General features: G+C 71.7%; 45 protein-coding genes (2 of these 45 only partly in view). 27 read left to right on the plus strand and 18 right to left on the minus strand.

The genetic code is table 11. From position 1 onward, the window contains the following. Positions 1 to 3321 carry the 5' portion of a response regulator gene (locus FHT37_RS03000; protein ID WP_183478754.1) on the minus strand. 405 nt of this gene lie to the left of the window's left edge, so the window shows 3321 of its 3726 coding nt (coding positions 1-3321); its start codon is at positions 3319 to 3321; its stop codon lies beyond the left edge, outside the window. 242 nt (positions 3322 to 3563) lie between these two features. Between FHT37_RS03000 and FHT37_RS03005 the strand changes: the two genes are divergently transcribed. From FHT37_RS03005 to pdeM, 4 genes are all read left to right on the plus strand, one after another. Then, positions 3564 to 4697, plus strand: a complete 1134-nt coding sequence (locus FHT37_RS03005; RefSeq protein ID WP_183478755.1) for a ligase-associated DNA damage response exonuclease — start codon at positions 3564 to 3566, stop codon at positions 4695 to 4697. Further along, a complete protein-coding gene (locus FHT37_RS03010; protein WP_183478757.1) occupies positions 4694 to 6448 on the plus strand; it encodes an ATP-dependent DNA ligase in 1755 nt (584 codons plus the stop codon). Before FHT37_RS03005 ends, FHT37_RS03010 begins: the two co-directional genes overlap by 4 nt. 134 nt (positions 6449 to 6582) lie before the next feature. Next, the gene (locus tag FHT37_RS03015; RefSeq protein ID WP_183481176.1) at positions 6583 to 9255 is read left to right on the plus strand and encodes a ligase-associated DNA damage response DEXH box helicase; all 2673 of its coding nucleotides are present in this window, start codon (positions 6583 to 6585) and stop codon (positions 9253 to 9255) included. After that, complete coding sequence (gene pdeM / locus FHT37_RS03020) at positions 9252 to 9935, plus strand: ligase-associated DNA damage response endonuclease PdeM (RefSeq protein WP_183478760.1); 684 nt, start codon at positions 9252 to 9254, stop codon at positions 9933 to 9935. The genes FHT37_RS03015 and pdeM overlap by 4 nt, the downstream gene beginning before the upstream one ends. A gap of 114 nt (positions 9936 to 10049) precedes the next feature. Here pdeM and FHT37_RS03025 read toward each other — a convergent pair whose 3' ends face one another. Continuing rightward, positions 10050 to 10286, minus strand: a complete 237-nt coding sequence (locus tag FHT37_RS03025) for a hypothetical protein (RefSeq protein WP_091723810.1) — start codon at positions 10284 to 10286, stop codon at positions 10050 to 10052. Between the two features lie 154 nt (positions 10287 to 10440). Between FHT37_RS03025 and FHT37_RS03030 the strand changes: the two genes are divergently transcribed. Continuing rightward, positions 10441 to 12570 carry a hypothetical protein gene (locus FHT37_RS03030; protein WP_255489478.1) on the plus strand — a complete coding sequence of 710 codons (2130 nt, stop codon included), beginning with the start codon at positions 10441 to 10443 and terminating at the stop codon, positions 12568 to 12570. 33 nt (positions 12571 to 12603) lie between these two features. Here FHT37_RS03030 and FHT37_RS03035 read toward each other — a convergent pair whose 3' ends face one another. The 6 genes from FHT37_RS03035 to FHT37_RS03060 form a co-directional block, all read right to left on the minus strand. After that, positions 12604 to 13152 carry an MgtC/SapB family protein gene (locus FHT37_RS03035; protein WP_183478763.1) on the minus strand — a complete coding sequence of 183 codons (549 nt, stop codon included), beginning with the start codon at positions 13150 to 13152 and terminating at the stop codon, positions 12604 to 12606. After that, positions 13149 to 15125, minus strand: coding sequence for an ABC transporter ATP-binding protein/permease (locus tag FHT37_RS03040; protein ID WP_183478765.1), 1977 nt, complete (start codon positions 15123 to 15125; stop codon positions 13149 to 13151). Before FHT37_RS03040 ends, FHT37_RS03035 begins: the two co-directional genes overlap by 4 nt. Before the next feature lie 121 nt (positions 15126 to 15246). After that, entirely contained in the window at positions 15247 to 15789 is a 543-nt protein-coding gene (locus FHT37_RS03045) for a hypothetical protein (protein ID WP_183478767.1), read from the minus strand. Positions 15790 to 16010: 221 nt separating this feature from the next. Then, positions 16011 to 17186 carry an FAD-dependent oxidoreductase gene (locus FHT37_RS03050; RefSeq protein ID WP_183478769.1) on the minus strand — a complete coding sequence of 392 codons (1176 nt, stop codon included), beginning with the start codon at positions 17184 to 17186 and terminating at the stop codon, positions 16011 to 16013. Positions 17187 to 17276: 90 nt separating this feature from the next. Next, on the minus strand, positions 17277 to 18362 hold the full coding sequence (locus tag FHT37_RS03055; RefSeq protein WP_183478772.1) for a serine hydrolase: 1086 nt from the start codon (positions 18360 to 18362) through the stop codon (positions 17277 to 17279). 126 nt (positions 18363 to 18488) lie between these two features. After that, positions 18489 to 20579 carry an ATP-dependent helicase gene (locus FHT37_RS03060; RefSeq protein ID WP_183478774.1) on the minus strand — a complete coding sequence of 697 codons (2091 nt, stop codon included), beginning with the start codon at positions 20577 to 20579 and terminating at the stop codon, positions 18489 to 18491. A 102-nt stretch (positions 20580 to 20681) separates the two neighbouring features. On the opposite strand from FHT37_RS03060, the gene FHT37_RS03065 reads away from it, so the two are divergent. Next, the gene (locus FHT37_RS03065) at positions 20682 to 21626 is read left to right on the plus strand and encodes a hypothetical protein (RefSeq protein ID WP_221210950.1); all 945 of its coding nucleotides are present in this window, start codon (positions 20682 to 20684) and stop codon (positions 21624 to 21626) included. On the opposite strand, the gene FHT37_RS03070 is transcribed toward FHT37_RS03065, so the two are convergent. The 7 genes from FHT37_RS03070 to FHT37_RS03100 all read right to left on the minus strand — a co-directional run bounded on the left by FHT37_RS03070 (position 21541) and on the right by FHT37_RS03100 (position 29639). After that, positions 21541 to 22608, minus strand: coding sequence for an ABC transporter ATP-binding protein (locus tag FHT37_RS03070; protein ID WP_183478776.1), 1068 nt, complete (start codon positions 22606 to 22608; stop codon positions 21541 to 21543). The genes FHT37_RS03065 and FHT37_RS03070 overlap by 86 nt on opposite strands. A 13-nt stretch (positions 22609 to 22621) precedes the next feature. Next, on the minus strand, positions 22622 to 23509 hold the full coding sequence (locus tag FHT37_RS03075) for a carbohydrate ABC transporter permease (protein ID WP_183478778.1): 888 nt from the start codon (positions 23507 to 23509) through the stop codon (positions 22622 to 22624). A 25-nt stretch (positions 23510 to 23534) separates the two neighbouring features. Then, a complete protein-coding gene (locus FHT37_RS03080) occupies positions 23535 to 24413 on the minus strand; it encodes a carbohydrate ABC transporter permease (RefSeq protein ID WP_147242198.1) in 879 nt (292 codons plus the stop codon). Positions 24414 to 24589: 176 nt separating this feature from the next. Next, a complete protein-coding gene (locus tag FHT37_RS03085) occupies positions 24590 to 25843 on the minus strand; it encodes an ABC transporter substrate-binding protein (RefSeq protein WP_091723835.1) in 1254 nt (417 codons plus the stop codon). 96 nt (positions 25844 to 25939) lie between these two features. Beyond that, entirely contained in the window at positions 25940 to 27145 is a 1206-nt protein-coding gene (locus FHT37_RS03090; protein ID WP_091723837.1) for a carbohydrate porin, read from the minus strand. Positions 27146 to 27396: 251 nt separating this feature from the next. After that, positions 27397 to 28896: a sensor histidine kinase gene (locus FHT37_RS03095; RefSeq protein WP_183478780.1), complete on the minus strand. Its 1500-nt coding sequence runs from the start codon at positions 28894 to 28896 to the stop codon at positions 27397 to 27399. 56 nt (positions 28897 to 28952) lie between these two features. Next, a complete protein-coding gene (locus FHT37_RS03100) occupies positions 28953 to 29639 on the minus strand; it encodes a response regulator transcription factor (protein ID WP_091723842.1) in 687 nt (228 codons plus the stop codon). Between the two features lie 167 nt (positions 29640 to 29806). Here FHT37_RS03100 and FHT37_RS03105 point away from each other — a divergent pair, with 167 nt between their 5' ends. From FHT37_RS03105 to FHT37_RS03175, 15 genes are all read left to right on the plus strand, one after another. Beyond that, complete coding sequence (locus tag FHT37_RS03105; protein WP_091723845.1) at positions 29807 to 30025, plus strand: hypothetical protein; 219 nt, start codon at positions 29807 to 29809, stop codon at positions 30023 to 30025. 96 nt (positions 30026 to 30121) lie between these two features. Further along, positions 30122 to 31372 (plus strand): acyl-CoA dehydrogenase family protein, encoded by a 1251-nt coding sequence (locus FHT37_RS03110; protein ID WP_183478782.1) that lies wholly within the window; start codon positions 30122 to 30124, stop codon positions 31370 to 31372. A gap of 11 nt (positions 31373 to 31383) precedes the next feature. Beyond that, complete coding sequence (locus FHT37_RS03115; protein ID WP_255489479.1) at positions 31384 to 32229, plus strand: methionine ABC transporter ATP-binding protein; 846 nt, start codon at positions 31384 to 31386, stop codon at positions 32227 to 32229. After that, positions 32222 to 32896 carry a methionine ABC transporter permease gene (locus FHT37_RS03120; RefSeq protein ID WP_183478786.1) on the plus strand — a complete coding sequence of 225 codons (675 nt, stop codon included), beginning with the start codon at positions 32222 to 32224 and terminating at the stop codon, positions 32894 to 32896. The genes FHT37_RS03115 and FHT37_RS03120 overlap by 8 nt, the downstream gene beginning before the upstream one ends. Before the next feature lie 68 nt (positions 32897 to 32964). Then, positions 32965 to 33774 (plus strand): MetQ/NlpA family ABC transporter substrate-binding protein, encoded by an 810-nt coding sequence (locus FHT37_RS03125; protein WP_183478788.1) that lies wholly within the window; start codon positions 32965 to 32967, stop codon positions 33772 to 33774. Then, positions 33771 to 35324, plus strand: coding sequence for an LLM class flavin-dependent oxidoreductase (locus tag FHT37_RS03130; RefSeq protein ID WP_183478791.1), 1554 nt, complete (start codon positions 33771 to 33773; stop codon positions 35322 to 35324). Before FHT37_RS03125 ends, FHT37_RS03130 begins: the two co-directional genes overlap by 4 nt. Further along, positions 35321 to 36349, plus strand: a complete 1029-nt coding sequence (locus FHT37_RS03135; protein WP_183478793.1) for an aliphatic sulfonate ABC transporter substrate-binding protein — start codon at positions 35321 to 35323, stop codon at positions 36347 to 36349. Before FHT37_RS03130 ends, FHT37_RS03135 begins: the two co-directional genes overlap by 4 nt. A 20-nt stretch (positions 36350 to 36369) precedes the next feature. Further along, complete coding sequence (locus FHT37_RS03140; RefSeq protein WP_183478795.1) at positions 36370 to 37266, plus strand: ABC transporter permease; 897 nt, start codon at positions 36370 to 36372, stop codon at positions 37264 to 37266. Continuing rightward, positions 37263 to 38072 carry an ABC transporter ATP-binding protein gene (locus tag FHT37_RS03145; RefSeq protein WP_183478797.1) on the plus strand — a complete coding sequence of 270 codons (810 nt, stop codon included), beginning with the start codon at positions 37263 to 37265 and terminating at the stop codon, positions 38070 to 38072. Before FHT37_RS03140 ends, FHT37_RS03145 begins: the two co-directional genes overlap by 4 nt. 170 nt (positions 38073 to 38242) lie before the next feature. Continuing rightward, complete coding sequence (gene ssuE, locus FHT37_RS03150; protein WP_183478799.1) at positions 38243 to 38812, plus strand: NADPH-dependent FMN reductase; 570 nt, start codon at positions 38243 to 38245, stop codon at positions 38810 to 38812. A gap of 52 nt (positions 38813 to 38864) precedes the next feature. Continuing rightward, the gene (locus FHT37_RS03155; RefSeq protein ID WP_183478801.1) at positions 38865 to 39857 is read left to right on the plus strand and encodes a sulfonate ABC transporter substrate-binding protein; all 993 of its coding nucleotides are present in this window, start codon (positions 38865 to 38867) and stop codon (positions 39855 to 39857) included. A gap of 26 nt (positions 39858 to 39883) precedes the next feature. Further along, positions 39884 to 41065, plus strand: a complete 1182-nt coding sequence (ssuD, locus tag FHT37_RS03160; protein ID WP_091723873.1) for an FMNH2-dependent alkanesulfonate monooxygenase — start codon at positions 39884 to 39886, stop codon at positions 41063 to 41065. A gap of 1 nt (position 41066) precedes the next feature. Further along, the gene (gene ssuC / locus FHT37_RS03165; protein ID WP_183478803.1) at positions 41067 to 41945 is read left to right on the plus strand and encodes an aliphatic sulfonate ABC transporter permease SsuC; all 879 of its coding nucleotides are present in this window, start codon (positions 41067 to 41069) and stop codon (positions 41943 to 41945) included. Positions 41946 to 41958: 13 nt separating this feature from the next. Further along, the gene (locus FHT37_RS03170; RefSeq protein ID WP_183481178.1) at positions 41959 to 42861 is read left to right on the plus strand and encodes an ATP-binding cassette domain-containing protein; all 903 of its coding nucleotides are present in this window, start codon (positions 41959 to 41961) and stop codon (positions 42859 to 42861) included. Between the two features lie 78 nt (positions 42862 to 42939). Next, positions 42940 to 44271: a DUF4010 domain-containing protein gene (locus FHT37_RS03175; protein ID WP_183478806.1), complete on the plus strand. Its 1332-nt coding sequence runs from the start codon at positions 42940 to 42942 to the stop codon at positions 44269 to 44271. A 13-nt stretch (positions 44272 to 44284) separates the two neighbouring features. Here the strand turns inward: FHT37_RS03175 and FHT37_RS03180 are convergent, their stop codons facing one another. The 3 genes from FHT37_RS03180 to FHT37_RS03190 are packed head-to-tail and all read right to left on the minus strand — an operon-like array spanning position 44285 to position 47366. Then, positions 44285 to 45253: a lysylphosphatidylglycerol synthase domain-containing protein gene (locus FHT37_RS03180; protein ID WP_310739709.1), complete on the minus strand. Its 969-nt coding sequence runs from the start codon at positions 45251 to 45253 to the stop codon at positions 44285 to 44287. Next, positions 45250 to 46632 carry a cardiolipin synthase ClsB gene (gene clsB / locus FHT37_RS03185; RefSeq protein WP_183478810.1) on the minus strand — a complete coding sequence of 461 codons (1383 nt, stop codon included), beginning with the start codon at positions 46630 to 46632 and terminating at the stop codon, positions 45250 to 45252. Before clsB ends, FHT37_RS03180 begins: the two co-directional genes overlap by 4 nt. Continuing rightward, complete coding sequence (locus FHT37_RS03190; protein WP_091723885.1) at positions 46629 to 47366, minus strand: endonuclease/exonuclease/phosphatase family protein; 738 nt, start codon at positions 47364 to 47366, stop codon at positions 46629 to 46631. Before FHT37_RS03190 ends, clsB begins: the two co-directional genes overlap by 4 nt. A 624-nt stretch (positions 47367 to 47990) precedes the next feature. Between FHT37_RS03190 and FHT37_RS03195 the strand changes: the two genes are divergently transcribed. The 6 genes from FHT37_RS03195 to FHT37_RS03220 form a co-directional block, all read left to right on the plus strand. Further along, complete coding sequence (locus tag FHT37_RS03195; RefSeq protein ID WP_183478812.1) at positions 47991 to 49406, plus strand: HD domain-containing phosphohydrolase; 1416 nt, start codon at positions 47991 to 47993, stop codon at positions 49404 to 49406. Continuing rightward, complete coding sequence (locus FHT37_RS03200) at positions 49399 to 49962, plus strand: response regulator (RefSeq protein WP_091723890.1); 564 nt, start codon at positions 49399 to 49401, stop codon at positions 49960 to 49962. The genes FHT37_RS03195 and FHT37_RS03200 overlap by 8 nt, the downstream gene beginning before the upstream one ends. Next, complete coding sequence (locus FHT37_RS03205) at positions 49959 to 52136, plus strand: PAS domain S-box protein (RefSeq protein WP_183478814.1); 2178 nt, start codon at positions 49959 to 49961, stop codon at positions 52134 to 52136. Before FHT37_RS03200 ends, FHT37_RS03205 begins: the two co-directional genes overlap by 4 nt. 107 nt (positions 52137 to 52243) lie before the next feature. Then, positions 52244 to 53356 (plus strand): ABC transporter substrate-binding protein, encoded by a 1113-nt coding sequence (locus tag FHT37_RS03210; RefSeq protein WP_183478816.1) that lies wholly within the window; start codon positions 52244 to 52246, stop codon positions 53354 to 53356. Positions 53357 to 53359: 3 nt separating this feature from the next. Then, positions 53360 to 55657 (plus strand): PAS domain S-box protein, encoded by a 2298-nt coding sequence (locus FHT37_RS03215; RefSeq protein WP_183478818.1) that lies wholly within the window; start codon positions 53360 to 53362, stop codon positions 55655 to 55657. Between the two features lie 124 nt (positions 55658 to 55781). After that, positions 55782 to 57166: the 5' portion of a glycoside hydrolase family 9 protein gene (locus tag FHT37_RS03220; RefSeq protein WP_183478820.1), read on the plus strand. Its footprint extends 787 nt past the window's final position; the window shows 1385 of its 2172 coding nt (coding positions 1-1385); it begins with the start codon at positions 55782 to 55784; its stop codon lies beyond the right edge, outside the window.

The raw sequence follows: 57166 nt of genomic DNA on the forward strand, positions 1-57166 counted from the left end.
GAGCAGCGGGTCGCGTTCGGCCGCAGGCTGGCGCTGCGCGCAGGCCTGCTCGAGCGCGCCGGCCGCCGCCGCCAGCGGTCGCGCGCCCAGCGTGCCAGCGGCGCCGCGCAGGGAGTGCGCCAGTCGCGTCATCGTCGTGTGGTCGCCGGCACTGGCCGCCTCGGCGAAGCGCGCGGCGAAGTCGGTCTGCGAGTCGTGGAAGGTGCGCAGCAGCTTGCGGTAGAGCGTGAGGTGACCGCCGGCGGTCGCCAGTCCGGCCTGCACGTCGAGCCCGGCGATCTGCGGCAGGCCATCGGCTCGCCCGACGACCGTGGTGGCAGCGGCGTTGGGCGAAGCGGCGGTGGCTGCGGCGGAGGTTGAGGCGGTGGACGAGGAGGCCGCGGACGCGGGGGCGGATGGGGCGTCCGCATCGCGGCCCGCCGGGCGATCGTTGCCGCGAGGGTCCCGTGAGCCCTCCGGCGCGGCTTGGCCGCCCTGGCCTTCCTGGTCAGCCCCCAGCGTCTGGCTGAGCGCCCGCCGCGTGTCGATGCGCCGGCCCGCGCCGGAGCGGGTGTCCATCGGCAGGTCCGAGGCCGGCATGGCCGGGCGGACCCAGCGCGCCAGGACCTCGAACAGCAGGTCGACATTGAGCGGCTTGGGGATGTGGTCGTTCATGCCGGCGGCCAGGACCTTCTCGCGGTCGCCGCTCATCGCGTTGGCCGTCATCGCGATGACCGGCAGCGTGCGCCAGCGCGGATCGGCCCGCAGCGCGCGGGTGGCGGCGTAGCCGTCCAGCACCGGCATCTGGCAGTCCATCAGCACGCCGTCGAAGCCGTCGGGCGTCGCGGCCAGCAGGTCCAGCGCGACGCGTCCGTTGGCGGCCAGGGTGACATGCAGCCCCGCGTCCTCGAGCAGCGCGGCCGCGAGTTCCTGGTTGAGCTCGTTGTCCTCGGCCACCAGCACGCGCGCGCCAGCGAGCCGGCGCATCGCCTCGCGGGCGGTGTCGCGGCGGCGCTGCGCCGCGGGCGCGGGCAGGTCGGCATGACCCAGGGCCTCGCCGATCGCACTGAGCATCGACGAGGCGGTGACCGGCTTGGTCAGCAGCACCGGCCGGCGCTGCGTGCCGGCCCCGGCCAGCGCCGCGGTCAGCGAGTCGTCGCGGCCGAAGGAGGTCACCAGCACCACCGCCGGCGGCGCCTGCAGCCGGCCGTCGCCGAGCTGGCGCGTCGCCTCCAGGCCGTCCACCACCGGCATCTGCCAGTCCATCAGCACCAGCGCGAAGGGCTGGCCCTCGGCCTGGGCCTGTTCGGCGTCGCGCACGGCCTCCGCGCCGTCGGCGGCGGTGGTGACATCCAGGCCGAAGCTCGCGCCCAGCGTGGACAGGATCTCGCGCGCGGCGCGGTTGTCGTCGACCACCAGGGTGCGCAGCCGCGCCAGCTCGTGCGCCATCAGCGCGCGCCGCGCCGGCAGGTCCGAGCCTTCGGGCTGGAGTGCGAAGCGCGCGGTGAAGTGGAAGGTCGAACCCTGGCCCGGCGCGGACTCGACCCAGATGCGGCCGCCCATCATCTCGACGAGCTGCTTGCAGATCGCCAGCCCCAGGCCGCTGCCGCCGTAGCGGCGGGTGGTGGAGCTGTCGGCCTGGCTGAAGCTCTGGAACAGCCGCGCCTGCTGCTCGGGCGTCATGCCGATGCCGGTGTCGCGGACGCGGAAGTGCAGCTCGACCTCCGGCGTGGCGAGGGCGTCCAGCGCCGCCGCGTCGCGCGCGCCGAGCGCGACCGACTCGATGCCGACGATGATCTCGCCGCGGTCGGTGAACTTGGCGGCGTTGTTGCCCAGGTTGACCAGCACCTGGCCCAGTCGCAGCGGATCGCCGATCAGCGCGGTCGGCAGGTCCGGCGGCACGTTCAGCAGCAGCTCCAGTCCCTTGTCCTCGACGCGGAAACCGATCAGGTTGACCAGATGGTCCAGCACGTCCTCCATGCGGAAGGGCACGTATTCCAGGCTAAGCTTGCCGGCCTCGATGCGGCTGAAATCCAGGATGTCGTCGATGACGCCCAGCAGGTTCTCGGCGGAGCGGTGCACCTTCTCGATGTAGTTGCGCTGGCGCGCATCCAGCCCGGTCTGCAGCGCCAGGTGGGACATGCCGATGATCGCGTTCATCGGCGTGCGGATCTCGTGGCTCATGTTGGCCAGGAAGTCCGACTTGGCCCGGGTGGCCTCCTCGGCATCCTCCTTGGCCTGGCGCAGCGCGTCCTGGGCGCGTTCGCGGTCCTCCAGCAGGGCCTCGAGCTGGCGGTGGTGCGCCTGCAGCTCGAGGTCCTTGCGGTCGCGCGCCGCGCCGTGGGCCAGGCTGCGCAGCGAGGCCGCCAGCAGCCCGAAGGCCAGCAGCGCCACCAGCGCGGCGATGCCGACCCGCGTGGCGGTCGGCTCCAGCGCGTCCAGGTCGCCCAGCAGCACCAGCCGCCAGGGGCCGGCGGGGTCGTTCCAGGCGACCTCGGCCTGGGCGGTGGCGTGGCGGGCGCCGCCGACCGACACCGTCGGCGCGCGCGGCTCGAAGGGCAGGCTGTGCGCGCGCGCCGGATCCTCGAAGAGCTTGCCGTACTGGCCGCTGGCGGTCAGCGTCTTCGAGCGCTCGGCCGTCGCGGCGCCGTCCAGGCTCATGCGCCATTCCGGCCGGCTGGCGGCGAGCACCACGCCCTGCGGCGAGACCAGCAGCGCGCCGGCGTAGCTGCGGGTGTCGAGGAAGCGGTCGAGCGTGTCGGCGTACTGGCGGGCGGCGATCACGCCGATGATCTCGCCGCTCTGGCCGGGCTGGCGATAGACCGGCGCGGCCAGCCAGAAGGCGCGCTGGCCGGTGGTGATGCTGATGCCGGCGAAGACGTTGGGCTGGCCGCGCATCGCCTGGCGGTAGTACTGGCGGAAGGCCACGTCCAGGCCGATCGGGGACACGCCCTCGTCGTCCCAGGCCGCGATGATGCGGCCGCGCGTGTTGACGACGTAGGCCAGCTGCGCGCCGACGCTGGTGCCGATCACCTCCAGCGTCTCGAAGGCCGGGCGGGTGCGGCGGGCGGCGTCGGTGTCGGTGAGCGCGGCGGCGTTCTTGAGGTCGGGATTGAGCTGGCCGGCCAGCACGACCGCGCCCATGCCCTTGCCGGTCAGGGTCAGGCCCTGCAGGGCGAGCGCCTCGCGCTGGGCGGCATTGGCCAGGGCGTGCCGGAAGTCGTGTTCGAGCGAGCGCCGGTGCGTCTCGCTCGCGGTGATGCCGAGCGCGAGCGCCACGACGGCCGCCAGCAGCCACGCGGTCCGGCGATGTCCCAGCAGCCAGTCGGACACACGACCCATCCCTTTCCCTCCCTGGAAGGCCCGGTCGGAGGCCGCCGGGCCGTGATGGATGAACGCCGGGGCAGTGTAGGGGAGGCGGCGCGGGGCGCAAGCCCTGAACTGGCGCGGGAAGACCGGGCTTTCACCGAGGTGCGGCGCAGGACGCGGCGCCGCGCGCGGATGGCGGGCGGGTGATGGCCGTCGGGCCGGACGCGGGCTCGTCCTACAGCGGCCGGCGCCGGTCCTGGCTAGCATCGGCCGACATGGGCCTGCCATCCAGCATCGAAGCGACCGGCGACGGGTCGGGGCAGGGCGACCTGGTGGTCGCCCGCCCCGAGGGGCTCTACTGCCCGCCCGGCGACTTCTACATCGACCCGTGGCGGCCGGTGGACCGCGCCGTGATCACCCACGGCCACAGCGACCACGCGCGCTGGGGCCATGCCCATTACCTGGCCCACCACGACAGCGCCGCCATCCTGCGGCGCCGGCTCGGCGAGGACATCACCCTGCAGACCCTGGCCTACGGCGAGGCCGTGGTGCACCACGGCGTGCGGCTGTCGCTGCATCCGGCCGGCCATGTGCTGGGCTCGGCGCAGCTGCGGCTGGAACATGGCGGCCGGGTCTGGGTGGCCTCGGGCGACTACAAGCTGGAGGCGGATGGCACCTGCGCGCCGTTCGAGCCGGTGCGCTGCGACACCTTCATCACCGAGTCCACCTTCGGCCTGCCCATCTACCGCTGGCCGTCGCAGGCGGCGCTGTTCGCCGAGATCGACGACTGGTGGCGGCGCAATGCCGCGGCGGGACGCGCGTCGGTGCTCTACGCCTATGCGCTGGGCAAGGCGCAGCGGCTGCTGCATGGCGTGGATGCCTCGATCGGGCCGATCGTCAGCCATGGCGCGGTCGAGCCGCTGAATGCCGTCTACCGCGCCGCCGGCGTGCCCCTGCCGCCGACCTTCCATGCGGCCGACCCGGCGCTCGACAAGGCGGCGCTGTCGCGCGCGCTGGTGATCGCGCCGCCGTCGGCCGCGCGCTCGCCGTGGATGAAACGCTTCGGCGCGGATCCGGCGGACGCCTTCGCCAGCGGCTGGATGCAGCTGCGCGGCACGCGCCGGCGGCGCGGCGTGGACCGCGGCTTCGTGGTCTCGGACCATGCCGACTGGCCGGGCCTGATGGCCGCGATCCGCGGCACCGGCGCCGAGCGCGTCTTCGTCACCCACGGCAGCGTGCCGGTGCTGGTGCGATGGCTCAACGAGCAGGGCCTGCAGGCGCAGGCCTTCGCGACCGAATACGGCCAGGAGGACGATGCCGTCGCCGACACCGCCGACACCGCCGACACCGCCGACACCGCCGACACCGCCGGCACCGCCGAGCCTGCGGAAGGAGCGCCGCCGTCATGAAGGCCTTCGCCGCGCTGTACCGCGAGCTGGATGCCTCGACGTCCAGCCTGGCCAAGCAGGCCGCGCTGCAGGCCTACCTGCGCGAGGCGCCGCCAGCGGATGCGGCCTGGGCGGTGTACTTCCTGGCCGGCGGCAAGCCGCGGCAGCTGGTGCCGACCCGCTTGCTGCGCGAGCAGGCGCGGCTGGCGGCCGGCCTGCCGGAGTGGCTGTTCGACGAGAGCTACGAGGCCGTCGGCGACCTGGCCGAGACGATCGCGCTGCTGCTGCCCGAGCCGACGGACGTGGTCGAGCGCCCGCTGTCCGTCTGGATGACCGAGCATCTGCTGCCGCTGCGCGGCCAGCCGCCCGAGGCGCTCGCGCTGGCGCTGCAGAGCCAGTGGGCCTCGCTGGCGGTCGAGCAGCGCTTCGTCTACTTCAAGCTGATCACCGGCGCCTTCCGCGTCGGCGTGTCGAAGCTGCAGGTGACGCAGGCGCTGGCGGCGGTCGGCGGCGTGGATGCCAAGCTGGTCGCGCAGCGGCTGATGGGCTACACGCATGTCGGCGCGCGGCCGACCGCGGCGGACCATGCCGCGCTGGTCGCGCCGGCGCAGGCCACGGCCGGCGACGGTGGCGCGCGCGGCCTGCAGCCGTATCCCTTCTTCCTCGCGCATCCGCTGGCCCTGCCGGTCGAGCAGTTCGACGCGGCGATCGGGCCGGCCGCGGACTGGCTGGTCGAGTGGAAGTGGGACGGCATCCGCGCGCAGCTGGTGCGGCGCGGCGGCGAGGTCGCGATCTGGTCGCGCGGCGAGGAGCTGGTCACCGAGCGCTTCCCCGAGCTCGCCGCGATGGGCGCGGCGCTGCCGGACGGCCTGGTGCTCGACGGCGAGATCCTCGTCTGGCGCGACGGCCGCGCCATGCCCTTCGCGGAGCTGCAGCGGCGCATCGGCCGCAAGACGCTGGGCGCGAAGCTGCTGCGCGAGCTGCCGGTGGCGCTGTGCGTGTACGACCTGCTCGAGCAGGACGGCCAGGACCTGCGCGATCTGCCGCAGCATGAGCGTCGCGCGCGGCTGGAGCGCCTGGTGGCCGCGCATCCGCTGCCGGGGCTCGAGCTCAGCCCGCTCGTGAGCGGCGCGGACTGGGCGGCGCTGGCGCGCGAGCGCGAGCAGGCGCGGGCGCTGGGCGTCGAAGGGATGATGCTCAAGCGGCGCGACGCGCGCTATGGCGTCGGCCGCACCAAGGACGTCGGCGTCTGGTGGAAGTGGAAGATCGATCCGCTGTCGGTGGATGCGGTGCTGATCTACGCGCAGCGCGGCCATGGCCGGCGCGCGAGCCTCTACACCGACTACACCTTCGCCGTCTGGAACGGCCCGCAGGAGGATCCGGCGCGCCAGCTGGTGCCGTTCGCGAAGGCCTATTCGGGCCTCACCGACGCGGAGATCCAGGCGGTCGACGCGGCGATCCGTCGCACCACGATCGAGAGCTTCGGCCCGGTGCGCAGCGTCACGCCGACGATGGTGTTCGAGCTCGGCTTCGAGGGCATCGCCCGCAGCGGCCGGCACAAGAGCGGCATCGCGGTGCGCTTCCCGCGCATGCTGCGCCGGCGCGAGGACAAGCCGGTCGAGGAGGCGGACACCTTGCAGACGCTGCAGGCGCTGCTGCCCGCCGGCGGCGGCGACGCGGCCATCGTCCGCGCGGCGCCGCGGACGCCGCCGGCAACGGGCGCAGCGCCGGAGCAGGGCTTGCTCGAAGACGCGGACGAGGCCGCACCGTGAGCGCGATGAAAGCAGGCGGCGACGCGGAAGCCGTGAGCAAAACGAAGGCCAGACGGAACGCGAAGGTCGCGAGCGACGTGGAGGCCGTGAGCAACGCGGGTACTGCGAGCGATGCCGGTGTCGTCAGCGAGGGCATGTCGATCGACGCTTGGCTCGCCGAGCAAGGCTGGCGGTCGTTCCCGTTCCAGCGCCAGGTCTGGGACGAGATCGCGCGGGGCCGCAGCGGGCTGCTGCATTCGAGCACCGGCAGCGGCAAGACGCTGGCGATCTGGCTGGGCGCGCTGGCCACGCTGCGCGAGGCCATCGGCGGCGAGGCGCGCCAGCACGGCGGCAAGGCCGTCGCGCCGCCGCTGACGGTGCTGTGGATCACGCCCATGCGCGCCCTCGCCGCCGACACGCTGCGAGCCCTGACGCGCCCGATGGCGGTGTTCTGCCCGGGCTGGACGATCGGGCTGCGCAGCGGCGACACCAGCTCCGCGCAGCGCGCCGCGCAGGACCGGCGGCTGCCCACCGTGCTGGTGACGACGCCGGAAAGCCTGTCGCTGCTGCTGTCGCGGGCCGACGCGCGGGAGCAGCTCGGCCAGGTGCGGCTGGCGGTGGTCGACGAATGGCACGAGCTGATGGGCAACAAGCGCGGCGTGCAGACGCAGCTGGCGCTGGCGCGCCTGCGTCGCTTCCGGGCCGAGCGCGGCGCCGGGCGCGACGCGGCCCTGATGACCTGGGGCCTGTCCGCGACGCTGGGCAACCTCGACGAGGCGCTGCGGACGCTGCTCGGCACGGCCGCCGCGGACGCCGCCACGGACGCCGTGCTGGTCCACGGCGAGACCGACAAGACCCTGGTCATCGACACGCTGCTGCCCGCCACCGCCGAGCGCTTCGCCTGGGCGGGCCACATGGGGCTGCGCATGCTGCCGCAGGTGGTCGAGGCGATCGAGGCCAGCGCCAGCTGCCTGGTCTTCACCAACATGCGCTCGCAGGCCGAGCGCTGGTACCGCGCGCTGCTGGAGGCGCGCCCCGACTGGGCCGGCGTGCTGGCGCTGCACCACGGCTCGCTGGACCGCGAGGTGCGCGAGTGGGTGGAGCTCGGCCTCAAGGAGGGCCGCGTCAAGGCCGCCGTGTGTACCTCCAGCCTGGACCTGGGCGTGGACTTCCTGCCGGTCGACCGCGTGCTGCAGATCGGTTCGGCCAAGGGCGTGGCCCGGCTGGTGCAGCGCGCGGGGCGCTCCGGCCACGCGCCGGGCCGGCCGTCGCGGATCACGCTGGTGCCCACGCACAGCCTCGAGCTGGTCGAGGCCGCCGCCGCGCGCGCGGCGGTGCGCGCCGGCCGCATCGAGGCCCGGCACAGTCCGCGCGAGCCGCTGGACGTGCTGGTGCAGCACCTGGTCACGGTGGCGCTGGGTGGCGGCTTCGAACCGGACGCGCTGCTGGCGGAGGTCCGCGGCACCGTCGCCTACGAGGCACTCGACGACGCGAACTGGCGCTGGGCGCTGGACTTCGTGCGCCAGGGCGGGGCCTCGCTGACCGCCTACCCGGACTACCACCGCGTGGTGCCCGACGAGCACGGCGTCTGGCGCGTACCGGACGCGCGGCTGGCGCGACGCCACCGCGTCAACATCGGGACCATCGTCAGCGACGCGTCCATCAGCGTGCAGTACCTGGGCGGCGGCAAGCTGGGCAGCGTCGAGGAAAGCTTCATCGCGCGGCTGCGCCCCGGCGATGCCTTCATGTTCAGCGGCCGCCTGCTGGAGCTGGTGCGGGTCGAGCAGATGACGGCGCTGGTGCGGCGCGCCACCGCCGGACGGGCCGCGCTGCCGCGCTGGAACGGCGGCCGCATGCCCTTGTCCAGCACGCTGGCCGATGCGGTGCTGCGCGAGCTGGCCGAGGCCGACGCGGGTCGCTTCGATTCACCCGAGATGGCCTGCGTGCGCCCGCTGATCGACATCCAGCGGCGCTGGTCCGGCGTGCCCGCGCCCGACGTGCTGGTGGCGGAGACCTTGAAGTCGCGCGAGGGCTGGCACCTCTTCCTCTACCCCTTCGCCGGCCGGCAGGTGCACCTGGGCTTGGCCGGCCTGATCGCCTGGCGCGCGGCGCAGCCGGAGACCGGCACCTTCTCGATCGCGCTGAACGATTACGGCATCGAGCTGCTCAGCGCCAAGCCCATCGACTGGGCCGAGCGGCTGCCGGGACTGCTCAGCGTGCCGCCGCTGGAGACGCTGCTGCACGAGGTGCTGGCCAGCCTGAACGCGACCGAACTGGCGCGCCGCCGCTTCCGCGAGATCGCGCGCATCGCCGGGTTGATCTTCCAGAGCCATCCCGGCGAACGCCGCAGCAACCGGCAGCTGCAGGCCTCCGCCACGCTGTTCTTCGAGGTCTTCCAGCAGCACGACCCCGGCAACCTGCTGCTGGCGCAGGCCGAGCGCGAGCTGCTGACGCAGGAGCTCGACGTGCGCCGCCTGGCCCAGGCGCTGGGCCGGATGGCGGGGCAGACCCTGCAGGTGCATGCGCTGCGCAAGCCCACGCCGCTGGCGTTTCCGCTGATGGTCGAGCGCTTCCGCGAGAAGCTCAGCAACGAGTCGCTGGGGGATCGCATCGCGCGGATGGTCTCGGAGCTCGAGCGCAGCGCCGGCGGGGAGGCGGTCGGCACCGCGCGCGAGCCGGCCGAGCGCGCGCTGGCGGTGTTCGCGAAGCAGGATTCGCCGCAGTTCGCGATCGCGACGGTGCAGGAGTCGCTCGCGCTGGAAGCCCGTGGGGAAGCGCCGCCGGCGCGTCGGCGGCCGCGCGGCGAGCGGGCGAGGCGAGGGCGATGACGCCGGACATCGATGCGCCGGCGGGGGCGCTCGCGACCACGCTGGCCGGCGAGCGCGTCTGGCTGCTGCCCGAGCGCGCGCTCTGGTGGCCGGCGGCGCGCACCGTCTTCGTCGCCGACGTGCATCTGGGCAAGGCCGCGAGCTTTCGCGCGCTCGGCCAGCCGGTGCCCGCGGGCACCACGCGCGACAACCTCGATCGGCTGAGCACGCTGGTCGACGGCGTGCGGGCCGCCCGGCTGGTGGTGCTGGGCGACTTCCTTCACGCGGCGGCCGCGCGGCAGGCCGGGGTGCTGGATCCGGCGCACCGCTGGCGCGAACGCCATGCGGGGCTCGACTGCCTGCTGATCCGCGGCAACCACGACAACCATGCGGGGGATCCGCCGGCGACGCTGCGATTCGAGCTCGCGGACGAGCCGCATCGCCTCGGGCCCTTCGCGGCCTGTCATCACCCGCGGCGGGTGGCGCAGGCCTATGTGCTCGCGGGTCACCTGCATCCCGCGATGACGCTGCATGGCCGCGCGCATGAACGTCAGCGGCTGCCGTGCTTCTGCGAGGTGGAGGGGCTCATGATCCTGCCGGCGTTCGGGGCGTTCACCGGGACCACCGTGGAGGGGCTGCCGCCTGGGGCGAGGTGCCATGCCGTCGGGGGTGGGGCGGTGTGGGCCGACCCTCACCCCTGACCCTCTCCCGCAAGCGGGAGAGGGAGCCTTCAGCGGCGCGGCGCGCGCGAGGCGGATGACGCCCGGGGTGGCGAGGGGGTGATGAGGGGGTGATGAGGCAGGCGACGTGGCGTGTCAGGGCTGGAAGCCGCCGACGTCGGTGTGGAAGTCGCCGATCTCGGTCCATTCCTGCAGGTTGGCTGGCACGGCGAAACGCTCGGCCAGCGCTTTCGCGGCTTCCTCCGCCGTCGCGAAGGAATCCCCCCACGGCATGCTGTCGTGCTTCACCCGCCAACGCCGTGACAGCCGCGGCTTGATCGTGAATGTGCCCTCCAGACTCTGGAAGACGTATGAGACGGTATCGAGGTCCATGCTGAGCTCCGGAGCGCCTCCGACCCGGCGACCCTAACCCACCGGGCGGCAACTGTCATTCCCGAGTCGCGGATGCGGGGGACGGTCCGGCACTCGCACGGGCGCAGGGCGTCGTGCCGGCGGCGGCATGTCGCTTGCCGCATCCTGCGCACCCATGACACACCCCTGGCGATTCTTCCGGGCGGGCGGCGCCGATCAGGCACGCATCGACACCGGCGACGACCTCCTCCATCTCCGTGACCTCGACCAGAAGCGCTGGGTCGCGCTGGCCTGTCCCACGCGCGGCCTCGAATTCGACGAACGCACCCTCGACCTGATCGACCTCGATCGCGATGGCCGCATCCGCGCGCCGGAGCTGATCGCCGCCTGCGAATGGGTCGGCGCGCGGCTCAAGGACTGGCAGCCGCTGCTGCGCGGCGAATCGCGGCTGGCGGCGGCGTCGCTGTCCGACACCGAGGAGGGACGGGCGCTGGCCGAGGAGCTGCGACGCACGCTGGCGCTGGCAGGACAGGCCGCGCCGGCCGAGCGGTCCGACATCGGCCTGGACGAGATCCGCGAGCGCCAGTCGCACCTCGTCGCGGAGCGGCACAACGGCGACGGCATCGTGCCGGTCGCGGCCTTCGAGGACCCGACCGACCGCGCGCTGGCGCAGGCCGTCGCCGACGCGCTGGGCGCGGTCGCCGATGCCGGCGGCGAGCCCGGGATCGACGAGACCCGCATCCAGGCCTTCTTCGACCAGGCCGCCGCGGTGCAGGCCTGGCATGCCGAGGGCGAGGCTGACTGCGCCGGTCGACGCGCCGCGGCCATGGCGGTGCAGGCGGTCCACGACAAGGTGGAGGACTTCTTCGCCCGCTGCCGGCTGGCGAGCTACGACGCCAGCGTCGCCGCGACGCTCAACGCCACCGAACCCGAGCAGCTCAAGCAGCATGCGGCCGGCCTGCTGTCGCTGGAGTCGGGACCGCTGAAGCAGCTGCCGGCGGCGCCGGTCGCGGCGGGCGCGGCGCTGCCGCTCGACGCGCGCGCGAATCCCGCCTGGCGTGCGGCGCTGGCGGCCTTGCGCGAGCAGGCGGTGCGGCCCTTGCTCGGACGCGATGCCGACGAACTCGTCGAAGCGGACTGGCGCGCGCTGAAGGAGCAGGTCCAGGCCTGCCGCGAATGGCTCAAGCGCCAGCCCACCGGGCCGGTGGCCGCGCTCGGCGTGGAGGCGCTGAGCGCGCTGGCGGGCGCTCAGCCGGAGGCGGCCCGCGCCCGGCTGCTGGCGCAGGTGGTGGAGGACCGCGCGGCCGCGCCCCGGCACGCGGCGCTCAACGACCTCGAGAAGTTGCTGCTGCTCCAGCGCGATCTGCTGCGGCTGGCGCGCAACTTCGTCTCCTTCGAGGACTTCTACGAAGGGCGCGGCGCGGTCTTCCAGGCCGGCACGCTGTTCATCGACGGTCGCGCGTGCGAGCTCGCCGTGGAGGTCGTGGATCCCGCCCGGCACGCGCCCATCGCGGGGCTGGCCAAGGCCTACCTCGCGTACTGCGAGTGCGTGCGGCTCAACCAGAAGCGCACCATCGTCGCAGTGGTCAGCGCGGGCGACGTCGACTTCCTCTTCGTCGGCCGCAACGGGCTGTTCTACGACCGCGAGGGCCACGACTGGGACGCGCGCATCGTCAAGGTGATCGAGAACCCGATCAGCGTCGGCCAGGCCTTCCTGTCGCCCTACAAGAAGCTGGTGCGGCTGGTCGAGGAGCAGGTGGCCAAGCGCGCCGCCGCCAGCGATTCGACGCAGCAGGGGCGCCTGGGCCAGTGGGCCGGGCGCATCGCCACGGTGGACCAGCCCGCGGCCGCGCCGGCGACGACTGGCGCGGCGGGCGTTCCGCCGGCCGGACTGCCGGCCGGGCTGCCGGTGCCGGGGCGGCGGGTGGACGTCGGCACCGTCGCCGCGATCGGGGTCGCGCTGGGCAGCATCAGCACGGTGATCGTCGGCATCTTCGGTCGCTTCGTCGACCTGGGCTGGTGGATCCCGCTCGCGGTGCTGGGCATCGTGCTGTCGATCTCCGGGCCGAGCATGCTGATCGCCTGGCTCAAGCTGCGCCAGCGCAGCCTCGGACCCATCCTGGATGCCAGCGGCTGGGCCATCAACAACCGCATGAAGCTGAGCACGCGCCTGGGCGGCTCGCTCACGAAGCGGCCGCAGCCGGTGCCGCACGCGGTGAAGCTGCCGGAGATGCGGCGCACCGCGCGCGACGAGGGGGCGCCAGCGGGCGCGCCGGCGGCAGCGGTGTCGGAACCCTCGCTGTAGCGCCAGCCGCCGCGTCCCCGTCCGTGGCGACGATCAGTCGTCACGCGGCGACGCTCGCCGGTCGTCGCCGCGCGCGTCTTCGCGACGCCCACCGTCATCGCGGGGATACGGCCGGGTGAACAGCGGCAGCACGGCCAGGATCAGCAGCGCCAGCAGCATGCTGAACACCGCGGTGGCCTCGCGCCCGAGGCCGCAGGCGATGCCGATGGCGGCCGTCATCCAGATGCTGGCGGCGGTGGTCAGGCCGTGGACCTGTTCCTCGTCCTTGAGCTTGAGGATGGCCCCCGCGCCCAGGAAACCGATGCCCGCGATGACGCCTTGCAGCACGCGGCTCATGTCGGGCATCGGCATGCCGCCCTGTTGCGGCACCAGCACGAACAGCGCCGCGCCGAGCGAGACCAGCATGTGCGTACGGATGCCCGCGGCCTTGCCGTGGTGCTCGCGCTCGTAGCCGAGGATGCCGCCCAGCAGCGCGGCCAGCAGCAGCCGCACGGCGATGCGGGTGATCTGCGCGGCATCGGGCAGGTCCGAGAACTCGGACCGCAGCGTGTCGACGATCTCGGTCCAGGTGTCGGCGCTCATGGCGGCTCCTTGGCGCACGGCGCCGAGGCGGGCCGCGTCGCGGTCACGGCGTCCGACGCGGGCGCGGCGACCGGGGCCGCGGCCTGGGCAGTCTGCGCGGCCTGAGCGGCTGCGGCCTCGGCCTCGGCTTCAGCGGCATCGAAGTCGTAGCCCTCGGCCGCGTGCAGCTGCCAGGCGCCGCCGCCGGTCAGGCGCAGCACGTGCGTGTGATGCCGCAGCACGCCGTGGCGGTGGGCGATGCTGACCAGCGTGACGCCGTCGCGGCACAGCCGCTCGTAGAGGCGGCGCTCGTTGCCGCTGTCCAGCGCGCTGGTCGCCTCGTCGAGGATCACCATCCGCGGCCGGCGCACCAGCACGCGCGCGAAGGCGAGCCGCTGCTGCTCGCCCATGGACAGCAGCTTGTCCCAGTCCTGCGTGGCGTCCAGGCCGCCGACGCGCTCGGCGAGCTCCGGCAGGCCGACCTCGTCGAGGATCGCGCGCAGCGCGTCGTCGTCCAGCCCGGTCGCCGTGTCGGGATAGATCATCTGGCTGCGCAGCGTGCCCGGCTGCAGGTAGGGGCGCTGCGGCAGGAAGAAGACCTCCTCCAGCGGCGGATGCTCGATGGTGCCCTCGCCGCAGCGCCACAGGCCGGCGATCGCGCGCAGCAGCGAGCTCTTGCCGCAGCCGCTGACGCCGGTGATCAGCAGGCTCTCACCGGGCTGCAGCGCGACGTTGAGCTTCTCGACCAGCAGCCGGTCGAAGTGCGGCGTGTACAGCGTCAGGTCGCGCAGCGCGAGCTGGTCCGCGTGGCTCGTCACGATGCGTTCGCGCTGGCGCTCCGCCCGGGGCTTGCGCTGATGCATCACGTCCGACAGCGCATGCAGCCGGTCGATGCCGGCGACGAAGCGGCTCAGGCTCTCGAAGTTGTCGACGATCAGGGACACCGCCGTCAGCACCGCCGCGAAGGCGCCGGCCGCCTGGACGGCGGCGCCCACCTCCAGATCGCCCGACAGCACGCGCTCGGCCAGGATCACGCTGGGCACGACCAGCGTCAGCTGGCTGAAGCCGCGCTGGAAGAGGTTGAGCGAGCGCTGCTTGCGGATCAGCTTCCAGTAGTTCTGGTAGACGGACTCGAAGCGGCCTTCGATGTGGGCGCGCTCCTGCGGCTCGCCGCGGTAGAAGGCGATGGATTCGGCGTTCTCGCGCAGCCGCATCAGGCCGAAGCGGAAGTCGGCCTCGCGGCGCAGCTGCCAGAAGTTCAGCTGGATCAGCGGCGAGCCGAAGACATACAGCGCCAGGAAGGTGCCCACCGTCGCATACACCGCGAGGAAGGCCACCAGCACCTTGGACAGCGACCACAGCACCGCGCAGAAGGCCACCAGCTGCATCGCCGAGCCCAACATCAGCAGCAGGAAGTGGGTGGAGCGGCCGGTGAAGGTGTTGATGTCCTCGGAGATGCGCTGGTCGGGGTTGTCGATGTCGCCGGCGGCGCCGGTGCCGATCTCGTAGTACTTGCGACCGTCGAGGTAGCCGTCGAGGAAACGGCCGGTGAGCCAGCGGCGCCAGTGGTTGGAGAAGGCGTCCCGCATGTAGTAGTAGAAGGCGTACACCGGCACGGCGAAGGCCAGGACGATGAGGCTGTCGCGCACCGCGGTCCAGAAGCGGGAGTGGTTGCGTTCGGCCAGGGCCGAGGTCAGCTCGCCGGTCTTGGCGTTGAGCAGCACCGCGAGCTGGGTCTCGCACAGCATCAGCACGATCAGGAGCAGCAGCAGTCCCCAGGCGGCCTTGCGCTGGTCGCCGAGCCAGTAGGGCTTGGCGATCTGCAGGAACTGGCGCCAGGCGGCCGCGGAGAGACGCGGTGGCCGACGGCGCCGGCGCTTGGGCGCCGCGGTGGAAGGCGCGGGAGCGGTCGCCGCGGAAGGTGAACGGGCGCTCGAAGCACCCGGAGCGCCGGACGGCGGCAGGTCCGTCGCGGGAGTGGAGGGAGACACCATGAGGTCGGAACCCGGTCTGCCGAGATGGCTAGACGGTAGCTCCGACGGGTCATGGGGCGGGTAGGACGAAGCCTACTGGCGGTGACGGAGGAGGGCGCGTGGCGTTGGGCCGCGGGCGGGCTCACGAGAGCATCCGGGAGACGATGATCGCCAAGCCCGAGGAGCTGGCCGCCGAGCCGGCGAACCACTTCAGCAGGCGCGCGTCCGACGCGAGCCCGGCGTTGTTGACGCGCTCGTTCAGCGTGTTGAAGCGCTCGCAGAGCGGAGCCACCGCAGCGGTCACGCAGGAGTGGACCGTGCTGGCGATCTCGGCACGCAGCTCCCGAAGGTGCTGCTGTGTTTCCCTGCGGAAGGCGTCGAGTTGCTGCTGCGACTCCCTGCGGAAGGTCTCGAGTTGCTGCTGCGAGTCCTTGCGGAACGTGTCGAACTGCTGCTGCGAGTCCTTGCGGAACGTGTCGAGTTGCTGCTGCGAGTCCTTGCGGAAGGTCTCTAGTTGCTGCTGCGAATCCTTGCGGAAGGTCTCGAGTTGCTGCTGTGAGTCCTTGCGCAGCGCATCCACCTGGTCGCGCGATTCGATGCGCACGGCATCGATCGAGGTCTTGAGCTCACGGACGTCGCCGCGCAGTTCGTGGATGTGGACGGAGTGCTCATCCAGGCGATGCATGAGCAGCGGGAAGTCAGGATGCCAAGAGGGCTGTGGCTTGGCGGTCGGATGGGGAGAGCGGTGATGCATGCGCGGGTTCCTGTTGAGAGGGGAGGAACCAGCGATGCTAGGTCGGCGTCGGCACAGCCCGGTGTGGCGGCGAGGTCAAAGGTCCGAGGTCCTTGATCGACCTCAACGCATCACGTCACGAACGCGTTTCATGGGAACGTCCGCGACGCGGCTCAGACGAACAGAGCGGCCAAGCGCGCGACGGCGGCCTCGCTCATCGCCCGATCGATGCTGCGGTCCGGGTTGTTGAAGTCGTGCTCGCCCTGGGCCTGGACCAGCAGGCCGTCACGCCGCGGCACGACCATCAGGTTGTGCCCGCGCCAGGCGACCATGTAGTCCACCTCCGGTTGCGGCACCAGCCGCGCGATCTGGCCGCGCACCGGGATCAGCGTGTCATCGCGGAACAGCGCCCGCGCGCCGTAGCCGGTGCAGTTGACGATCGTGCGCTCGGGCAGGCCGGCCAGATCGCGCGCGTCGTTGAAGTCGCGGGTGACGATCTCGCCGCCTTCGCGGAGGAAGTCCTCCATCAGCAGCCGCTGGTAGGGGCGGATGTTGAAGGTCATCTGGGTGAAGCGGCGCGCATGCGGCACCGGGAACGGGTGCTGCGCCGGGCTCAGCGGCGCGGAGCGCGGATGCAGGTCGGGGATGAGGTCCAGCAGCTCGGGATAGTCGGGCTCGGCCGGGCCGCCATGGCCGCCCTGTCCGGCGGGCAGCGGCTGGTCGAAGGGCAGGTCGGACAGCACATAACCGTCGCGCCATTCGACCGGCGCGCCGGCCAGCCCGAGCTGGTCCTGCCAGGCCCGGAAACTGTGGCGGGCCATGCGTTCCCACATCGCGTTGAAGGCCGGCGTCGCATGCTCGGCCGTGACCACGCGCGAGTCGGGCGACCACATACCGGTGGCGAAGGTGGAGGCCACCTCGGGCGGACGCTCGCGGCAGTAGATGCGCACCCGCAGCCCGGCGCGCTGCGCCACGCGCGCGGTGGTCAGGCCCACCGCGCCGCAGCCGATCACGGCGATGCGCCGCTCCCCGGTGCGACGGATCAGCGGCAGCGCGCCCAGCGTCGCCGAGCCCCAGGAGAGCGACCAGCCCGCGCCGCCGTGGCCGTAATGGTGGATGACGGTCTTGCCGTGCAGTCGCTGCGCCTCGATGCGCGGCCCCTGGGCCCGGAACGGGCGGGTGCAGACGGTGATGTCGACGATGCGGTCCGCCGACACCCGCATGCGCGCGGGCCTTGGCGGCTCGGCGAAGGGCAGGCGATCGGCGGGCGGTGGCGCGTCCGCTTGCGCGGCGAGCGGCCATGCGGCGGCCCAGGCGCTGGCGGCGCCGAGCCAGTGGCGGCGATTCATGGGAACTCCTTGTATCGCCGGTCCCAGCCGGCGGAGGCGATCGAATGCGGCGGTGATCGACTGGCCAGCGTCCGCAGGGACGCGGCCTCGTCAGACCGCGGCGATCTTGGCGAGCGACTTGCGGATCGCGGCGGCGTCGCGCAGGCGCTGCGCGGAGCCGTCCGCGTCGAGCAGCACGACGGTGATGGTCTGGCCGCCGCTCTTCATGCGCATCGCCAGGCAGCGGCCGGCTTCTTCGGTGTAGCCGGTCTTGGACAGGCGGATGTCCCAGCCCTTGGCGCCGACCAGGTGGTTGGTGTTGCGCAGCTCGCGCGGCCGGCCGTTGACCTCGACCTCGCTGGACTTGTCGCTGCTGATGCGCGCGATCACCGGGTAGCGGGCCGCGGCGGCGGCGATGCGGGCGACCTCGGCGGCCGTCGAGGTGTTGTGGGGTGACAGGCCGGTCGGATCGGCCAGCGCCGTGTGCGACAGGCCCAGCGCCCGGATCTTGGCGGCGACCGCCGCCTCGTAGGCCGGCAGCCCGCCGGGGAAGTGGCGCGCCAGCGCCGAAGCCGCGCGGTTCTCGGACGAGATCAGCGCCAGCTCCAGCGCCGCCTCCCGGCTCATGGTTGCGCCCACGCGCACCCGCGAGCGGCTGTGCTTGAGGCGGTCGACGTCGGCGTCGTCGATGCGGATCTCCTCGTTCATGTCCTGCTTGGCGTCCAGCACCACCATGGCCGTCATCAGCTTGGTCAGCGAGGCGATGGGCACGACGGTGTCGGCATCCTTGGCCATCAGCACGCGGCCGCTGTCGTCGATCACCAGCATGTGGCGGGCGTTGACCGGCAGCTTCATCAGCGGTTCGTCGACCGGCGTGGCGGGCGACACCGGAGCCGCGGCGGTCTGCGGTGCCTGGCCGGCCGACGGCGCCGAGGCCATCGGTGCCGGCACCGCGGGCGTCACGACGCCGGTCGGTCCGATCGCGGCCGAGGTGGGCGCGGTCGTGGGGACGACGACCTCGGGGTCGTCGCTGGCGGCCTGCACGATCAGACTGCCGCAGGTCAGGGCCAGGGCCGGCAGCGCGAGGCGCCAGTTGGTGTGGGCGAGGGTGCGGAGGACGGTGTGGCGGATCGACACGGCGGTGGACGGCAGGCGTGACAGGCGGGCAGGGCCGGGGAGGGCGTCGGGGTCAGGCATTGACCGGCGGGAAGTTTAAGTGCTGCGCGCCGGGCGTCCATCGGCGCCTGCCGTAACGTGCGTTACGCGTGCGCCGCGCTTTTCGTCCTGCGACGCACCAGCCGCTCGCGGGCGCCCAGGAGGAACTCAGTCCCAGACCTTGCGCAGCCTCGCCGCGACGTCCATCGCGGGCTTGACCAGCTCCGGCAGCGCCGCCTGCGTCTGGTTGGCCGGTCCCAGCTTGTCGAAGTGGCGCACCACCTTGCCGGGCAGGAAGCGCGACACGCTCGCGTAGAGGTGGCGGTCGCCGTGCCGCGTCTGCTGCGTGACGTAGAAGCGCTGCGGCACCATCACCGCCAGGTGCTCCTTCGCCCGCGTCATCGCGACGTACAGCAGCCGCCGTTCCTCCTCGATCTGCGCCTGCGCGCCGGTGCTCAGGTCCGACGGCAGGCAGCCGTCCACGCAGTTCAGCAGGTAGACCGCGTTCCACTCCTGCCCCTTGGCCGAATGGATGGTCGACAGGATCAGGTAGTCCTCGTCCTTCAGCGGGACGCCGGATTCGTCGCTGCTCGCCTCGGGCGGGTCCAGCGTCAGCTCGGTCAGGAAGCGCTCCCGCGAGCCGTAGCCCTGCGCGATGCGTGCGACCTGTTCCAGGTCGGCCAGGCGCACCGGTGCGTCGTCGTGCAGCCGCTCCAGGTGGGGCGCGTACCACTCCACCACCGACTCCAGGTCCATCGGCCACTGCGGATCGCCGATGAGCCCGGCCAGCAGGTCGCGCAGCGCCGACCATGACGCGGCCGCGGCGCGGGGCGGCTCGAATGCGCGCAGCGCCTGCACCGGGTCCGCCGCGGGCGACATCGCGTCGATCAGCCGACGCGCGCTCGCCGGCCCGAAGCCGGGCAGCAACTGCGCGACGCGGAATCCCGCCAGCCGCCCGCGCGGGTTCTCGGCCCAGCGCAGCACGCTCAGCACGTCCTTCACATGCGTGCTCTCCAGGAATTTCAGGCCGCCGAACTTGACGAACGGGATGTTGCGCCGCGTCAGTTCCAGCTCCAGCGGCGCGGCGTGGCTCGAGGTGCGGAACAGCACCGCCTGGCGCTTCAGCCGCAGGCCCTGCTCGCGCCGCTCGAGCACCTTGTCGGCGACCCATTGGGCCTGGCGCGCCTCGTCGTCGACCGTCACCAGTTGCGGCCGCTCGGTCGAGGCCTTGTCGGTCCACAGCCGCTTCTCGTGCCGCTCGCGGGCCATCGCGATGACCGCGTTGGACGCGTCCAGGATCGGCTGCGTGGAGCGGTAGTTGCGCTCCAGCGCGATCACCCGCGCGGGCGGGTCGAACTGGACCGGGAACTCGAGGATGTTGCGCACCTCGGCCGCGCGGAACGAGTAGATCGCCTGCGCGTCGTCGCCCACCACGGTCAGGTGGTCGCCGCGTGGCTTGAGCCGGCGCAGGATCGTCGCCTGCAACCGGTTGGTGTCCTGGTACTCGTCGACCAGCACGTGCTGGAAGCGCTCCCCGAGCTCGGCGGCCAGGCCGTCGTCGCTCATCAGCTCGGCCCAGTAGAGCAGCAGGTCGTCGTAGTCCAGCAGCTGCTGGCGCTGCTTGTCCTCGACGTAGGCCTTGAACAGGCGCTTGAGCCCGTCATGCACCGGGAAGCACCAGGGGAAGTGGTCCTGCAGCACCTGGTCCAGCCGCGCCTCGCTGTTGACGACGCGCGAATAGATCGTCAGGCAGGTGGCCTTGAGCGGGAAGCGCTCGGTGGTCTCGGCCAGGCCGAGGGTCTGGCGCTGCAGGCCCATCAGGTCCTCGGCGTCGGCGCGGTCGAGGATCGTGAAGTTGGGCGCGAGGCCGATGCGATGGGCGTATTCGCGCAGCAGGCGCGCGCCCACGCTGTGGAAGGTGCCGGCCCAGGGGAAGCGCGGCGGCGCCTGCGTGGCGCCCAGGCCGAGCGCGCGATGCAGCACGCGGCCGGCGCGGCGTTCCATCTCGCCGGCGGCGCGGCGGGAGAAGGTCAGCAGCAGCAGGCGCTGCGGGTCCGCGCCCGACTGGATCAGGCGCGCGACGCGCGCCGCCAGCGTCTTGGTCTTGCCCGAGCCGGCACCGGCGATCACCAGCAGCGGGCCGTGCCCGGGAACGCCGTGTTCATCGAGGCCGTGCTCGACCGCCGAGCGCTGCTCGGGATTCAGGTCGGCGAAGACGTCGGCCGCGCGGGGCGGGGCGTCGGCAAGGGCGGAACACATGGGGCGGCATCATAGCTGTATGCAAAAACAGTGAATGGCCGGACCACGTGGTCCCGGGGGTACGCGCATTGCCCGAGCGGAGCAAACTCCCCGCCTACTGTCATGCATCAAGTGCTTGTCCTCCTCGCCGCCCTGTCCATGCCCCTCGTGGCCTGGGCCTCGCAGCGCGGCGTCTTCGGCCCCGACAACGGCACGATCTCGGATCGTTACCCGACCCTGCTCGTCGCCGACGGCTACGCCTTCTCCATCTGGGGCGTGATCTTCCTGCTCGACCTCGTCGCCACGGCCTGGCTGCTGCGCGGCCAGCCGGTGCCCGACCGGGAAGGGCACCGCGATTCCCATCGCTGCCACTGGCTGGTGGTCGCCGGCTTCGCGCTCACCGCGAGCTGGATGATCGTGTTCTCCCAGCAATGGTTCTGGCTGGCGCTGGCCATCATCTGGCTGGCGCTGATCAGCCTGCTGTGGGCGCTGATGCTGCTGGCGCGGGCGGTGCCGCGCGGCGCGCCCTCATGGCTCGCGGTGCTGCCGCTGGCGCTGCATGCCGGATGGCTGTCGCTGGCGGCGTTCCTGAACACCGCGCAGGTGATCGTCGCCCAGCAGCTGCTGCCCACCGTCGATCAGCTGCCGTGGACGCTGGTGCTGTGGGCGCTCGCCGCCTTGCTGCTGCTGGTGGCGAATGCGCGGCTGCATGCGCCCGGCACCGGACCGGCGGCGCTGGCCTTCGCCGCGGCGGCGGTCTGGGGCCTGGTCGGGGTCTACCTGAAGCAGCGGGCCTCGCCGATGGCGGGGGCGGACACTTCCGCCTGGGTCGCGCTGGGGCTCGCCGCGGCGCTCGTGGCGCAGACGGTCTGGCTGCGCCTGCGGCCGCCGGGTCCGAACAGCCCGAGCCGCTCCAGCGGCACGAACGACCCGAGTGGCCTGAACGATCCGAGCGGCGTGAACGACCGGCCGGACGGCCCGATCACGCCAGACGGCGCTCGTCCTTCGCGTCGAACAGGTGCGCCGACTCCGCCGCCCATTGCAGCCGCACCGCATCACCGACATTGAGGTGGGGATTGCCTGCCACGCGGGCGGTCATCGGGCCGGTCGGCGTGTCGACCAGCAGGTAGGTTTCCGGGCCGGTGGGCTCGCTCATCTTCAGCACGCCGGGCAGGCCGCCGTCGTTGCCGTCGGCGAGCCGGATGTGTTCCGGGCGCACGCCGTAGAGCACCTCGCCGGTGGCGCCGATCGCCGCCTGCTGCGCCGCGTTCACCGGCATGGCCTGGCCGCTGGCCGCCAGCCCGGCGGCGCCGCGCTGCGCGCTGACGAAGTTCATCGTCGGCGAGCCGATGAACTCGGCCACGAAGCGGTTGGCCGGCCGCGTGTAGATCTCCTCCGGCGTGCCGAACTGCTGCACCAGGCCGTCGCGCATCACCGCGATCCGGTCGCCCAGCGTCATCGCCTCGACCTGGTCGTGGGTGACGTAGACGGTGGTGGTCTTCGTGCGCTGGTGCAGCAGCTTGATCTCGGCGCGCATCTCGATGCGCAGCTTCGCGTCCAGGTTCGACAGCGGCTCATCGAACAGGAAGAGCTTGGGATCGCGCGCCAGCGCCCGGCCCATCGCCACGCGCTGGCGCTGGCCGCCGGAGAGCTGCCCCGGCTTGCGGTCCAGCAGGTGGCCGATCTGCAGCATCTTGGCCACGCGCTGCACCGTCTCGTCGCGCTGCGCCTTGGGCACCTTGCGCATCTCCAGGCCGAAGGCGATGTTCTGCGCGACGTTCATGTTGGGATAGAGCGCGTAGCTCTGGAACACCATCGCGATGTCGCGGTCCTTGCTCGGCGCGTAGGTGACGTCGCGGTCGCCGATGTGGATCGAGCCCGAGGTCGGATGCTCCAGCCCGGCGATCATCGCCAGCAGCGTCGACTTCCCGCAGCCCGACGGGCCCACGAGGATCAGGAATTCGCCGGCCTCGATCGACAGATCGATGCCCTTGAGGATGTCCGCCGCGCCGTAGCTCTTGCGGACCTGAGAAATGGCGAGCGCGCCCATGCGTTGACTCCTCTTAACCCTTGACGGCGCCGGCGGTGAGCCCGCGCACGAAATACTTGCCCGCGACGATGTAGACCACGAGCGTCGGCAGCGCGGCGATCAGCGCCGCGGCCATGTCCACGTTGTATTCCTTGACCGAGCTGGACGTGTTGGCCAGGTTGTTCAGCCCGACCGTGATCGGCTTGCTGTCCGCGCCGGAGAACACCACCCCGTACAGGAAGTCGTTCCAGATCGAGGTGAACTGCCAGATCAGCGTCACGACCAGGATGGGCGTGGACAGCGGCACGACGATGCGCCAGAAGATCTGCCAGAACGAGGCGCCGTCCAGCGTCGCGGCCTTGATCAGCTCGTCGGGCAGGCCGGCGTAGTAGTTGCGGAAGAACAGCGTGGTCGAGGGCATGCCGGCCAGGATGTGGACCAGGATCAGGCCCCACACCGAGCTGGCGATGCCCAGCGTGCCCAGCACCTGGCTCATGGGCAGGAGCACGACCTGCATCGGCATGAACACGCCGAACAGCAGCAGCCCGAACAGCAGCTCGCTGCCGCGGAAGCGCCACTTGGTGAGCACGTAGCCATTGATCGCGCCGAGCGCCGTCGAGATCAGCACGGCCGGCACCACCATCAGCACCGAGTTCATGAAGAAGGGCTTGAGCCCGCCGCAGTCGGTGCCGGTGCAGGCGCTGTGCCAGGCCTTGGACCAGGCGTCCAGCGAGGGGCTCAGCGGCACCGAGAGCAGCGTGCCGCTCCGCACCTCGTCCATGCTCTTGAGCGAGGTGCTGACCATCACGTACAGCGGCAGCAGGAAGAAGAAGGCGAAGACCAGCAGCACGGCCCACAGCAGCAGGCGCTGCGCGGTCAGGTGCCGGGATCCGGCCGGGGAGGGGGAAAGGGTGTGGCTCATGTCGCGTCGCTCGTCCCGTGCGGGATCACTGCTTCGAGCGGAGCTCGGAATAGAGGTAGGGAACGACGATGGCCGCGATCGTGGCCAGCATCACCGTGGCGCTGGCCGCGCCCAGGCCGATCTGGCCGCGCGAGAAGGCCATCGTGTACATGAAGGTCGCCGGCAGGTCGGTGGCGTAGCCGGGGCCGCCCGCGGTCAGCGCCATCACCAGGTCGAAGCTCTTGATCGCGATGTGCGCCACGACCATCAGCGTCGAGAAGAACACCGGACGCAGCGTCGGGATGATGATGCGCCAGTAGATCCGCGGCAGCGATGCGCCGTCGACCTGCGCGGCCTTGATGATCGAGTCGTCGATGCCGCGCAGCCCCGCCAGGAACAGCGCCATCACGAAGCCCGCCGACTGCCACACGCCCGCGATGACCACGCAGTAGATGGCCATGTCCGGGTCGACCAGCCAGCCGAAGGTGAAGGACTCGAAGCCCCACTGCTGCATCAGGTGCTCGATGCCCAGGCCCGGGTTGAGGATCCACTTCCACGCGGTGCCGGTCACGATGAAGGACAGCGCCATCGGGTACAGATAGACCGTGCGCAGCACGCCTTCGCCGCGGATCTTCTGGTCCAGCAGGATGGCCAGCAGCAGGCCCACGGCCATCGCGCCGCCGATGAACAGCGCGCCGAAGAGGCCCAGGTTGGTCAGCGCGAGCCACCAGCGCTCGTTGTCGAACAGCGCGCGGTACTGGTCCAGGCCGACGAACTCGTAGTTCGGCAGCAGCCGCGACGCGGACAACGACAGGTAGCCGTTCCACGCCATCAGGCCATAGATGAAGAGGAAGGAGATCAGGAAGGTCGGCGCGACCACCAGCTTGGGAAGCCAGGGACTGCGTGGGGCTCGGGAGGCGGACATGCGGTGCGGACCTGCAGGGCGCCGGCGTGGCGCGTGGGAAGGATGGAAGGCAAACGGCCAAAGATCAAGGACCTGGGCCCAAGGCCCAAGGCCCAAGGCCCGACGAGCGGAGCCGGAAGACTCCCTCTCCCGCTTGCGGGAGAGGGCAGGGGAGAGGGTCTTCGCGGCCCCCCGGCTTACTTGGTCTTCGCCGCCGCGGCCAGGCGCGCCTGCGCGTCCTTGGCCGTCATCTTGTCGCTGTTCCAGAATTGGCTGACGACGTCCTTCATCGCGCCCTCGGCGGCCGCGGGGACCGCCATGCCGTGCGCGATCGACGGCACCAGGGTGCCGGACTTGGCATCGGCGGCGAAGTCGGTGGCCGACTGCTTGGCGCAGTCGTCGAACTTGTCCATCTTCATGCCGGTGCGCACCGGGATGGAGCCCTTGTTCAGGTTGAACAGCTCCTGGAACTCCGGCGACATGATCGCGGTGGCCAGGTCCTGCTGGGCCTTCTCGTTGGCGGCGTTCTTCAGCTTGAACAGCGCGAAGGAGTCGATGTTGAAGGTGAAGGCCTTCTGCGTGCCGGGGGCGGCGGTGCAGGTGAAGTCCTTGCCCGGCGCCTTGCCCGCGGCGATGAACTCGCCCTTGGCCCAGTCGCCCATCAGCTGCATGCCGGCCTCGCCCTTGATCACCATGGCGGTGGCCAGGTTCCAGTCACGCCCGGGGGCGTTCTTGTCGGTGTAGTCCTTGATGCGCTTGAAGGTGGTGAGCACCTTCTCCATCTGCGGGCCGGTCAGCGTGGCCGGATCGAGCTGCACCAGCGCCTTCTTGTAGAAGTCCACGCCGCCGACGCCCAGCGCCACCGATTCGAAGACGGTGAAGTCCTGCCAGTTCTGGCCGCCATGCGCCACCGGGATGATGCCGGCCTTCTTCAGCGCCTCGGCGGTGACGAAGAACTCGTCCCAGGTGGTGGGCAGCTTGGCGCCGGCCTTCTTCAGCGCCTCGGGGTTGGCCCACAGCCAGTTCACGCGGTGCACGTTGACCGGCGCGGCGATGTAGTGGCCCTTGTACTTCATGATGTTGGCCACCACCGGCGGGATCACCTCGTCCCACTTGCCGGCCGCGGCGACGGCGTCGACGTTGGTCAGCACGCCTTCGGCCGCCCATTCCTGCAGCGACGGGCCCTTGATCTGCGCGGCCGCCGGCGCGTTGCCGGACACCACGCGCGACTTCAGCACCGTCATGGCCGAGTCGCCGCCGCCGCCGGCCACCGCGAAGTCCTTCCAGGTGTGGCCCTGCTTCTGCAGCGTGGCCTTGAGCGCGGTGGCGGCCTTGGCCTCGCCGCCGCTGGTCCACCAGTGCAGGACCTCGACCTCGCCGGCCTGCGCCGCGCCGGCGGCCATCAGCGCGCACAGCGCCGCGGCCTGGGAAAGTTGCTTGAGCTGGGTCATTCCGTTGTCTCCGTGTCGTCGGGAAGTTGGAGCGAATGTTGTCATGCGAGGCCGCGGGAGCGGGCTGCCGCCCCCGGGCGCGTCATCGGTGGGGCGTCAGAACCAGACTTCGACCTGCGCGCCGAAGCTGGTGCCGGAGGTCTCGCCGTCGTAGCCGGCCACGCCGGTCACGTTGCCGGCGGCCTTGTTCCACTTGGCGTGGGTGACATAGAGGCGGAACTCGGGGCGATCCATCAGCGCCGGGCCGGTGGACAGCGTCGGCGCGAAGGTCACCTTGGTCAGGCGCGCGCGCTGGCCGCCGTCGGGCTTGTACTGCGACACGCCAGCTTCGGTGAGCAGCTTGAAGTTGCGGGTCACCCCGTAAGACACGCGACCGCCGATGGAGGTGGACACCGTCGCCTTGCCGGCGTTGTCCTTCTCGTTGGCCCACAGCAGCATGCCCATGCCGCCCCAGGCGCCTTGCTGGAAGTTGACCGACTCGACGACGCGGAACTTCTTCGCGGCGGAGGTGTCGGTCTGGTTGCCGAAGTTGGAGTTCAGCCCGGTCGAGCCCTGCGCGTACTGCACCCACAGCACGTTGTTCAGCGAGGTGCCGAACAGCTTGCTCTGCACATGCTTGGCGGCCAGGCCCCAGCCGTTGGTGCCGCCGGCGAACTGCGACTTGGTGGCCGTGCCGAAGAAGGCCAGCGTGCCATCGGTGTTGGTCGGGATGTCGACGTACTCGACGTTGCCGCGATGGCCGGGGCGCTGGTTGGTGTCCTTGTCGTTGGTGTAGTAGGCGACGCCGAGCTTGCCCGGGCCGACCGGGATGCCTTTCATGCCGGCGCCGATGCCGGCCATCTCGGTGAAGTAGGTGTCGACGATGTGGACGTCGCCGCGGCGGCCGCGTTCCTTGCCGGCCCAGACGGTGGCCTCGGGCAGGAAGTCGAAGCCCTTGGCCTCGACATACATCTGCGCCAGGCGCAGGTGCTTGGCGTCGTCGGCGTCGGAATGCGGGTTCCAGTAGTCGGTCATCAGCACGACCTTGTAGTCGATGCCGTCCTTCTTGAAGCCTTGCGCGAGTTGGAACTCGCCGTAGATGTCGCACTCGTTGCCCAGGCGGTACTTCATGCCGCTGGTGCCGCCATTGAGGGCGTAGCAGGCGCGGCTGGCGCCGCCGTCGGTGGTGCCGCCCGGGCCGGCGCGCAGGTAGCCGGTGTAGTCCAGGGCGTGGGCGGAGCCCGCGGCCAGCAGCAGGCCGGCGGCGGTGGAGAGCGTGGCGCGAACGCCAGGGATGCGCGCGGCGCGCGGGGTGCAGGTCATGTTCAGTCTCCGGTGTGGGTCCGAGGAACGGCGCTCCGGGCGTGCTCCGTTAATCGGACGTTTATCTTTCTTGCATGCGGGCTGAACTTTAATTTTCCATTAATGAAACTATATTGGTGCTTACCACTAGCGCCGTGGTGCGTGAAATCCGTGTAGGCGGGCGCAGAGCGCTCGGCGGTGCCGGGCTGGTGCGTGGGGGCGGATGGCGGTGCGGCGGAGCGGCCGAACGGCCACTGCGGCTGCCGTGGCCCTCAGGCCGCGAGGGGCAGCTGGATCGAGACGCGCAGTCCGCGCGGCCGCGCGGTGGACAGCCCGATGCGGCCGCCGTGGCGCTCGACGATCTCCTTGACGATCGCCAGGCCCAGGCCGCAGCCATTGCCCTCGTGGGTGGCGCGGAAGAAGCGCTCGAAGACCTGCTCACGCAGGGCCTCGGGGACGCCCGGGCCGTTGTCGGTGACGACGAGTTCCGCGTGATCGCCCGCCTCGTGCACCTGCACCGTCACCCGCGCGCCGCGGCCGGCGTAGCGCAGCGCGTTGTCGATCAGGTTGACCAGCGCCTCGCGCAGCAGCAGCGGGATGCCGACGACCGCCACCGGCCGCCCGGGCGCGCCGTCGGCGTCGTCGGTCTCCGGCCCCGCGCCATGCCGATCGTCGAGCTGCGATGGAGAGGTGCACTCCGGATCGCTGTCCGGCCCGTCGTAGCCCAGGTCCACGTTCTGCTGCAGCGCGCGCGGCACCAGCTCGGCGGTGACCTCGCGGGCCAGGCGGCCCAGGTCGAAGCGCACCGGCGTCTGGCGCTGCAGCGACTCCGGCTCGGTGCGCGCGAGCGCGAGCAGCTGGTTCACGAGATGCGCGCTGCGGGAGGCGCCTTCATGCACGCGCGCCAGCCGCATCGTCAGCGGACCGGGCGGCGCCTCGGCGAGCGCGAGTTCGCTCTGGCTCTTGAGGCCCGCCAGCGGCGTGCGCAGCTGATGGGCGGCGTCGCTGATGAAGCGGCGCTGGGCCTCGACGTTGTGGCTGACGGCCTCGAGCAGATCGTTGATGGCCTGCGCGAGCGAGCGCAGCTCCTGCGGCGCGGCATCGAGCTCGATGGGCCGCAGGTCGTTGGGCTTGCGGCCCTCGACCAGCCGGCGCAGCCGCGCGATCGGCGCCAGGCCCGCTCCGACGCCGGCCCACACGATCATGCTCATCAGCACGATCAGGACCGACAGCGGCAGCATCGTGTCGATCAGCAGCCGGCGCGCGAGCAGCTCGCGGTTGGCGCTGGAGCGCGCCACCTGCACCAGCATGGTCTGCTGGGCGCGGGGGTTTTCGCCGAACTGCAGGTACAGCGCGGCCACCCGCACCGGCGAGACGGCGCGGGCGCCGTCGGATTCGATCTCGCCGTCGTAGAACTGGGCCTGGCCCAGCGGCGGGCTGGCCGGCATCGCCGGCGGACTGGGCAGGTTGCGGTTGCCCAGGATGAACTGGCCCGGCGGCGAGCTGACGGTGTAGAGCAGCTTGTCGCTCGGGTCGGCCTCGAGCACGTCCTGCGCGGCGCGCGGGAAGTCGATCAGCAGCCCGTTGCCCATCGGCTTGACCTGGCGCGCGAGCGAGCGCGTGGCCTGCAGCAGCGTCGCGTCGACGGCCTCGTTGGCGTAGCGGCCGGCGAGCCGGTAGCTGAAGACTGCACCGGCCAGCCACAGCACCACCTGCGGCAGCAGCAGCCACAGCAGCAGCTGGCGCTTGAGCGAGAACCGCGAGGGGCTCATGGCGCGCGGGCCGTGGGGGAGCGCGGGCGAGGCACGGGGCAGGGCGGGGCGGGACCTCAGGCCCGCTCCAGCTCCAGCAGGTAGCCGAGCCCGCGCACGGTGCGGATCGCCACCTGCGCGCCCTCGAGCTTGCGGCGCAGGCGATGGATGTAGACCTCCACCGCGTTGGTCGCCGCGCCGTCGCTCGCGCTGGGCGCGGCGCGGTCGCCCGACCAGGCCTGGTTGATCTGCTCCTTCGTGATCACGCGGCCCTGGTGGGTCAGCAGCAGGTCCAGCAGGTCGAACTCGCGCGGGCTCAACTCCAGCATCTCGCCGCGCACCTGGGCGCTGCGGGTCTCGCGCTGCATGCTGAGCTGGCCCAGCTCGGTGCTGGCCTTGAGCGCGCGGCTGCGGCGCAGCAGCGCGCGCAGCCGGGCTTCCAGCTCGGGGAAGTCGAAGGGCTTGGTCAGGTAGTCGTCGGCGCCGGCGTTGAGGCCGGCGACCCGGTCCTCCAGGCTGTCCAGCGCCGTCAGGATCAGCACCGGCAGCGACGCGTCGGTCTGGCGCAGCTGGCGCAGCACGTCGATGCCGCTGACCATCGGCAGGCCCAGGTCCAGCACCACCACGTCGAACTGCTGCTTGGCCAGCAGGTATTGGGCGACGGCGCCATTGGGCGCGTGCTCCACGGTGAAGCCGCTGGCGCGCATCTGTTCGCACAGGGCGTCGGCCAGGATCGCATCGTCTTCGGCGAGCAGCAGGTTCATGAATGGCAGATTAACAGCCTGCGCGGACGCACTGCCCTGGGGCAAGCCCGGGGCGCCACTTCCGCACGCCGCGCCCCGTTGTCGGGCGATTGTCGGGCGATTGCCGACAGGCGCTGGCGGCGATGGCCTCTGCCGCGAGGGGGGACGGTGTCGGAATACTGCGCGCCATGAATGCCAGCGACCTCAAGCAGACGCTCTGGCGCGTCGTCTACACGAAGAACGCGAACCTGCAGAGCAGCGGGAGCGCGGCGGGGCCCTGGCATCCCGACCGCCGCCACATCGAGCGCTGCGCCCAGGCCATGCGGGCGATGGCGCAGGAGGTCGGCATCCAGAGCAACGCGGAGGCGGCGAAGACGGCCTGCACCTGGTTGAGCGGCGCGGCCTGAGGGCCGCATAAGCACAGACGAATTTCTCGCTTCGGTCCGCACGGCTGGACGGGAACACTCGGCGCCATCGCGCTAGCCGCGCCCCGAGTGCCCCCGATGACCGCTCCCGTGCTCCGTCGTCCCGACGGCCTTCCTCCGACCGCCGCCACCGCCACGACCGTCCCCGCCGCGGCCTCGCTCGCCCAGGTGCTGGGTCCGGGCCTGGATCAAGTGGTGCAGCAGCTCGCCGCCACGGCGGTGCGACGCGACCGCGAAGGCGGCCACGCCGCCGAGCAGCGCGAGCTGATCCGCGCCAGCGGCCTGCTCGCGCTGACCATCCCCGAGGCGCACGGCGGCCTGGGCGGCGGCCTTCCCGAGTTCTACGAGGTCGTGCGGCGGCTGGCCCGCGTCGACAGCGCGCTCGCCCATGTGCTGGCCTTCCACCACCTCCAGCTCTATGGCGTGTCGCTGTACGGCGGGCCGGCCGCGACGGCCCACGGCGCGCGCCACCTGCGCGAGACCGCCGAGCAGCGCCTGTTCTGGGGCAACGCGCTGAACCCGGCCGACACGCGGCTGACCGCCGTGCGCGAGGGCGGCGGCTGGCGCCTCCAGGGCGCGAAGGGCTTCTGCTCCGGCGCGCTCGGCTCCGATCGCCTGACCGTGTCGGCGACCACCGCCGACGGCGGCTTCCTGATCGGCATCGTGCCGACGCGGCGCGAGGGCGTGCGGGTCGAGCAGGACTGGGATGCCTTCGGCCAGCGCCAGACCGACAGCGGCACGGTGCGCTTCGACGCGGTGCGCCTGGACGACGAGGAACTGCTGCAGGTCCCCGGCCAGGGCCCGACGCCGCGCGCCACGCTGCGCTCCCAGATCGCGCAGCTGATCATGGCGCAGCTCTACCTGGGTCTGGCGGAAGGCGCCTTCGACGAGGCGCGCCGCTACACCGCGACGCGCGCCCGACCGTGGTCCGCCTCCGGCGTGGCCCGCGCGGTCGACGATCCGCTGGTGCAGCACCGCTACGGCGACCTGTGGTTGAAGGTCCGCGCGGCGCAGGCCGTCGCGGCCGATGCGGTCGACCTGCTGCGCCGCGCGCTGGAGCGCGGCGAGGCGCTGACGGCGCAGGAGCGGGGCGAGGTCGCGCTCGCCGTCGCGGAGGCCAAGGTGCTGGCGCATCGCGCCGGCGTCGAGGTGGGCAGCCAGCTGTTCGAGTTGACCGGCGCGCGCAGCACCGCCGCCGAGTTCGGCCTCGACCGCTTCTGGCGCAACGCGCGGGTGCACACGCTGCACGACCCGGTCGACTACAAGCTGCGCGACCTTGGCCGCTTCTTCCTCGACGGCCGGATCCCCGATCCGACGGCCTACTCCTGATCGAGATGCCCATGAGCGAGCCGCTGATCCGCCTCGACGGCGTGTCCAAGTCCTTCGCGTTGCCGGACGGCCGGCGCTTCGAGGCCGTGCGCGAGGCCAGCCTGTCGGTGCACGCTGGCGAGGTCCTCGGCCTGATCGGCCGCAGCGGCGCCGGCAAGTCGACGCTGCTGCGCCTGATCAACCTGCTGGAGCGTCCCGACACGGGGCGGGTGCATCTGGGCAGCCGCGAGCTGACGGCCCTGAAGCCGGCGGAGCTGCGGCGCGAGCGCCAGCGGCTGGGGATGATCTTCCAGCACTTCAACCTGCTGCAGAACGCGACCGCGGCGGAGAACGTCGCCTTCCCGCTGCGGCTTCACGCGGGGCACTCGCGCCGCGAGATCGATGCGCGCGTGGCCGAGAGCCTCGCGCTGGTGGGACTGGCCGACAAGGCCGACCACTACCCGGCGCAGCTGAGCGGCGGACAGAAACAGCGGGTCGCGATCGCGCGGGCGCTGGCGCCTCGACCCGACGTGCTGCTGTGCGACGAGCCGACGTCCGCGCTCGACGCGGCGACCACCGGCGAGCTGCTCGCCACGCTGCGCGACATCAACACGCGGCTGGGCGTGACGATCGTGATCGTCACCCACGAGCTGGAGGTGGTGCAGGCGCTGTGCCAGCGCGCCGCGGTGATCGCGGACGGTCGCCTGGTCGAGCAGTTCGACGTGGCCGAGGCGTCGCGCCACGCGACCTCGCCGCTCGGGCTTGAGCTCGTGCGGCTGCAGTGGCGCGAGGCCAGGCTGGCCGCGCTGGACCAGTCGGCGCTCGAGACCTCCGCGGTGATCGCCGCCCTCGGACGCCGGGAGGTCCGCCATGCTTGAGAACCTCGTCGGCCTGCTGCCCGAGATCGGGATCGCGCTCGGCCAGACCGCGCTGATGCTGGCGATCGGCCTGAGCGCGGCGGTGCTGCTCGGCGGGCCGCTGGGCGTGCTGCTCTTCCTGCTGAGCCCGGGCCAGTCGCTGTCCGGCCATCGCGGCGCGGCGCTCGTGCACCGGATCGTCAACGCGCTGGTGAATACCGTGCGCAGCTTCCCGTTCATCATCCTGCTGGTCGCGCTGGTGCCGATCACGCGCGTCATCGCCGGCACCTCGATCGGACCGCTGGCGGCGGCGGTGCCGCTGTCCTTCGCCGCGATCCCGTACTTCGCGCGCCTGGTCGAGCAGTGCCTGCGCGAGGTGCCGCGCGGCGTCATCGAGGCGGCGCAGGCGATGGGCGCCTCGGAGCGCCAGATCGTGCTGCGCGTGCTGGTGCGCGAGGCCCGCGCCGGCCTGGTGGGCGCGCTGACGGTGCTGGCGATCAGCTTCCTCTCCTACTCGGCGGTGGCCGGCGTGGTCGGCGGCGGCGGCATCGGCGACCTCGCGATCCGCTACGGCTACTACCGCTTCCAGACCGACGTCATGGTGCTGACCGTGGCCATCCTCGTCGCGCTCGTGCAGCTGATCCAGTTCACTGGCCACCGCGTCGCGCGGCGGCTCGACAAGCGCTGAGCGAGCCCGCGCCACGGCGCGGACGTCCCCATCCCCATTCCCTTCACGTCCACTTGCAAGGAATCCCGATGACCGTTGCCCGCCGCACGCTGCTGGCCCTCGCGCTGAGCGCCTCCGCGCTGTCCACGCCCCTCGTCCACGCCCAGGACAAGAAGGAACTGACGATCGGCGCCACCGCCGGCTCCAACATCGAGGTGCTGCGCCAGGGCATCAAGCCGCTGCTGGAGAAGCGCGGCTACACCGTCAAGCTGGTCGAGTTCAACGACTACGTGCAGCCCAACATCGCGCTGGCCCAGGGCGCGCTGGACGCCAACTTCTTCCAGCACATCACCTACCTCAACCGCTTCCGCGAAGACCGCGGGCTGGACATCGTGGACGTGGTGCAGGGGCCGATGGCGCCGTTCGGGATCTATTCGAAGAAGCGCAAGAGCCTGGCCGAGGTGAAACCGGGCGACCGCATCACGCTGGCCAACGACCCGGCCAACCTGGCGCACGGCCTGGCGCTGCTGGCCGAGCAGAAGCTGCTGACGCTGAAGCCGGGCGCCGATCCGATCCGGGTGACCGAGAAGGACATCGCCTCCAACCCGCTGCAGCTGAAGCTGCAGCCCATCGAGGCCGCGCAGATCCCGCGCACGCTGGATGACGCGGAGTACGCGATCGTCAACGGCAACTTCGCGATCTCCAGCGGGCTCAAGCTGAGCGACGCGCTGCTGCTGGAGAAGACGCCCGACCACTACATGCTGGTCGTCGCGGTGAAGGGCAAGGACAAGGGCCAGCCCTGGGCGAAGGCGCTGAACGACGCATTCCGCGCGCCGGAGTTCAAGACGGTGCTGTTGCAGAAGTTCCCGGGTTACGCGCGGCCCGCGTTCCTGCAATGAGCGCGCACGCGAAGGGCGCCGCGCCGGACCCTGGCGCGCCCAAGCCGGTGCGCTTCAACGCCTTTGCGATGAACACGGTCGGGCACCAGTCCCCGGGCCTGTGGACGCATCCGCGCGACGAGTCCCATCGCTACACCGATCCGGACTACTGGCTCGAGCTGGCGCGCCTGCTCGAGCGCGGCGGCTTCGACAGCGTCTTCCTGGCCGATGTGCTGGGCGTCTACGACGTCCATGGCGGCACGCCGGACGCGGCGCTGCGCCATGCGGTGCAGGTGCCGCTGAACGATCCGCTGGCGCTGGTGCCGCTGATGGCCTCGGTGACGCGGCGGCTCGGTTTCGGCGTCACGGTCGCGCTCACCTACGAGCCGCCGTACAGCTTCGCGCGGCGCATGTCCACGCTGGACCACCTGACCCGGGGTCGCATCGGCTGGAACATCGTCACCGGCTATCTCGACAGCGCGGCGCGCAACCTCGGGCAGGACGGCCAGCGCGCGCATGACGAGCGCTACGACCTGGCCGACGAGTACCTCGACGTCGTCTACAAGCTCTGGGAACTGAGCTGGGCGGACGACGCGGTGCGGCGCGACAAGTCCGGGCGCGTGTACACCGATCCGTCCAAGGTGCGCGCGATCCACCACCGCGGCCCGCACTACCGCGTGCCCGGCGTGCATCTGTGCGAGCCGTCGCCGCAGCGCACGCCGGTGCTGTTCCAGGCCGGCACCTCGAGCCGCGGCCGCGCCTTCGCCGGCCGGCATGCGGAGTGCATCTTCGTCAGCGGCCCCAGCAAGGCGGTGGTGAAGGGTTACGTGGACGGCCTGCGCGAGGCCGTCGTGGCCGCCGGCCGTGCGCCGGGCGACGTGCTGATCTACGGACAGGCGCTGATCATCACCGCGCCGACGGCCGAAGCGGCGCAGGCGAAGCTCGAGGACCTGGAGCGCCATGTCGACCTCGAGGCCGCGCTGGCGCTGCTGTCGGGCTGGACCGGGGTGGACTTCAGCCGCTATCCACTGGACGCGACCATCGACTACCTCGACACGCAGGCGGGCCGCACGGCGCTGGCCTCGTTCAGCAGCGCGGATCCAACGCGGCGCTGGACCGTCGGCGAGGCCGCCGCATTCATCGGGCTGGGCGGGCGGGGACCGGTGTTCGTCGGCGATCCGGCGCAGGTCGCCGATCAACTGCTCGACTGGCAGGCGGCCACCGGCCTCGACGGCTTCAACCTGGCCTATGCGCTGGCGCATGAGACCTTCCGCGATGTCGTCGAACTGGTGGTGCCGGAGCTGCGCCGGCGCGGGCGCTACCCACCCGAGCACGGGCCGGGCGCCGACGCCGACGCGACGGCGCCGACGCTGCGAGCCCGGCTCTTCGATCGTGGCGATCGGCTGCCGGCGAATCACGCGGGGCGGCAGGTCCGGATCGGTACGCCGCAGGACGCGCGCTCGACCGCGGGCCACGACGCCGCCCGCCACGCCGCTGCCCCCACCGGCGATGCCGCCACCGATCTGTCCCTCACTTCCCTGACCATTCCCTTGACGGAGCCTGCCGCATGAGCCGAAGGAACGATTCAAAGCAAGCGCTGCCGCCGACACGGCGCGACGCCCTGGCGCTGGGCGCGGGCCTGGCCGCTGGCCTCGCCGGGCTTACCAGCGTCGGCGCGCGCGCGCAGGGCACCGCGGCGCCGAAGGAGTTGCGAGTCGACTACGCGTATTACTCGCCCACCAGCCTCGTGCTGCGCCGCTTCGGCTGGCTGGAGGAAGACCTGGCCAGGGACGGCACCGCGGTGCGCTGGGTGCTGAGCGCCGGCAGCAACCGCGCGCTGGAGTACCTGAACGCGGGCAGCCTGGACATCGGCTCCACCGCCGGCCTGGCCGCGCTGCTGGCGCGCGCGAACGGCAATCCGATCCGCGCGCCCTACATCTTTTCGCGGCCGGAATGGACGGCGCTGGTCGTGCGCGGCGACTCCGGCATCCGGTCCCTCGCCGACCTGAAGGGACGCCGTATCGCGGCGACCAAAGGCACCGATCCCTATCTGTTCCTGCTGCGCGCGCTGCACACCGTCGGCCTCAAGCGCGGCGACATCGAGCATGTCGCCCTCCAGCATGCCGACGGTCGCGCGGCGCTGGAGCAGGGGCGCGTCGACGCCTGGGCCGGACTGGATCCGCTGATGGCGGCGAGCGAGCTCGATGCCGGCTCGAAGCTGCTGTACCGCAACGTCGGCTTCAACACCTATGGCTTCCTCAACGTGCGCGAGGACTTTCTGAACCGGCACCCGCAGACGGTGCGCCGCGTGATCGCCGCGTACGAACGCGCGCGGGCCTGGACGCTGGCGAATCCGTCGGATGCCGCGAAGATCCTGTCGGAGGAGGCCAAGGTCAGCCTGCCGGTGGCGCTGCTGCAGGTGAAGCTGCGCAGCGATTTCTCGCGCCCCCAGCCGTCGGACGAGCATCTGAAGGCGCTGCAGGCGGCGGCGCCGATCCTGACGGCGGAGCAGCTGGTCAAGCCGGGCGTGGACCTGAATCGCACGATCGCCGATCTGGTCGACACGCGCTTCGCCACCGGGCTGGTGAAGGCGTGAGCGGGCGCGAGGGGGCCGCGATGAGCGCCGATCCCGACCTGATCGCGCGGGCGGTGGCCTCGCTAGGACCGGTGTTGCCGGAGCAGCCGGCGGCTGCGGCAGTTGCGGCGAATGCTGCGAATGCGGCGGGCGGGACGGATGCGGCCGTCGGCCGGTGGCCGGCCCGGCTGCTCGGCGCCTTTCCGCCCGTGGCGCTGCTGGTGCTGGCCGAGGCCGCGGTGCGGCTCGGCTGGATCGCGCCGCACCTGCTGCCCGCGCCGAGCGATGTCGGCGCCGCGCTGGCGCAGATGGCGCGCGATGGCCAGCTCGTCCCGCATGTGGTCGCCAGCAGCCTGCGCGTGGCTGGCGGCTTCGCACTGGGCGCGGTCCTCGCGGTGCTGCTGGGCGCGCTGGTGGGCCTGTCGACCACGGCGGCGGCGGTGCTGACGCCGAGCTTCCAGGCCCTGCGCGCGATCCCGTCGCTGGCCTGGGTGCCGCTGCTGCTGCTCTGGCTGGGCATCGACGAAGCGTCCAAGCTCGCGCTGATCGCGATCGGCGCGTTCTTCCCCGTCTACATGGGCGTGTCCGCGGGTTTTCGCGACGTGGACCGCAAGCTGGTCGAGGTCGCCCGGCTGCGCGGGTTCGGCCGCGCGGCGCTGGCGCGGCGCGTGCTGCTGCCCGCGGCGTTGCCGGCGCTGCTGACCGGCCTGCGCAACGGGCTCAGCCTGGCGTGGATGTTCATGGTCGCGGCCGAGCTGATCGCGGCGAGCCGCGGCCTGGGCTACCTGCTGACCGATGGTCGCGAGACGGGGCGGGCCGACCTGGTGCTGGCGGCGATCGTGCTGCTGGCCCTGCTGGGCAAGCTCACGGACAGCCTGATGGCCACGGTGGAACAACGCGCGCTGCACTGGCGCGACAGCTTTGGAGGCCCGGCATGAGCGTGCTTGAGGTGCAGGTGAGGGCGAAGCGATTCGCCGGTGCGGCCAGCGCTGCCAGCGCGGTGGGCTCGGTCGGCGCGGTTCGCGGGAATGGCCAAGGTGGCGTGGCGCAGGCCTCGTCGCGCGAAACGCCGGTGCTGTCCGACGTCCGCTTCGCGTTGGCGGCGGGGGAGGTGCTCGCGCTGGTCGGCGCGAGCGGCTGCGGCAAGAGCACGCTGCTGCGGATCGTGGCCGGGCTCGATCCCGACTTCAGCGGCGAGGTCCGGCTCGGCGGGCGGGCGCGGCAGGGGCCGGATCGGGACATCGGGGTCGTCTTCCAGGAACCACGGCTGTTCCCGTGGCTGACCGTGGCGGAGAACGTCGGGTTCGATCTCGGGCAAGGGCATGACGAGGCCTGGGTGAGGCGGCTGCTCGAGGAGGTCGGCCTGGCCGGGTTGGAGGACGCGCTGCCGCGTCAGCTGTCCGGCGGTCAGGCACAGCGGGCGGCGATCGCGCGGGCGCTCTACACGCGGCCGCGCGTGCTGCTGCTGGATGAGCCATTCTCGGCGCTGGATGCGTTCACGCGGATGAAGCTGCAGGACCTGGTGCGGGCGGTGGCGCGGGCGCATGGCACCAGCCTGCTGCTCGTGACGCATGACATCGAGGAGGCGGTGCTGCTCGCCGATCGGGTGCTGGTGCTCGGGGCGGCGCCGGGGCGCATCGTGCGGGAGATCCCCGTCGGGGTGCCGCACCCCCGGGGGCGTGGGAGCGCCGAACTGGGGGCGCTGCGGGGGCAGGTGTTGTCGGCGTTGGCACCACCGGGGTGATCGGCCCTCACCCCCACCCCTCTCCCGCAAGCGGGCGAGGGGCTTCGGTGCGTTGTGCCCGGGCGTCTGGCGATAGCCGTTTTACGCCTATCCATCGGCGTTCTGCTTCGTTCAGGGAATGACGGCCGATTCGCAGAATGACCCGGTCCCTGCTTCATCCCCCGACCGCCATGTCCGTCCTGCTCATCGCCGCCAGTCCCAGTGTCCACTCGCGCTCCGGCGCCTTGCTGAGCGCCGCGGCGCAGCGCCTGCATCACCACGGGCTCGCGACCCGCACCCTCAAGCTGCGCGATCTGCCCGCGCAGGCGCTGCTTCATGCGGACATCGGGGACGCGACCCTGCGCGAGGCGCTCGCCTCGGTCGCCGAGGCGAAGACCATCGTCATCGCGACCCCCATCTACAAGGCGGCCTACAGCGGGCTGCTGAAGGTCTTCCTCGACCTGCTGCCGCAGGACGGCCTGACCGGCAAGACGGTCTGGACGCTGGCGACGGGCGGCAGCCTCGCGCATCTGCTGGCGCTCGACTACGGCCTGCTGCCGGTGCTGTCCGCGCTCGGGGCGCGCTCGCACATCGATGGCGTCTATGCCAGCGACGCGCAGATCGCCAAGGATGCCGCCGGCGAGTACCGCGTCGGCGATGACATCGCCCGCCGCCTGCTGGCGGGCGCCTCGCAGGTGATCGATCGCGTGCCCACGCCCGAGCGCGCGGCGCCCATCGCGCGTCCCGCCCTGGTCCTCTGAACGTCGGCCTTGGCCGGCGCTCTCCAACAACCTCCCACTCCGCGACCTCCTCATGAAGCTCTTCCTCGATCGCCGCGCGGCGCTGATCCGCGCCGTCACCTTCTCCGCCGCGCTCGCCGCGACGCTCGGCCTGCATGCAGGCGCGCACGCGCAGGCGCCGGCCAATCCCACCGAGCTCCGCATCGGCTTCCAGAAGTACGGCACGCTGACCGTGCTGAAGGCCAAGGGCGACCTGGAGAAGCGCCTGGCGCCGCTGGGCATCACGGTGAAGTGGACCGAGTTCCCCGCCGGCCCGCAGCTGCTCGAGGGGCTGAACGTCGGTTCCATCGACTTCGGCACCGTCGGCGAGGCGCCGCCGATCTTCGCGCAGGCAGCCGGCGCGGACCTGGTCTACGTCGCCAACCAGCCGCCCGCGCCGGCGGCCGAGGCGCTGATCGTGCCCAAGGACTCGCCGGTGCGCACGCTGGCCGATCTCAAGGGCCGCAAGGTGGTGCTGAACAAGGGCTCCAACGTCCACTACCTGCTGGTCAAGCTGCTGGAGAAGCAGGGCCTGAAGTACAGCGACATCCAGGTCGTCTACCTGCCGCCGGCCGACGCGCGCGCCGCCTTCGAACGCGGCGCTGTCGACGCCTGGGTGATCTGGGATCCCTTCCTCGCCGCGGCCGAACGGCAGCTCGGCGCGCGCGTGATCGCCGATGGCAAGGGCGTCGTCGCGAACCACCAGTTCTACCTGGCCGCGCGCGGCTACGCGGAGAAGCATCCGCAGGTCGTGCAGGCGATTGTCGACGAACTGGCGCGGCTGGACCGCTGGTCCGAGGCCAACACCGCCGCCGTGGCGGCCTTGCTCGCGCCGCAGATCGGCCTGGACGTGGCGACCACCGAGCTCGCGGCCGCGCGCTTCGCCTACGGCATCCAGCCGATCACGCCGGCGATCGCGGCCGAGCAGCAGAAGATCGCCGACACCTTCCATGCGCTGAAGCTGATCCCCAAGCCCATCCGCATCGCCGACGCGCTGCCGAAGTCGGTCCGCACCGCCGCCAAGTGAGCGGCACGACGAGAGAAGGTCCCCCCATGAAGATCCTCTGGTTCATCCCCACGCACGGCGACTCGCGCTACCTCGGCACCTCCAGGGGCGCCCGCGTCGCGGACTTCGACTACTACCGCCAGGTCGCGATCGCGGCCGACAGCCTCGGCTACGAGGGCGTGCTGCTGCCCACCGGCCGCAGCTGCGAGGACAGCTGGATCGTCGCGGCCAGCCTGATCGAGGCGACGCGTCGGCTGAAGTTCCTCGTCGCGCTGCGGCCGGGGCTGGTGCAGCCGGTGCAGTCGGCGCGCATGGCCGCCACCTTGGACCGGCTCTCGGGCGGGCGCCTGCTGGTCAACCTGGTCACCGGCGGCGATCCGGACGAACTGGCCGGCGACGGCCTGTTCCTGCCGCATGAAGAGCGCTACGCGCTGTCCACCGAGTTCCTGACCGTGTGGCGCGAGGTGCTGCGCGCCAGTCACGAAGGAGAGGCGGTCGATTTCGACGGCGACCAGCTGCGGGTGAAGGGCGGCAAGCTGCTGTACCCGCCGGTGAGCCGGCCCTATCCGCCGGTGTTCTTCGGCGGCTCGTCGGGGCCGGCGATCGAGCTGGCGGCCGAGCAGGTCGACACCTACCTGACCTGGGGCGAGCCGCCCGCCGCCGTCGCCGAGAAGCTCGGCGAAGTGCGCCAACGCGCGCAGGCCAAGGGGCGCCGCCTCGAGTACGGCATCCGCCTGCATGTGATCGTCCGCGAGACCGAGGAGGAAGCCTGGGCCGCCGCCGGCGACCTGGTCAAGCACCTCGACGAGGACGTGATCGCGGCGGCGCAGGCCAAGTTTGCCGCGATGGATTCGGTGGGGCAGCGCCGCATGGCCGAACTGCACAAGGGTCGGTTCAACAAGGACGACATCCGTAGCGGGCTGGAGATCTCGCCCAACCTGTGGGCCGGCGTCGGCCTGGTGCGTGGCGGTGCGGGCACGGCGCTGGTCGGCAATCCGCAGCAGGTGGCCGACCGACTGCAGGAGTACGCCGCGCTGGGCCTGGAGTACTTCGTGCTCAGCGGCTATCCGCACCTGGAGGAGGCGTACCGCTTCGCCGAGCTGGTGTTCCCGCTGCTGCCGCTGGCGCTGCGCGAGAAGCTCAGCGCGCCCAAGCTGACGGGCCCCTTCGGCGAGATCGTCGCCAACAGCTACGTCCCCGGTCCGGCCAAGCTGGCCGCCGCGAGCTGAGATGGGAACGGCCGTGATCGAGGCGCCACGCGCGCCGCGCATCGTGGGGACTGCGACCGGAGGGACCGCCGGCGAGCGGGAGGCGCCACGTCAACCGCAGGCGTGGCGGGCCGCGTCCGCCGCGGCGCTCCGGCGATTGGCCCCATGGCTGGTGCCGCTGGCGGTGCTGGCGCTCTGGCAACTGAGCGCGCAGGCCGGCTGGCTGTCGACGCGGGTGCTGCCGGCGCCTTCGGCGGTGGCGCGGGCGGCGTGGGAGCTGGCGCTGTCGGGCGAGCTCTGGCGGCACCTGGTGGTGAGCACCGGCCGGGCCTTCCTCGGCTTCGCGATCGGTGGCGGCCTGGGGCTGCTGCTGGGCCTGCTGACCGGCTCGCAGCGCTGGGCCGAGACGGCGCTGGACACGACGCTCCAGATGCTGCGCAACATCCCGCCGCTGGCGCTGATCCCGCTGGTGATCCTGTGGTTCGGCATCGACGAGACGGCCAAGCTGTTCCTGGTGGCGCTGGGCGTGTTCTTCCCGGTCTACCTGAACACCTTCCACGGCATCCGCGGCGTGGACCGCGACCTGATCGAGATGGCGCGCTCCTACGGCCTGCGCGGCGGGGCGCTGTACCGGCGGGTGATCCTGCCCGGGGCGACGGCCTCCATCCTCGTGGGGTTGCGCTTCTCGCTCGGGCTCATGTGGGTGCTGCTGATCGTGGCCGAGACGATCTCGGCGCAGAGCGGCATCGGCTACATGACGATGAACGCGCGCGAGTTCCTGCAGACGGACGTGGTGCTGGTGGGCATCCTGATCTACGCGCTGCTGGGCAAGCTGGCCGACGTCGCGGCTCAGGCGCTGGAGCGCGCCTGGCTGCGCTGGCATCCGGGCTATCAGACATGACGGGCAAGACATGATGAGCGTCACCGAGATCGACGTCCTGGCCGATGCGCAGGACTCCCAGCCCGCGGCGCTGCCGGCCGAGGTGGATGCGCCGCTGCCGCCGCTTGCGCGCCGCGGCCTGGCCGGCCCGCGCGACGCCGCGGCCGGTGGCGAGGCGGTGACGCTGGCGGGCCTGGGCAAGTCCTTCGGCGAGCGCCGGGTCTTGCGCGGCGTGGACCTGCGGATCGAGGCCGGCGAGTTCGTCGCGGTCATCGGCCGCAGCGGCTGCGGCAAGAGCACGCTGCTGCGGCTGCTCGCCGGGCTCGATCAGCCGAGCGCGGGGACGCTCGCGGCTGGCGAGGCGTCGGCCACGCGCTTCATGTTCCAGGAGGCGCGGCTGCTGCCGTGGGCCAAGGTGGTCGACAACGTCGCCCTCGGCCTGGACGGCGAGGGCGCCCGCGAGCGCGCGCTGAAGGCGCTCGCGCAGGTGGGCCTGGCCGACCGCGCGGGCGAGTGGCCGGCCCGGCTGTCCGGCGGTCAACGCCAGCGCGTGGCGCTCGCCCGGGCGCTGGTGCACGCGCCGAAGCTGCTGCTGCTGGACGAACCGCTGGGCGCGCTGGACGCGCTGACCCGCATCGACATGCAGCGGCTGATCGAGTCGCTGTGGACGCGGCACGGCTTCACCGCGCTGCTGGTGACGCACGACGTGGCCGAGGCGGTCGCGCTGGCGGACCGGGTGCTGCTGATCGAGGACGGCCGGCTGGCGCTGGACCTGCGCATCGACCTGCCGCGACCGCGCCGTCGCGACGCGGCCTTCGCGGCGCTGGAGCAGCGGCTGCTCGATCGCGTGCTGAGCGCGCCGGACCGCGAGCCCGAGACACCGCCCGACCACGCGGCGGTGCCGGTGCCCGCGCCGATGCTGCGCTGGGCGGTGTAGGGCGAGGGCGGGGCAGGGCGAGGCGGTCCCTGCGCTGGCGGCTTGAGGCGCGTTCGGTCCTTGGGGTACCCTGGCCCGATGACACTGCCGCTGCCCATCGCCACGCCACTGCCCAATACGGAGTGGCCCTACCTCGAGATCCTCCTGCGCCTGGCGCTGGCCCTGTCGCTGGGCCTGCTGCTGGGCCTGGAGCGGGAGCGGCGCGGCAAGGAGGCCGGGCTGCGGACCTTCGGCTTCATCGCCTTGCTCGGCGCGCTGGGCGGCTCGCTGGGCGAGCATTACGCGCTGCTGAGCCTGATCCTGGCCGCCGGCCTGGCGATCCCGCTGAACGTGCACACGATGCGCGGCGGCCATGGGCCGGAGCTGACGACCTCCGCCGCGATGCTGGTGACCTGCATGGCGGGCGTGCTGTGCGGGCTCGGCCACACGGTGACGCCGGCGGCGGTGATGGTGAGCACGACCGCGCTGCTGGCCTGGAAGGAGCGGCTCTCGGGCCTGTCGATGGGCCTGACCGAGGGCGAGGTGCGCTCGGCCCTGCGGCTCGCGATCCTGGCCATCGTCATCTACCCGGCGCTGCCGGCTGGCGCGGTCGGTCCGTGGCGGCTGATCGAGCCGCGCGCCGCCTGGGTCACGGTGATCCTGATCGCCAGCATCGGCTTCGTGAACTACATCCTGTGGAAGATGTATGGCTCCAAGGGCGCGGAGCTGTCGGCCTTCTTCGGTGGTCTGGTCAACAGCAACTTCACCGTCGTCGAGATGGCCACGCGGGTCCGCGAGACCGCCGGCCGCTTCGCCGAAGGCGCTTACCGCGCGGTGCTGGTGGCGGTGGCCGCGATGGTGCTGCGCAACGCGGTGCTGCTGCTGATCCTCACGCCGCTGGCCTTCGTCAACGCGGCGGCGGCCTTCGGGATGATGGTGCTGTCGGCGGCGGGCTTCGTGGCGCTGAGCCTGCTGCAGCGCAACGGCACGCCGACCGCGGATGTCTCGGACATCAAGCTGGAGCTGCCGTTCTCGCTGCCGGTGGCGCTGCGCTACGGGCTGCTGTTCCTGGCGCTGCACATCGTGGGCCGGCTGATGCAGCGCGAGTTCGGCGAGGCCGGCTTCTATGCGGTCACCGTCATCGGCGGGCTGCTGTCCAGCGCCAGCGCGGTGGCCGCCGCGGCGAGCATGGCGGCGCAGGGCGCGATCGGCTTCGACGTCGCGGCCAACGGCGCGGTGCTGGCATCGCTCACCAGCCTGGTGTTCAGCCTGTCCTTCATCGTGCGCACCGGGCATCGGCCCCTGATCGCGCGCCTGGCGATCGCGATGGTGGGCATCGCGCTGGCGGGCGGACTGGGCCTGCTGCTGCGCGAGCTGGTCAAGCCGCTGGTCGAGGCGCTGCTGCCCTACGCCAACGGCAACGGGCCCTGAGCAGGGCTGCGGTTCAGCGCCGCGCCTTCGCCTCCAGCACGAAATACGCGATCGCCGCGACCGCCAGCGGCGCGAGGTAGTACAGCGCGCGGTAGGCGATCAGCGCCGCCAGCACCTGGCCGTCGCCGAGCGTGGGTCCGAGGAAGGCGACGAACACGCCTTCCAGCACGCCCAGCCCGGCCGGCACATGGGTGATGACGCCGGCCACCGCCGCGACCAGCAGCACCGCCAGCGTGTGGCCGTAGTCCACGTCCTGCTGCAACAGCACCCACAGCACCGCGCCGATGGTCAGCCAGTTGGCGGAGGCGATCAGCAGCTGCATCAGCGCGATGCGCAGGCTGGGGACGAAGAAGTGGTGGCCGCGCAAGCGGAACTCGCGGCGCGGCGAGAAGGCGCACAAGGCCAGGTAGCCCAGCACGACGGTCCACATCAGCGCGCCCAGCCCGCGCAGCGCGGCTGCGCCGATGCGCCAGTCCGCCGGCGGGGCCAGCCAGCCGAAGAGGAACAGGCCGCCCGCCAGCAGGCCATAACCGAGCCAGTTGGAGGCCATGCTGAGCGCCAGGACCTTGGCCGGGACGGGATGCCTCAAACCCTCGCGGGCATAGAGACGCAGCCGCATCGCCACGCCGCCGACCAGCGAGCCCAGGTTGAGATTGAACGCATAGCTGATGAAGGTGATCAGCATGACGCGCCGCGTCGGCACCGGGTGCCGCGTCCAGCGCTTGCCGATCAGGTCGTAGCCGCTGTAGATCAGGTGGCTGAGCGCGCACAGCGCGCCGCCCGCGGCCAGCACGCCCACAGGCAGCTGCCGCAGCGCGTCGCCGACCTCGTTCCAGTCGATCTGGCGCGCCGCCCAGGCCAGCAGCGCCACGACGGCGATCGCGAAGGCGGCGCTGAGCCAGCGCCCCCAGCCGCGCCAGCCGCGCAGGCCGCGCCAGCGACGGCGCGCCGGCGCCGCGTCGCCGCGGCCGTTCCGGCTCACTCCGCGGCTTCCTTGCTCAACTGCTTCGTGGCGTGCCATTGCCAGGCCTCGATCGCCGGTGTCTGCGGCGCGCTGACCACCACCGGCGTTTCCGCCACCGGCAACAGCGGCTGCGTCTGTCGCGGCAGCCGCGCCAGCCAGCGCGGGAAATGCCGCATCACGTGAAAGACCAGCGCGCCCATGCCCAGTCGCCACCACCAACGGTGCGCGTTGGTCTCCTCCAGCTTCAGCAGCCGGCAGTGGCTGCGCATCAGCGGCTGCAGCTTGTCGCGCAGTGCGCGGTTGAACTCGCGGTCCTCGACGATGAGGTTGGCCTCCAGGTTCAGCGACAGGCTCAGCGGGTCCAGGTTGCTGGAGCCCACCGTCGCCCAGGCGCCGTCCACCAGCGCGACCTTGCCGTGCATCGGCCGCTCGCAGTACTCGTGGATGTGGACGCCGGCGCGCATCAGCTGGTCGTAGACCATGCGCGCGGCCCAGCGCGCCCAGGGGATGTCGGGCTGTCCCTGCAGGACCAGGTGGACCGCCACGCCGCGCCGCGCCGCGCGCTGCATGCTCCGCAGCAGCAGGAAGCCGGGGAAGAAATAGGCGTTGGCGATGATCACCTCGTGCCGCGCCGCATGCAGGGCCATGCGGTACATGCGCTCGATGTCGTCGCGATGGCGATGGTTGTCGCGGGTGACGACGACCGCCTTGGCCGAGCCGGCGCGCAAGGCCTGGTCCCCGAGCGCGGTCGACGCCGTCGCGCGCGGCTCGCGGGCCCGGCCGGGCCACCAGCGTCGCTGCGCGGCGGGGCCGGCCGACGTCGCCGTCGTCGTCTCCGTCGTCTCCGTTGTTGCAGTCTTCGTCGTCTTCGTCTTCGTCTTCGTCGTCGTCGTGCCGAGGATCTCGAGCGTCGCGCGGCGCAGCTGCGTCACCACCGGGCCGTGGACGCGCACCGCGTAGTCCTGCTTGGCCTCGGGGCCGAAATCGATCAGATGGTCGGCCGAGAAATTGATGCCGCCGATGAAGCCGGTCGTCCCATCGACGACGACGATCTTGCGATGCAGCCGCCGGAAAGGCTTCAGGCGACGCGACAAGCGCGGCGGCGGATCGAAGACGTGCAGCCGCACGCCGGCCTCGGTGAGACCGCGGACGAAGCCTTCGGAAAGCTCCGGAGAACCGAAACCGTCCACCGTCATGTCCACGCGCACGCCGCGCCGGGCGGCGGCGATCAGCACCTCGCGCAAGGCCAGGCCGACCTTGTCCTCGAACAGGATGAAGGTCTCGATCAGCACTTCCTCGCGGGCCGACTCGATCGCGGCGAAGACGGCGGGGAAGTACTCCTCGCCGTTCTCGAGCAGCTCGATGCGGTTGCCTTCGGTCCAGTCCGGACGCTTCATAGGCGGATCTCCGCGGCCAGCGGCGCATGGTCCGACAGGTGCGACCAGGGCCGGCGCGGCAGCACGATCGGATGCTGCACCGAGGCGCCGCGCACGTAGATGCGGTCCAGCGGCAGCAGCGGGAAGCGCGCCGGGAAGGTACGCGCGGCCGCGCCGTAGGACTTCACGAAGACCTCGGCCAGTCCCGCGCAGCGGCTCAGCATGCGGTGCGCGCGCTGGCGCCAGTCGTTGAAGTCGCCGGCCACGACCACCGGGTCTTCAGGCGGCAGGCTGTCGATCAGCTGGCACAGGCGCTCGACCTGGCGCTGGCGATGCGACTCGCGCAGGCCCAGGTGGACGCAGATCGCATGCAGCTGGCGGCCGCCTTCCAGCTTGAGCACGCTGTGCAGCAGGCCCCGGCGCTCCGGTCCTTCCACCGACACGTCATGGTTGGTGTGATGGGTGATGGCGAACTTCGACAGCAGGGCATTGCCGTGATGCCCCTGCGGATAGACGGCGTTGCGGCCGTAGGCGAAGTCGCTCCAGAGGCTGTCGGCCAGGAACTCGTAGTGGGGCGCCTGGGGCCAGGTCGGGACACGGGCCGCGTGCAGTTCATGCTCGCCGAGCACTTCCTGCAGGAAGACGACGTCGGCGGACACGGCCCGCACCGCTTCCCGCAACTCGTGCAGGATGAAGCGGCGGTTGAAGAAACCGAAACCCTTGTGGAGATTGACGGTGAGGACGGTGAACTTCATGGCCTGCCCAGCGGCAAGCCCTGTGCCCGTCAGGGTTTACTGGTCGTCAGACTTCAGCACCATGGGGCCCACGCACAGGACCCCGAAGGTGAGCGCGAAGGCGCCCACCAGAATCGCGCCGATCAGTTCAAGCATGGGGTGCTCCTGTTGGCGGTTGGCCGCAGCTCGCGGCGGGCTCCCGGCTCGGAGCGCGAGGCTCGCGGAGGCCGGGTGGGAGCGGCCAATACTAGACCCCTCGCGGCCGTCGTCGCAATCGCGCGGCGCGGAGTCCCACCGCTGATTCAGGGGATTCCCCGGGCCCGGTTGCGCAACGCTGCACGCCGTGCTCAGGAACGCGCGGCGCCGATGACGACGCTCGCGCTGGCGAAGTGCCGCTTCAAGTCTTTCGTTCAAGTCATTGAACAGGCATGGCTTTTGCCGCGCCCGGGCAGGTGTCGAAGCGCCTGGGGGCGCGGCGACGCTGTGGCGTGCGCGCGCAGGGCGGCGGTGCGACTTCCGCTGGCCCCCACGCCCCAAGCCCCGGATGACGTCGGGGTCATCGCACGGCGGCCGACGGCTCGCGACGCAAGACCCGGCCTAAACTCGTCGGGCGTTCGGCGACAGGTCACATCAGGGAGACGACAGATGACCGAAGAGACCGCGCAGCCCGTCGTCCTGTTCGTGGACGACGAGCCGTCGATCCTCAGCGCATTGCGCCGGCTGGTCCGGCCCCAGGGCTATCGCGTGCTGCTCGCGTCCGGCGGGGCGGCCGGGCTGGAGATCCTCGCCCAGGAACCCGTCGATGTCGTGGTGTCGGACATGCGCATGCCGGAGATGGACGGCGCGATGTTCCTCGAGCAGGTGCGGGAGCGCTGGCCCTCGGTGGGCCGCATCCTGCTGACCGGTTATGCCGACATCCAGGCCACGGTCGCGGCCGTCAACCGCGGCCAGATCCAGCGCCACATCTCCAAGCCCTGGGACGACCGCGAGCTGCTCCTGGCGATCGACGACGCGCTGGCGCGCCGCCGGCTCGAACTCGAGAATCGCGCGCTGCTGCAGCTGACCAAGACCCAGAACGCCGAGCTGCAGTCGCTCAACGCCGACCTCTCGCAGCGGGTGCGCGCCCGCACGCAGGAGATCGAGCAGGTCAACGCGATGCTGGAGAAATCCTTCGAGCAGGTGAAGGAGAACTTCCTGCTCTCCATCCAGGTCTTCTCGGGCCTGCTGGAGCTGCGCGAGGGCGGGCTGGCGGGCTACTCGCGCCAGGTCGCCGACCTGGCGCGGCGCACGGCGCGCCGCATGGGCCTGGGACCGCGAGTGGAGGAAGACGTCCACAGCGCCGGCCTGCTGCACGAGATCGGCAAGATCGGCTTCCCCGACGCGCTGCTGCGCAAGCCGGTGTCGACGATGAACGCCGAGGAGATCGCGCGCTACCGCCGCCACACGCTCAACGGCGAGGCCGCGCTGCTGCCGCTGGGCCAGCTGCAGCATGTGGCGCGACTGGTGCGCTCGCAGCATGAGCGCATCGACGGCAAGGGCTTCCCCGACGGCCTGTCGGGCAACGCGGTGGGTCTGGCCTCGCAGGCGCTGAGCGTGGCCAGCGACTACTGCGCCGCGCAGTCGGGCCGCATGGCCGAGCAGCACTTCTCCCCGGCGCAGGCGCTGCAGCTGATCCGCGGCGGCGCGGGCACGCGCTACGAGCCGGAGATCGTCGAGGCCTTCGAGCTCGCCCTGACCGACGAGCCCGAGGACAAGCCGCGCGACCGCCAGGTCAGCCCGCAGGACGTCGAGCCCGGCATGGTGCTCGCGCGCGACCTGCTGACGCCCAAGGGCACGCTGCTGCTGGCGGCGGGGCATGTCTTCGACGCGCGCCTGGTGCGCCAGATCCGCGAGTTCGCCGGCCGAGAGGGCGTGCGGCTCGCGCTCTACATCCGGCTGCCGGATGAGGAGGCCGGGCCGGTGCGCGCGCGGCCGGCCGCCGCGCCGAGCGTGCCGACCGCACCGAATGCGCCTACAGCGCCGACCGCCCCGACCGTCCCGCAAGGAGCCTCCCATGGCTGAACGCATCCTGATCGTGGACGACGAGCCCGGCATCCTCCATGCGCTGCAGCGGTTGCTGCGCCATGGCCTGAGCGCGCCGGACGGCAGCCGCTACCAGGTCGACGAATGCGCCAACGGCGCGCTGGCGCTGGAGCAGGCGCGGCGCCAGGTCTACGCGCTGGCGATCTCCGACTACCGCATGCCCGAGATGAATGGCGTGGACTTCCTGACGGCGCTGCGCACGCTGCAGCCCGACTGCGAGCGCATCATCCTGTCGGGCTACGCCGACCTGAACGCGCTGGTGCGGGCCGTCAACGAGGCCGCCATCGCGCGCTTCATCGCCAAGCCCTGGGCCGACTTCGAACTGCTCAGCGCGGTGCGGCAGGTGCTGCAGGTCCGCGACCTGGTCATCGAGAACCGCCGCCTGGCCGACCTGGTCCGCACCCAGCAGGGCCAGATCAGCGCGCAGGAGGCGGAGCTGCGCCGGCTCGAGCGCCTGGAGCCCGGCATCACCCATGTCAACTGGGCCGACGACGGATCCTTCATCCTGGAGGATCCGGGCGACGTGAAGCTATGAGCGCCGCCATCCCCGCGTCGATGCCCGCGCCGATGGCAGCGCAGCTCGCCGAGCCGGCGGCGGCCGGCGAGCTGCCGGCCGACTTCTCTGCCGAGCTGGCGGCCGCCTGGGAGGCGGTGACCACGCCGGTGCTCGTGCATGACCTGGCGGGCATCGTCCACGCCAACGCGGCGATGCTGCGGCTGCTGGGCTACGACGCGGCCGCGATGGCGGCGATGCCGTTCGAGGGCTGGGCCGCGCCCGAGCAGCGCGAGGCGCTGCGCCACTACGGCCTGCAGGCCATCGCGCAGGACGATCCACCGCCGGCCATCGAGATCGAGGCGTTGACGGCGAGCGGCTCGACGCGGTCGCTGGAGCTGACCGCGCGACCGGTCAGCCTGCGCGGACGCCGGCTTAACGTGATGACGGTGCAGGACCTGAGCGACATGCGCCATGTGCAGACCAGCCTGCTCGACGTGGGGCGCGTGCTGCACCAGATCATCGAGAACAGTCCGGTCGCGAGCTTCGTGCTCGACGCCGAGCACCGGGTCACGCACTGGAACGCCGCCTGCGCCAAGCTCACCGGCCGCGACCGCTTCGACATGCTGGGGCGGCAGGACGCCTGGTCGGCCTTCTATCCGGACGAGCGCCCGCTGCTGGCCGACCTGATCATCGCCGGCACCATCGAGGCGGAGGGCGTCCCGCTGTACGAGGGCCGCTGCCGCCGCTCGGAGACCGTGGACGACGCCTATGAGGTCGAGTCCTTCTTCCCGCAGATGGACGGCGGCGGACGCTGGCTGTTTTTCACCGCCGCGCCGCTGCGGGATGCGCATGGCAACGTCATCGGCGCGATCGAGACGCTGCAGGACGTCACCCAGCGGCGCCGCGCCGAGGAGGAACTGCGCCGCCATCGCGCCGAGCTCGAGGAGCTGGTCAGCGAGCGCACCGCCGAGCTGCTGCTCACGCACCATGAGTTGGAGGCCTTCCTGGAGAACGCGTCGGTGGGCATCGTCACCACGCTCAACCAGCGCATCGTGCGCGGCAACCGCAAGTTCAACGAGATGTTCGAGCTCGACGGCGCCTCGCCCAGCGGCATCCCGACGCGTTCCTTCTTCGCCAGCGACGAGGACTTCCAGTCGCTGGCGTCGATCGCCTATCCGGTGCTCACCCGCGGCGAGTCGCTGCAGCACGAGATGCCCATGGTCTCCGCGCGCGGCCGGCCGCTGTGGATCCAGATGATCGCCTACGTGGCCAATCCGCATGACCGCCTGGCCCAGACCTGGTGGTTGCTGCAGGACCGCAGCGAGGTGCGGCGCGTGCAGCGCGAGCTTGAGGAAAACTACCAGCGCATCAAGTCGACCAACACCCGCCTAGAAGAGGCGCAGAACCAGCTGCTGCAGTCCGAGAAGATGGCCTCCATCGGCCAGCTCGCGGCCGGCGTGGCGCATGAGATCAACAACCCCATCGGCTTCGTCAGCTCCAACATGAGCACGCTGCGCGGCTACGTGGAGCCGCTGTTCGAGCTGCTCGACACGATGCAGGCGCAGGCGCCCGGCACGCTGCCCGAGGCCGTCGACCGCGCGCTGCGCGAGCTGGACCGGCGCATCGACCTGGCCTTCGTCAAGGAGGACCTGCCGCAGCTGCTCGACGAGAGCGACGACGGCCTGGTGCGGGTCAAGAAGATCGTGCACGACCTCAAGGACTTCTCGCGCGTGGACCATGCCGAGTGGCAGGACGCCGACCTCAACGCGGGCCTCGAGTCGACGCTCAACGTCGTGATGAACGAGGTCAAGTACAAGGCCGACGTGAAGAAGGACTACGGCCAGCTGCCGCCGGTGCGCTGCATCGCGGCGCAGCTGAACCAGGTCTTCATGAACCTGATCGTCAACGCGGCCCATGCCATCCCGCAGCGCGGCGAGATCCGCCTGCGCACGCGGGCCGAGGGCGATTGGGTCCGCGTCGAGGTGCAGGACACCGGCACCGGCATGAGCGAGGAGGTGCGGCGCCGCATCTTCGAGCCCTTCTTCACGACCAAGCCGGTGGGCAAGGGCACCGGGCTGGGGCTGTCGCTGTCCTACTCCATCGTGCAGAAGCATGCCGGGCGGATCGAGGTGCGCAGTGCCCCCGGCGAAGGAACCACCTTCGAGGTCTGGATTCCCGTCAAGCCACCGGAAGACGTGTCCGCGCCAGGCTGACCGGCGCGCGGACGGTCCCTGGACATCGCGCGGGCTTGGGCCTCTAATCGTCGCTGTCCGAGAGGGGCGTCGATCCCCCGGGACCTTCGAGACGCAGGGGGGCTGCGATGTCCGATGCAAACAGGATGACCGCGACGGCGGCGCCTTGGCGCCTGGCCGTCGTGGGCCGCGTGGTTGGCCGCATGAGGCGGCTCGCCGCGTGCGTCGCGTGCGTCGCGCTTGCCGCGGCGCTGGCCGGCTGTGATCGCGCCGCGGCACCACCGGCTGACGCGCCGGCCGAGGCGCCGGCCGAGGCGCCGGCCGAGGCGCCGGGCGCGCGCCAGGCCGTGGTGCTCGCGGTGACGCCGTATGCCGGCGCGGCGCCCGCCTTCGTGGCCCATGCGCGGGGCTACTTCGAACGCCAGGGGCTGGCCGTGACCGTGCAGCCGCACGGCTCGGGCAAGGAGGCGCTGGACGCGGTCCTCGACGGCCGGGCCGACGTGGCCACCGTCGCCGAGTTGCCGGTCGCTCTGGCGGTGGTCAAGGGCCATCCGGTCATCATCCTGGCCACCCTGTCCACCCAGAGCGACCATGCCATCGTCGCCCGCACCGATCGGGGCATCTGGTCCGCCGACGCGCTGCGCGGCAAGCGCATCGGCGTCAGCGCCGGCACCAGCGGCGATTTCGTCCTGGACGTGCTGCTGGTGCGCGAGCGCCTGTCGCGGGCCGATGTCCAGGTGGTCGACCGCAAGCCGCGCGAGCTGGCCGACGCGCTCGCCAGCGGCGAGGTCGATGCGATCGCGACCTGGGAGCCCTACGTCGCCGACGCGCGCCGGCGCCTGGGGGACCGCGCGTCGGTCTTTCCGAGCGAGGGCGTCTACGACTCCAGCTTCAACCTGGCCTCGCTGCGCGGTTTCGTGCTCCAGCGCGGCGAGACGGCGCGACGCCTGCTCGCCGCGCTGCTGCAGGCCGAGGAGCTGCTCAAGCGCGACCGCGCCGCCTGCGAGCCCATCGTCGCGCAGGCGCTGGGCAAGCCGTCGGAGGAGATCCGCGAGCTGCTGGCGCGCAGCCGCTTCTCGATGTCGCTGGAGCAGCACCTGCTGGTGGTGCTGGAGGACGAGGGGCGCTGGGCGATGAAGCAGCGCATGGTGGACGCCGGGCGGGCGCCCAACTTCCTCGATGCCGTCTACCTGGACGGTCTGGCCGCGGTCAAGCCGCGCGCGGTCACGATCATCCACTAGGCCATGAAGATCTCGACCCGCCTCGCGATCGTCGGCTCGACCTGCGTGCTGGTCGCGCTGGCCATCGCGGTGTCGCTGGGGCTGTCCGGCCAGCAGGTCGCCGAGGGCGTGCGCAAGAACCGCGCCGCGGCCGACCTGGTCGAGTCGGTGGCCGGCCTGCGCCACCTGACGCTGGAGTACGCGCGCCAGCCCGAGGCGCGCGTCGAGGTCCAGTGGCACAGCGCCTACCGCACGCTGGGCGCCGCGCTGGAGCGCGCCCAGGGCTTCGACGCGCGCGACGAGCAGGAGGGCATCGCGCAGATCCGCGTCGCTTACGACAAGTCGCCGGCCGTCTTCGCGGAACTGGTGCGGGCCCAGCGGGCGCGGCTGGCCGGCGACGGCGACCGGCAGGTGCTGGACGAGTGGGCCGGGCGGCTGGCCGCCGCCATGGCGCGCAAGACGCTGCTCATGATGAGCGAAGCCTTCCGGCTGCAGGACCTCAGCCGCGAGGAGGTCGCCGCGGCGCAGCGGCGCGCGTTCGCCATCGTGCTGGCGCTGTCGGCGACGCTGGCCGTGGTGGTGGCGGGCAGCATGGTGCTGGTCTTCCGCGACATCGCCCGGCCGCTGGCCCGGTTGCGCGAGGGCATGCTGCGCGTCGGCGCGGGCGACCTGGAGCACGCCGTCGGCGGCACGGGATCGGACGAGATTGCCGAGCTGGCGCGCGAGTTCGACGGCATGAGCGCGCTGCTGCGGACCACCACCGTCTCGCGCGACCGGCTCGCGGAGAGCGAGGCCCGCACGCGGCTCATCCTCGACGCGGCGCTGGACGCGGTCGTCGGCATCGATGGCGACGGACGCATCACGCACTGGAATCCGCAGGCGGAAGCGGTGTTCGGCTGGCCCGCGGCCGAGGCGACCGGCCAGTCCCTGGCCGACCTGATCGTGCCCGAGCGCTTCCGGGAAGCGCACCTCGCGGGCCTGCGGCGCTACCTCGACACCGGCGTGGCGACGGTGCTGGACCGGCGCGTGGAGCTGCGCGCGGTGCGCCGCGATGGCGTGGAGTTCCCGATCGAGCTGGCGATCACCGCGATCCGCGCCAACGGCGTGGTGAGCTTCAGCGCCTTCCTGCGCGACATCACCAGCCGCAAGCTCGGCGAGATGCGGCTCAAGGAACAGCTGGCGCGGCTGAACCTGCTCCACCAGATCACGAGGGCGGTCGGCGAGCGCCAGGACCTGCGCAGCATCTTCCAGGCGGTGATCCGCGGCCTGGAGGACGACGCGCCGGTCGACTTCAGCTGCATCTGCCTGCGCGACGCCGCCAGCGACACGCTGCGGGTGACCGGCGTCGGCGTGAAGAGCGCGCCGCTGGCGCTGTCGCTCGCGCTGTCCGAGCAGGCCGACCTGTCGATCGACGGCAACGGCCTGTCGCAGTGCCTGGCCGGCCTGCTGGTCCACGAGCCCGATGCGGCGCAGGTGCCGTTTCCCTTCCCGCAGCGGCTGGCGCGGGGCGGGCTGCGCTCGCTGGTGATCGCGCCGCTGCAGTCGGAGAACCGCGTGTTCGGTGTCCTCGTGGCGGCGCGGCGGGACCCGCAGGCCTTCAGCAGCAGCGATTGCGAATTCCTGCAGCAGCTCAGCGAGCACGTCAGCCTGGCCAGCCACCAGGCGCAGCTCCATGGCGCGCTGCAGCAGGGCTACGAGGACCTGCGCCAGACGCAGCAGGCGATCCTGCAGCAGGAGCGGCTGCAGGTGCCGGGGCAGGGCGCCTGCGTGTCGCTGCGCTTCGCGGCGCTGGCGCCGGAGGAGGGCCTCGCCGCGCCGCAGTCCGATCCGGACGAGAAGCCGCCGCCGCTGCGGATCCTGCTGGTCGACGACGACCCGCTGCTGCTGCGCTCGCTGCAGGAGACGCTGGAGGCGGAGGGTCACGCGGTGACGGCGGCCCATGCGGGGCGGGAGGGCATCGAGGCGTTCGAGGCGGCGTTCCACGCGGAGCGGGCGATGGCGCAGGGCGATGCGGTCGATGCCGACGAGGCGGAGGAAGGCGGTCCATCGGGCCGCGGCTTCCAGGTCGTCGTGACCGACCTGGGCATGCCGCATGTCGACGGTCGCCAGGTCGCGGCGGCGGTGAAGGCCTTGTCGCCGGACACGCCGGTGATCCTGCTCACTGGCTGGGGTCAGCGGCTGGTGGACGACGGCGAGAATCCGCGGCATGTCGACCAGGTGCTCGGCAAGCCGCCGAAGCTGCGCGAGGTCCGGGCCGCGCTGGCGAGGCTGGTCGAGCGCCCCATCAGTGTTTCAACTGGTAATACCGAAACTTCCTATTGAAGTATTGGTTAGACCAATTCAGACTTGCCGACTGACGCGAGCCAAGGTCGTTCCACTTCGTTCCGCGTCGAGCGGGCGCGCCGGTCCGGGCGCTCATCCGTGCAGAAATCCAAGAGGGGACAACATGGCAACTGGAAAGGGACTGCTGCTGGCAGCGGTCATCGTCGGCGCGCCCGCCTGGGCGCAGAACTGTCAACCGAGCGCGGTCACGCCGTATCTCAACGTCAACGGCACGACGTCCTGGGTGGCGAAGGCCTCCGCCTCGCTGAACGCGGGGGCGAAGGTCGTGCTCGGACCGCAACCGGTGTCCGGCAACTGGTCGTGGAGCGGCTGCGGCGCCTCGGGCACGGCCCGCGAGCAGACGCTCAAGCTCACCGCGACCTGCACCGCCACGGCGACCTACACCAACAGCTGCGGGGCCAAGACCACGCAGGCCTTCAACTTCACGGTGTGGCCAGCCATGGCCGCCAATGCCGGCAAGTTCATCATGGTCGACCAGTTCGGCTATCTGCCCGGCATGAAGAAGGTGGCCGTGCTGCGCCTGCCCAAGGTCGGCTTCGACAGCAACCAGAGCTACTGGCCCCAGCAGCTGCAGGTGGTCGACGCGGCGACCGGCGCCGTCGTGTACACCGCGTGGCCCCAGGACTGGAACGGGCTCAAGACCGACGAGTCCTCGGGCGACCAGGTGTGGCACTTCGACTTCAGCCAGGTCACCGCGCCCGGCACCTACGAGATCGTCGATCCCACCGCCAACCAGCGCTCGGCGCGCTTCGAGATCGGCGACAACGTCTACCGCAACGTGCTGATCCAGGCGGTGCGGATGTTCTATTACCAACGCGCCGGTCAGGAGAAGACCGTGGCCAACGCCGGCGTGGGCTGGGCCGACGGGGCCAGCCATCTCAAGGGCGGACAGGACCCGCAGGCGCGGCGCTTCCTCGATCCCAACAACGCCGGCACGGCGCGCGACCTGCGCGGCGGCTGGTTCGATGCGGGCGATCCCAACAAGTACACCAGCTGGGCGGCCGCGTACATCCAGGACCTGCTGGACGCCTACATCCAGAATCCAACGGTCTGGACCGACGACTTCAACCTGCCCGAGTCCTACAACGGCATTCCCGACCTGCTCGACGAAGTGAAGTGGGGCACGGACTGGCTGGCGCGCATGCAGAACAGCGATGGTTCGGTGCTGTCGATCGTGGGGCTGGCCGATGGCAGCCCGCCGTCGGCGTCCACGGGTCCGAGCTACTACGGCGATGCCAGCACGACCGCCACGCTCGCGGCCGCCGCGGCCTACGCGGAGGCGGCCAAGGTCTTCGGCGGCCTCAACAACACGGCGATGAAGACGTACGCCGCGGACCTGCTCGCGCGCGCCAAGCGGGCCTGGGCCTGGGCGCAGGCGAATCCCAACGTCCTCTTCTACAACAACGATGCCACCCGCGGCACCGGCGGCCTGGGCGCGGGCCAGCAGGAGACCGACGACGCGGGCCGGGCGGAACTGCGCCTGTTCGC

Origin of the sequence: Mitsuaria sp. BK037 (assembly GCF_014193045.1) — a bacterium.
GTDB lineage: Bacteria > Pseudomonadota > Gammaproteobacteria > Burkholderiales > Burkholderiaceae_C > Roseateles.

Bases quoted from the DNA above. Each gene is read 5' to 3' on its own strand.
- FHT37_RS03005 (WP_183478755.1), top strand. From the start codon at position 3,564: ATGGGCCTGCCATCCAGCATCGAAGCGACCGGCGACGGGTCGGGGCAG.
- FHT37_RS03010 (WP_183478757.1), top strand. From the start codon at position 4,694: ATGAAGGCCTTCGCCGCGCTGTACCGCGAGCTGGATGCCTCGACGTCC.
- FHT37_RS03015 (WP_183481176.1), top strand. From the start codon at position 6,583: ATGTCGATCGACGCTTGGCTCGCCGAGCAAGGCTGGCGGTCGTTCCCG.
- pdeM (WP_183478760.1), top strand. From the start codon at position 9,252: ATGACGCCGGACATCGATGCGCCGGCGGGGGCGCTCGCGACCACGCTG.
- FHT37_RS03025 (WP_091723810.1), bottom strand. From the start codon at position 10,286: ATGGACCTCGATACCGTCTCATACGTCTTCCAGAGTCTGGAGGGCACA.
- FHT37_RS03030 (WP_255489478.1), top strand. From the start codon at position 10,441: ATGACACACCCCTGGCGATTCTTCCGGGCGGGCGGCGCCGATCAGGCA.
- FHT37_RS03035 (WP_183478763.1), bottom strand. From the start codon at position 13,152: ATGAGCGCCGACACCTGGACCGAGATCGTCGACACGCTGCGGTCCGAG.
- FHT37_RS03040 (WP_183478765.1), bottom strand. From the start codon at position 15,125: ATGGTGTCTCCCTCCACTCCCGCGACGGACCTGCCGCCGTCCGGCGCT.
- FHT37_RS03045 (WP_183478767.1), bottom strand. From the start codon at position 15,789: ATGCATCGCCTGGATGAGCACTCCGTCCACATCCACGAACTGCGCGGC.
- FHT37_RS03050 (WP_183478769.1), bottom strand. From the start codon at position 17,186: ATGAATCGCCGCCACTGGCTCGGCGCCGCCAGCGCCTGGGCCGCCGCA.
- FHT37_RS03055 (WP_183478772.1), bottom strand. From the start codon at position 18,362: ATGCCTGACCCCGACGCCCTCCCCGGCCCTGCCCGCCTGTCACGCCTG.
- FHT37_RS03060 (WP_183478774.1), bottom strand. From the start codon at position 20,579: ATGTGTTCCGCCCTTGCCGACGCCCCGCCCCGCGCGGCCGACGTCTTC.
- FHT37_RS03065 (WP_221210950.1), top strand. From the start codon at position 20,682: ATGCATCAAGTGCTTGTCCTCCTCGCCGCCCTGTCCATGCCCCTCGTG.
- FHT37_RS03070 (WP_183478776.1), bottom strand. From the start codon at position 22,608: ATGGGCGCGCTCGCCATTTCTCAGGTCCGCAAGAGCTACGGCGCGGCG.
- FHT37_RS03075 (WP_183478778.1), bottom strand. From the start codon at position 23,509: ATGAGCCACACCCTTTCCCCCTCCCCGGCCGGATCCCGGCACCTGACC.
- FHT37_RS03080 (WP_147242198.1), bottom strand. From the start codon at position 24,413: ATGTCCGCCTCCCGAGCCCCACGCAGTCCCTGGCTTCCCAAGCTGGTG.
- FHT37_RS03085 (WP_091723835.1), bottom strand. From the start codon at position 25,843: ATGACCCAGCTCAAGCAACTTTCCCAGGCCGCGGCGCTGTGCGCGCTG.
- FHT37_RS03090 (WP_091723837.1), bottom strand. From the start codon at position 27,145: ATGACCTGCACCCCGCGCGCCGCGCGCATCCCTGGCGTTCGCGCCACG.
- FHT37_RS03095 (WP_183478780.1), bottom strand. From the start codon at position 28,896: ATGAGCCCCTCGCGGTTCTCGCTCAAGCGCCAGCTGCTGCTGTGGCTG.
- FHT37_RS03100 (WP_091723842.1), bottom strand. From the start codon at position 29,639: ATGAACCTGCTGCTCGCCGAAGACGATGCGATCCTGGCCGACGCCCTG.
- FHT37_RS03105 (WP_091723845.1), top strand. From the start codon at position 29,807: ATGAATGCCAGCGACCTCAAGCAGACGCTCTGGCGCGTCGTCTACACG.
- FHT37_RS03110 (WP_183478782.1), top strand. From the start codon at position 30,122: ATGACCGCTCCCGTGCTCCGTCGTCCCGACGGCCTTCCTCCGACCGCC.
- FHT37_RS03115 (WP_255489479.1), top strand. From the start codon at position 31,384: ATGAGCGAGCCGCTGATCCGCCTCGACGGCGTGTCCAAGTCCTTCGCG.
- FHT37_RS03120 (WP_183478786.1), top strand. From the start codon at position 32,222: ATGCTTGAGAACCTCGTCGGCCTGCTGCCCGAGATCGGGATCGCGCTC.
- FHT37_RS03125 (WP_183478788.1), top strand. From the start codon at position 32,965: ATGACCGTTGCCCGCCGCACGCTGCTGGCCCTCGCGCTGAGCGCCTCC.
- FHT37_RS03130 (WP_183478791.1), top strand. From the start codon at position 33,771: ATGAGCGCGCACGCGAAGGGCGCCGCGCCGGACCCTGGCGCGCCCAAG.
- FHT37_RS03135 (WP_183478793.1), top strand. From the start codon at position 35,321: ATGAGCCGAAGGAACGATTCAAAGCAAGCGCTGCCGCCGACACGGCGC.
- FHT37_RS03140 (WP_183478795.1), top strand. From the start codon at position 36,370: ATGAGCGCCGATCCCGACCTGATCGCGCGGGCGGTGGCCTCGCTAGGA.
- FHT37_RS03145 (WP_183478797.1), top strand. From the start codon at position 37,263: ATGAGCGTGCTTGAGGTGCAGGTGAGGGCGAAGCGATTCGCCGGTGCG.
- ssuE (WP_183478799.1), top strand. From the start codon at position 38,243: ATGTCCGTCCTGCTCATCGCCGCCAGTCCCAGTGTCCACTCGCGCTCC.
- FHT37_RS03155 (WP_183478801.1), top strand. From the start codon at position 38,865: ATGAAGCTCTTCCTCGATCGCCGCGCGGCGCTGATCCGCGCCGTCACC.
- ssuD (WP_091723873.1), top strand. From the start codon at position 39,884: ATGAAGATCCTCTGGTTCATCCCCACGCACGGCGACTCGCGCTACCTC.
- ssuC (WP_183478803.1), top strand. From the start codon at position 41,067: ATGGGAACGGCCGTGATCGAGGCGCCACGCGCGCCGCGCATCGTGGGG.
- FHT37_RS03170 (WP_183481178.1), top strand. From the start codon at position 41,959: ATGAGCGTCACCGAGATCGACGTCCTGGCCGATGCGCAGGACTCCCAG.
- FHT37_RS03175 (WP_183478806.1), top strand. From the start codon at position 42,940: ATGACACTGCCGCTGCCCATCGCCACGCCACTGCCCAATACGGAGTGG.
- clsB (WP_183478810.1), bottom strand. From the start codon at position 46,632: ATGAAGCGTCCGGACTGGACCGAAGGCAACCGCATCGAGCTGCTCGAG.
- FHT37_RS03190 (WP_091723885.1), bottom strand. From the start codon at position 47,366: ATGAAGTTCACCGTCCTCACCGTCAATCTCCACAAGGGTTTCGGTTTC.
- FHT37_RS03195 (WP_183478812.1), top strand. From the start codon at position 47,991: ATGACCGAAGAGACCGCGCAGCCCGTCGTCCTGTTCGTGGACGACGAG.
- FHT37_RS03200 (WP_091723890.1), top strand. From the start codon at position 49,399: ATGGCTGAACGCATCCTGATCGTGGACGACGAGCCCGGCATCCTCCAT.
- FHT37_RS03205 (WP_183478814.1), top strand. From the start codon at position 49,959: ATGAGCGCCGCCATCCCCGCGTCGATGCCCGCGCCGATGGCAGCGCAG.
- FHT37_RS03210 (WP_183478816.1), top strand. From the start codon at position 52,244: ATGTCCGATGCAAACAGGATGACCGCGACGGCGGCGCCTTGGCGCCTG.
- FHT37_RS03215 (WP_183478818.1), top strand. From the start codon at position 53,360: ATGAAGATCTCGACCCGCCTCGCGATCGTCGGCTCGACCTGCGTGCTG.